This is a genomic window from Streptomyces sp. NPDC107581, assembly GCF_055657175.1.
On sequence record NZ_JBVKBH010000030.1, the window covers coordinates 1 to 48739 of the forward strand.

General features: G+C 73.8%; 5 protein-coding genes and 2 pseudogenes. 5 read left to right on the forward strand and 2 right to left on the reverse strand.

Annotated elements, in window-relative coordinates:
- A pseudogene (locus ACZ7P3_RS41015) lies at positions 1-221 on the reverse strand (isocitrate lyase); the annotation flags it as partial.
- A 360-nt stretch (positions 222-581) separates the two neighbouring features.
- Between ACZ7P3_RS41015 and ACZ7P3_RS41020 the strand changes: the two are divergent.
- Positions 582-806: pseudogene (locus tag ACZ7P3_RS41020) on the forward strand (short-chain fatty acyl-CoA regulator family protein); the annotation flags it as partial.
- A gap of 213 nt (positions 807-1019) precedes the next feature.
- On the opposite strand, the gene ACZ7P3_RS41025 reads toward ACZ7P3_RS41020, so the two are convergent.
- A complete protein-coding gene (locus ACZ7P3_RS41025) occupies positions 1020-2021 on the reverse strand; it encodes a methyltransferase (RefSeq protein ID WP_472089768.1) in 1002 nt (333 codons plus the stop codon).
- A 541-nt stretch (positions 2022-2562) separates the two neighbouring features.
- On the opposite strand from ACZ7P3_RS41025, the gene ACZ7P3_RS41030 reads away from it, so the two are divergent.
- The 4 genes from ACZ7P3_RS41030 to ACZ7P3_RS41045 all read left to right on the forward strand — a co-directional run.
- Positions 2563-3216: a DUF1707 SHOCT-like domain-containing protein gene (locus ACZ7P3_RS41030; RefSeq protein ID WP_472089770.1), complete on the forward strand. Its 654-nt coding sequence runs from the start codon at positions 2563-2565 to the stop codon at positions 3214-3216.
- A 680-nt stretch (positions 3217-3896) separates the two neighbouring features.
- Positions 3897-18440, forward strand: a complete 14544-nt coding sequence (locus ACZ7P3_RS41035; protein WP_472089772.1) for a type I polyketide synthase — start codon at positions 3897-3899, stop codon at positions 18438-18440.
- Between the two features lie 39 nt (positions 18441-18479).
- Positions 18480-28154: a type I polyketide synthase gene (locus ACZ7P3_RS41040; protein WP_472089773.1), complete on the forward strand. Its 9675-nt coding sequence runs from the start codon at positions 18480-18482 to the stop codon at positions 28152-28154.
- Positions 28155-28214: 60 nt separating this feature from the next.
- Positions 28215-48739, forward strand: a 20525-nt coding sequence (locus ACZ7P3_RS41045; RefSeq protein ID WP_472089774.1) for a type I polyketide synthase, incomplete at its 3' end; no start/stop codon positions are given.

A 48739-nucleotide genomic window follows, 5' to 3' on the forward strand; every position in this document is an offset into this window, starting at 1 on the left:
CCGCCGGTGAGCGCGCCGAGCGCGTGGATGTAGTCCTGCTCGTGCAGCTGGCGCCACAGCCGCTCGGCACCGCGCCGGGCCAGGGTGTGCTCCTCGCGGACGCTGCCGGAGAGCCGGACCACGTCCTCGGCACCGTAGGTGCGCTCGATGCCCTGCCACCGGGGATCGGTGGCCCAGCGCTGCGCGAGTTCCTCGGCCGCCTGCGTCCTCGCCTCTGCCATGACTGTCACGTCTCCTCGGTCTGTGCCGGCTGCCAATGTCCCCGTGCGGGTGAACTTGGGTGGCACTCTGTGTCGACTAGCTGGGATGCGGCCCGTCGTCACACCAGTGGACGGAGGTGAGCAACGCTGCCGGTCACGACTCCGCCGGCGCCGGGATCTCCGACGTCAGGGCATGAATCGCGCCCCGGTTCCGGGCGGTGGTCGCCGGTGTCCGGCGGGCCGCAGGAAGACTCTGACACTGGCACTGAGTGCCATCAACCGTGGACGCTTGCCAACTTCTGCGAATCTTCCCGTCGCCGTTTGCCAAGTCTGCGAAGGGTGCGCCAACCGCCCGATCACGTACGCCGAGCGGAAGCCGGGCAGGGGGGCCATGGAGTGGGCAAGACGTACGCGGGGGCGCGGCTGCGGCTCCTGCGCGAGGAACGGCGCATGAGCCGGACCGACCTGGCCCGCGGCCTCGCCCTCGCCTCCGCCGCCACCCCCATCGGCATGGGCTGCCGCGCCTGCGAACGCCTCGACTGCCCGCAGCGGGCCGTGCCGCCCCTCACGCCGCCCCTCGGGCCCCTGCGGATCGACCAGCACACCAAGCACGTTCGTGAACACCAGCACGTTCGTGAACACCAGCACGTTCGTGAACACCAGCACGTTCGTGCCGTACCCGGTGTCGGACACCGAGGCCGGCGCAACGGCGGCCGAAAGACCGCACGGACCGGCGCGAAGGCCGGTCCGTGCGGTGTCGGCCGATGCCGACGGGGTCTCGTCCCGACGACCCGGGACAGCAGGGGGTCGGGCGCGGGGTCAGGCGCCCTCGGGCAGGACGCAGGCGATGACGCACAGGTCCGCCGGGCACGGCGTGACCGACACGACCTCGAGCCCTGCCTCCGTCACCTCCCGGCGGATGTCGGCCTCGGTGCGCTCGCGGGCGTCGGTCTCGCCGACCACCATCTTGATCACGTTGCGGAACGCGGCCCCCGAGTCGTGCTCCACCAGCGGATCGATGACCAGCAGCATCGGCCTGTTGTCCGGGTCGGCGCCGGCACTCATCGCCTTGCGGATGTTGCTCAGGATCCGCACGCTGCTCTCCGAACTCCAGTCGTGGAGCACGTTCTTGATGATGTAGAGGTCACCGCCCTCCGGGACCTCCTGGAGGATGTCCGAGGGCCGGTAGCTCAGCCGCTCGATCAGGTCCTCGTTGCCCGGCTCGCGCAGACCGGCCTCCGCCCGCCGGCAGGTGTCCGTGCGGTCCACGCAGACGCCCTTGAGATGCGGGTGCGCCGTGAGAATCGTCTTGAGGAGCGCGCCGTTGCCCCCGCCGATGTCGAACACCGTGCGCACGTTCTCGAACGGGACGTGCTCCGCCAGCACCGTGCCGATCGGCCGGGCCCAGTCCTGCATCGCGAGGTCGAAGATCCGCGCGGTCTCGGGGTCCTTGTCCAGGTACTCGTAGAGCGAGACGCCGAACGCCTGGGGCATGACCGAGGTGCCGTGCTGCACCGCCTTCGCGAGGCCTCCGCTGGCCGCCTGGGCGTACAGGCCGCACAGCAGCGCGGTCAGGTAGCGGATCGACTCGGGGTGGTCGGTCCTGAGCTGCTCGGAGAGGGGGGAGTTGGTGTAGCGGCCCTCCTCGTCCTGCGCGAAGACGCCCAGGGCCGTCAGGGCCTTCATGAGGGACGCGAGCGCGTCGGGGTCGGCGCCGACGGCCTTGGCCAGCTCGGCGCCCGTCGCCGGCCCGTCCGCAAGGGCGTCAGCGACACCGAGACGGGCCGCGGCACCGACCGTCGCGGACGTGAAGGACCCCATGACAAGACTCAACAACGACACTTCCATGGCCCTATTTCTCCCTCGGCTGGATGTCAGGATGGCGGGATGCGGATGACAGGTCCGTGTTCTCGGCCGGCGCTCCACCTGTTCGGGATGTCCCGCCCGGCGGGCGGGTGGGCGACACATGGACGGTGCCGATCGGCCGAGTTCTTGAGGGGCCGGCCTCGTCGTGGAACAGATGTCGGGTACGGATGCCGGGCTGTCGTTGCGGTGTGCGGACAGGCGCACCGGTGATGGCCTCGAGGTGGGCCCTGCGCGGCACACGCTAAGCGAACCCGCGGCTTTCCGTCGCGTCGTTCAACTGCCTCGTCACCGGCATGGGTCCGCGGGTCCTTGGAAGGGCGATGCAAACCGCCAGCACAAGATCCGTTCAGTCGCGCCGACATGGCAGTTGAACAGGACGTTCGGATCGCCGCCGTCGACGCCCCCGCGCCCTGTGCCGCCATGATGTCCTTGTGGATTAAGGGACTTGACCGGAGTCGTCTTGCGCATCGTCCGGCGGGGGACCAGGCTGGGGGCCATGACCGATGACAAGCCGTCGAGCGATGACGGTGCCGAGGACGTAAACACAGCAGACCTGAGGGCTTCGAACGACGACCGGGAACAGGTCGTGGAGATCCTCCGTGACGCCGTCGGCGACGGCCGGCTCACAGCCGAGGAACATGACGAGCGCGTGGAGGCGGCGCTCAAGGCCCGCTACGTCAGTGAGCTGGCCGAGCTGACCCGCGATCTGCCGAACTCCCCCACCGAGCAGCACCCCCAGCCGACGGGCGCGGTGCAGTCCAAAGACGTGGTGGAGATCAACCAGCGCTGGGGCACCCTGCAGCGGTCCGGCTCCTGGGCGGTCCCGCGCCGTCTGGACATCCGCATGCACGGAGGTGACGTCAAACTCGACTTCACCGAGGCGGCGATCAGCCACGAAGCCCTGGACATCGATGTCGACCTGAGCATCGGCGGCAACCTGATCCTGGTGGTCAGGCCGGGCATCGCGGTGGCGACCAGCGACCTGACGGTGCGTGTCGGCGAAGTGAAGAACCGCCAGCCCGCCTCCGACGCGGACTCGCCCGTCGAGCTGCAGGTGAACGTGACCGGCCGGGTCCGCGGCGGCGACGTGGTGATCAGGCACCCGCGGCGCACGCTCGGGCAGTGGGTACGCGGAGAGAGCGCGCTCTGACACCGCAGGCACAGGGCAGCTGCCTCCCCGTGCCGTAGGGCAGAAGAGGCCGCAGGGCGGTGGCCGGTTCGCACGAGCCGGCCACCGCCCTGCTGTGTCGGCACCGCGGCCCTCCTTGTTCCGGAATACAGAGCCGTGGTATTTATGCGACCGGTATTATGTGCGTTCTCGCGGATCGAATGCCGGATTCCCTCGCCCGGTTAGGGCGGTTCAAGTGTTCAACTGCTGCGTTGCGGGGCCCGCCGCAGGCCGACTATGTTCCGGTTGACAGTGAGCCAGAGCTCCGAACGCATTATTCACATCGCTTGGTGTCTTTGCCCGAAATTATTGAGGACGTAACTTGCGGCAATCGCGAGGTGGCGGGTTGTAGGGATAAGTTGTCACTGGTTCCCGGGACATAAGGGCCGACGACGGGTCGGCGCCCCGGGCGAGCAGTGAAATACCTTGGAATGGTTGTCGCGACGGGGTGAACAGAGTCGACGAGAATTCCCTCGTCGTTGGCCGCGGCAGGTGATTCGGTCCCTGCCGCAGTAAGAACGTGCTAGATCTCTCTGCCGGGCCTGTGCGTTCCTCCTTCGTGTGCCTGAGTACCAATCTGCGTAATTTCCGCGGCAACCCCGCAGCGCAGCCGCGCAGATCAGAAGTGGCATATCCTCGGCAAGCAGGGATGGCGGAAGTAAATGGCCAACGAAGACAAGCTCCGCGATTACCTCAAGCTCGTGACGGCTAATCTGCGCCAGGTCCGCCGTCGACTGGCTGAGGTCGAAGAGCGGAACCAGGAGCCGATCGCGATCGTCGGGATGGGCTGCCGGTTCCCCGGCGGAGTCGGCACCCCCGAGGAGCTGTGGCAGCTGCTGGCCACGGGCACGGACGCGATCGGCCCGTTCCCGCAGGACCGCGGCTGGGACCTGGAGAACCTCTACGACCCCGACCCCGACCACCCCGGCACCTCGTACGCCCGCCACGGCGGATTCGTCTACGACGCGGCCGAGTTCGACGCCGGGTTCTTCGGGATCAGTCCGCGTGAGGCGCTCGTGATGGACCCTCAGCAGCGGCTGCTGCTGGAGGTTTCCTGGGAGGCGCTCGAACAGGCGGGCATCGACGCCGCCTCGCTGCGCGGCAGCCGGACCGGCGTGTTCGCCGGCGCCTACAGCCAGGGATACGGCACGAACCCGTCCGCGGAGTCCGGGGGTTCGGAGGGCCACCTCCTCACCGGCATCGCCACCAGTGTCCTGTCCGGGCGGCTGGCGTTCACCTTCGGCCTGGAGGGCCCGGCCGTCACGGTGGACACGGCCTGCTCGTCGTCCCTGGTCGCGCTGCACCTGGCCGCGCAGTCCCTGCGGGCCGGTGAGTGCTCGCTGGCGCTGGTCGGCGGCGCCACGGTGGTCGCCACCCCGTCCGTGTTCGTGGGGTTCTCCCGGCAGCGGGGGATGTCCGTGGACGGGCGGTGCAAGTCCTTCAGCGCGACGGCCGACGGCTCCGGCTGGGGCGAGGGCGTCGGTGTCCTCGTGGTGGAGCGGCTGTCCGACGCCCAGCGCAACGGACACAACGTACTGGCCGTGATGCGCGGCTCGGCGATCAACCAGGACGGTGCCTCCAACGGCCTGACCGCGCCCAACGGTCCCTCCCAGCAGCGGGTGATCCGGGCCGCGCTGACCGCCGCCCAGCTCTCGCCCGCCGACGTGGACGTGGTGGAGGCACATGGCTCGGCGACCACGCTCGGTGACCCGATCGAGGCCGACGCGCTGCTGGAGACCTACGGCCAGGAGCGCGCCGGCCAACGGCCGTTGTGGCTGGGCTCGGTGAAGTCGAACATCGGTCACCCGCAGGCGGCGGCCGGTGTGGCGGGCGTGATGAAGATGGTGCTGGCGCTGCAGAACGAGCAGCTGCCGCAGACGCTGCACGTGGAAGAGCCCACGCCGCACGTGGACTGGTCGGGCGGTGAGGTGCGGCTGCTGACCGAGCCGGTGCCGTGGCCCACCGGGGAGCGGGTGCGGCGCGCGGGTGTGTCGGCGTTCGGGATGAGCGGCACCAATGTGCACATCATCCTGGAGGAGGCCCCGGCCCGGACGGACGGGACCGCGGCCGGCGAGGGCGAGGACACCGGGGACTCCGACTCGGCGGAGACCGTGGACGGTTCGGCGGAGACCGAGGACGGTGCCGTCGCCGCCGAGGCCCGGCCGGTCGTCGTGCCGGCGGTGGTGGAGACCGTCGGGCTTGCCGCGTGGGTGGTGTCGGGCCGTTCGGCCGAGGGCGTGGCGGCGCAGGCGGGCCGGTTGCGGGAGTGGGTTGGGGCAAGGCCGGAGCTGGAACCGGCGGATGTGGCGTGGTCGTTGGCGGCGACGCGGTCGGTGTTCGAGCACCGGGCCGTGGTGCTGGGCGGTGAGCGCGGCGAACTGGTGGCCGGTCTGCAGAGTGTTGCCGCAGGTGCCCCCGCGGGTTCGGTGGTGTCGGGGGTTGCGCGTTCTGGTGTGCGGACGGTGTTCGTGTTCGCGGGTCAGGGGACGCAGTGGGTCGGTATGGGCCGGGAGTTGGCCTTGTCGAGTCCGGTGTTCGCGGCGCGTCTGGCGGAGTGTGGGGCGGCGCTGGCGCCGTTTGTGCCGTGGTCGTTGTCCGATGTTCTGTCGGGTGTTGAGGGTGCTGCGGGGCTGGATCGTGCGGATGTGGTGCAGCCGGTGTTGTGGGCGGTGATGGTGTCGCTTGCGGCGGTGTGGGAGGCCGCGGGTGTGTCCCCGGATGCGGTGGTGGGTCATTCGCAGGGTGAGATCGCGGCGGCGACGGTGGCGGGGATGCTGTCCCTTGAGGATGGTGCCCGGGTGGTGGCGGTGCGCTCGCGTGCGTTGTCGGGTCTGTCGGCGCAGGGGTCGATGGTGTCGGTGGTGATGCCGTCGGCAGCGGTGCGGGAGCTTGCCGGGCAGTGGGGTGAGCGGTTGTCGGTGGCTGCGGTGAACGGTCCGGCGGCGGTGGTGGTGTCGGGTGAGCCGGAGGCGTTGGGTGAGTTTGAGCGGGAGCTGGCGAAGCGGAAGGTGTTGCGCTGGCGTATTCCGGAGACGGACTTCGTGGCGCATTCCCCGGCGGTGGAGCCGCTGGCGGCGGTGTTGGAGGAGGAGCTGGCGGGGATCACCCCGCGGACGGGCCGGGTGCCGATGGCTTCCACGGTGACCGGTGAGTGGGTGTCGGGGACCGAGGTGGACGCCGGGTACTGGTTCGCGAACCTGCGCCGCATGGTGCGCTTCGAGGAGGCCGTACGCGTCCTGCTCGCCGGAGGGTACGGGGCGTTCGTGGAGGTCTCGCCGCATCCGGTGCTGACCGCCGCGGTCACCGAGACCGCCGAGGACGCGGGGATCGCCGGTGTGCCGGTGACGGGCACGCTGGAGCGGGACAACGGCGGTGCCGGGCGGCTGCTCACCTCGCTCGCGCAGGCCTACGTCGCCGGGCTGCCCGTCGACTGGACGAAGGTGCTGCCCGCCGGTGGGACGGTGGCGCTGCCGACGTACGCCTTCCAGCACCAGCGCTTCTGGCTCAAGTCCGAGGCGGAGACGGCCGCTTCGACCGGTGGGGACGGCACCGGCACGGCGGCGGAGGAACAGTTCTGGGGGGCGGTCGAGGCCGGGGACCTGGCCCGGATCGCCGACACGCTGGCCATCGAGGACCAGCGGCACCTGGCCGAGATACTCCCCGCTCTGGCGTCCTGGCGGCGCCGCGAGCGGGACCGCTCGGCGACGGACAGCTGGCGGTACCGCGTGACGTGGGCGCCGGTGGCCGAGCAGGGCCCCGGCGTGCTCTCCGGACGCTGGCTGCTCGTCGTCCCGGCCGGTACGGCGGGCGACGAGCCCGCGCAGCAGTGCACGGCGGCGCTGACCGCCCGCGGGGCCGAAGTGGTCGTGGCCGAGGTGCCGGCCGGGGCCGTGGACCGGACCGATGTCGCCGCCGCACTCGGCGCGGCGCTGCAGGGAGCGGACACGGAGCCCGCCGGGCTCTCCGGCGTGCTCTCGCTCCTCGCGCCGGACGAGACGCCCGTACCGGCCCACCCGCTGGTGCCCGGCGGCCTGGCCGCGACGCTCGCCCTGGTACAGGCCCTCGGCGACACCGGCGTGAGCGCACCGCTGTGGGTCGTCACCCGCGGCGCCGTCGCGGCCGTCCCGGGCGAGGCGCCGACCAGTCCGGCCCAGGCCCAGGTGTGGGGCCTGGGCCGTGTCGTCGCACTCGAACACCCGGACCGCTGGGGCGGGTTGATCGACCTGCCCGCCACCCTCGACGAACGGGACGGCGCACGGCTCACGGCCGTCCTGGCCGGCTGCGGCGAGGACCAGGTCGCGATCCGGCAGACCGGACTCCTGGGCCGCAGGCTGAGCCGCGCCCCGCAGTCCCGCGGTTCCGAGGCGCGCTGGAAGCCGCGCGGAAGCACACTGATCACCGGCGGCACCGACCCGATCGGCGGACACGTCGCACGGTGGCTGGCCGAACGGGGCGCGCCCCGGCTCGTGCTGACCGGCCCCGCCGGACCCGCCGCCCCCGGCGTCGCGGCGCTCGTCGCCGAACTGGCCGCCCGGGGCACCCGCGTGGACGTCGTGGCGTGCGACACCGCACACCGTGCCGACCTCGCCGCAGCGGTCGCCTGGACCGGGACGACCGGTCCCGCGCTGTCCTCGGTGATGCACCTTGCGGAGGCCATCGACGACCGGCCGATCGACGGCCTCGACCTCGCCGCGCTCGAACCGGTGCTCGCGGTCAAGGCGGACGCGGCGCTCCGGCTGGACGAGCTGACCGCGGACCTCGACCTCGACGCGTTCGTGCTGTTCTCCTCGGTCGCCGCCGTCTGGGGCGGCGGCCAGCAGCCCGGATTCTCCGCGGCGAACGCCTTCCTGGACGCGCTGGCGGAGAGCCGCCTGGCCCGGGGGCTGACCGCGACCTCCGTGGCCTGGGGCCCGTGGAGCGTCGGCGCGATGGGCTCCGGGGACGACGGAACCCAGCTGGAGCGGCGCGGGCTGCGGCTGATGAGCCCCGCTCCGGCCGTCCGGACGCTGGCCGGGATCCTGGACGCCGGCGAAGGCCTCGCCACGGTCGCGGACGTGGACTGGGCGCGGTTCGCCCCGCCGTTCACCCTGCGCCGGCCCAGCCCGCTCATCGAGAGCCTGGCCGAGGTCAGGCAGGCCCTGGACGACGCGGACGCGGCCGGGACCGGCGCGGCGGGCGACCCGGACGCGAGCACGCCCCTGAAGCAGCAACTGGCGGAACTGTCCACGGCCGAGCAGGACCGGATCCTGGTCAACCTGATCAGGACCGAAGCCGCCGCCGTGCTCCAGTACGCCTCCCCGGAGGCCATCGGGAGCAGCCGGGCCTTCAGCGAGCTGGGCTTCGACTCCCTGACCGCCGTCGAACTGCGCAACAGGCTGGGCTCCGGCACCGGGCTGAAGCTGCCCGCGACGCTGCTCTTCGACTACCCCAGCCCGGCGGTGCTGGCCGGGTACCTGCGGTCCGAGCTGCTGGGTGTGCGGACCTCCGGCCCGCTCGCGCCGGTGACCACGGCGGCGGCGGACGATGACCCCGTGGTGATCGTCGGCATGGGCTGCCGCTTCCCCGGCGGGGTCAGGAACCCGGAGGAGCTGTGGGAGCTGCTGGATTCGCGCACGGACGCGATCGGGGCGTTCCCGCAGGACCGCGGCTGGGACCTGGACAACCTCTACGACCCGGACCCGGACCAGGCCGGCACGGCCTACGTGCGCCAGGGCGGCTTCGTCTACGACGCCACCGGGTTCGACGCCGGGTTCTTCGGGATCAGCCCGCGTGAGGCGCTGGCGATGGACCCGCAGCAGCGGCTGCTGCTGGAGGTCTCCTGGGAGGCCCTGGAACGGGCGGGCATCGTCCAGTCGTCGCTGCGCGGCAGCCGGACCGGGGTGTTCGCGGGCGCGAGCTTCGCGGGATACGCCGTCACCGCGCCCACCGAGGGCCTGGAGGCCCACCTGCTGACGGGCACCACGACCAGCGTGCTCTCCGGCCGGGTGGCCTACACCTTCGGCCTGGAGGGCCCGGCGGTCACGATCGACACGGCCTGCTCGTCGGCGCTGGTGGCGCTGCACATGGCCGCCCAGGCGGTGCGGTCCGGCGAGTGCTCGCTGGCGCTGGCCGGCGGCGCGTTCGTCGCGGCGACCGCGGACCTGTTCGTGTGGGTCAGCAAGCAGCGGGGGCTGGCCCCCGACGGCCGGTCGAAGTCGTTCTCGGCCGCGGCGGACGGCATGGGCATCTCCGAGGGCGCCGGAATGGTCGTCCTGGAACGCCTGTCGGACGCCCGGCGCCACGGGCATCCCGTGCTCGCGGTGATGCGCGGCTCCGCCATCAACCAGGACGGTGCGTCCAACGGTCTGACCGCGCCCAACGGCCCCTCCCAGCAGCGGGTGATCCGGGAGGCCCTGGCCGGCGCGGGACTCTCGACCGCCGATGTGGACGTCGTCGAGGCACACGGATCCGGCACCGTCCTCGGCGACCCGATCGAGGCGCAGGCGGTGATCGCCACCTACGGACAGGACCGGCCGGAGGGACAGCCGGTGTGGCTGGGGTCGGTGAAGTCCAACATCGGGCACACCCAGGCCGCGGCCGGTATCAGCGGCGTGATCAAGACCGTGCTGGCGCTGCAGCACAAGCAGCTGCCGGCGACGCTGCACGCGGACGAGCCCTCGCCGCACGTGGACTGGTCCGCGGGCGAGGTACGGCTGCTGACGGAGTCGAGGCCGTGGCAGGTGGACGGCCGGCCACGCCGCGGCGGTGTCTCCTCGTTCGGGGTCAGCGGCACCAACGCCCACATCATCCTGGAGGAAGCCCCGGAGCCGGCCGACGCACAGGTCTCGGCGGACATCGAGGGTGCCGGGACACCGCGGGCCTCGGGTGACATCGAGGGTGCCGGTACGGCGCAGGCCCCCGCGGACATCCGGGGTCCCGGGGCATCGCCGGCCCCCGCGGCCGTCGACGCCCCCGGAACCCTCGCCTGGGTGGTGTCCGGGCGGACGGCGGACGGCCTGCGGGTGCAGGCGGCCCGGCTGGCGGAGTACCTGGGGGCGCGGCCCGGGCTGGACCCGGCGGACGTGGCGTGGTCGCTCGCGAGGACCCGCTCGGTGTTCGAGTACCGGGCCGTGGTGACCGGCACCGGACGCGAGGAACTGACCGAGGGCCTGGCCGCGCTGGCGGCGGGCGAGCGCGGACCCGGGGTCGTCGCCGGTACGGCCGCGGCGGCCGAAGAGAGCGAAGCGGTCTTCGTCTTCCCCGGCCAGGGCGCCCAGTGGGCCGGCATGGGCCGGGAACTGATGGCCTCCTCCCCGGTGTTCGCGGCCCGGATCGCCGAGTGCGCGCAGGCCCTGGAGCCCCATGTCGACTGGTCGCTCACCGAGGTGCTGGCCGGCGCGGACGACGCGCCCGGCCTGGACCGGGCCGACGTGGTCCAGCCCGCGCTGTGGGCGGTGATGGTGTCGCTGGCCGCGGTGTGGGAGGCGGCGGGCGTCACGCCGGGTGCGGTGGTCGGCCACTCCCAGGGCGAGATCGCGGCGGCCACGGTGGCCGGGATCCTGTCGCTCCAGGACGCGGCCAAGGTCGTGGCGATCCGCAGCCAGGCACTGTCCGGGCTCGGCACCGGCGGCGGAATGCTCTCCGTCGTGATGCCCGCCGCGGCGGTGCGTGAGCTGCTGGCCCCGTGGGGCGACCGGCTGTCGGTCGCGGCGGTCAACGGGCCCGCCGCCACCGTGGTCTCCGGCGAGACGGACGCCCTCGCGGAGTTCGGCGCCGAGCTGTCGGCCCGGCACGTCATGCGCTGGCCGATCCCGGTGACCGACTTCGTCGCGCATTCGGCCGGGGTGTCGGAACTGGCCGGCGTACTGACCGAACGCCTGGCCGGGATCAGGCCGGGAGCCGGCCGGCTCCCGCTCTTCTCCACCGTCGAATGCCGCTGGATGAACGGCACCGAGCTGGACCCCGACTACTGGTTCGCCAACGTCCGCCGGACCGTCCGCTTCGACGAGGCGATCCGGGAGCTGGCCGCGGCCGGGAACCGGACCTTCGTCGAGGTGTCCCCGCAGCCGGTGCTGACCACCGGGATCGCCGAGACGATCGAGGACATGGGCGCGACCGGCACCCCGGTGATCACGGGCACACTGGACCGCGAGAACGGCGGCCCGCAGCGGCTGCTGACCGCCCTCGCCCAGGTGCATGTCGGCGGCACCTCCGTCGACTGGCAGCGGGTGCTGCCCGCCGGACGGCGCACCGACCTGCCCACCTACGCCTTCCAGCACCAGCGGTACTGGCTCGGAGCCTCCCGCCCCTCCACCTCCGCGGCAGCCGGCGGCGACGGCGCGGAATCGGCGGCCGAGGCCCGGTTCTGGGCGGCGGTCGAGGGCGGGGACCTGCAACAGCTGGCCGACACCCTGGCCGTGGACGGACAGCGCTCCTTCAGCGACGTACTGCCCTCGCTGGCGGCCTGGCGCCGGCGCGAGCGGGAACGCGACGTCACCGGCAACTGGCGGTACCGCATCACCTGGACCCCCGTCAGCGACCCGGCACCGGCCACCCTGGCCGGCACCTGGCTGGTGGCGGTCCCGGCCCACCGGACCGCCCGCACCGAGGACCTGGCCCGGGCGTGCGTCGACGCGCTGACCGCCCGCGGCGCCCGGACCGAGACCGTCGAGGTCGAGGCGGGCACGGCACGGCGCGAGCCGCTGGCCGCCGGCCTCGCCGCAGCCCTGCGGACCGGCGCCGACGGCGGGACACCCACCCGAGCGGCCGGAGTGGTGTCGCTGCTGGCGCTGGACGAGACACCGACCGAGGCATGGCCCGTGGTGCCCGCGGGACTGGCCGGCACCCTGACCCTGCTGCAGGCGATGACCGACGCCGGGATCGCCGTGCCCCTGTGGATGCTCACCCAGGGGGCGACGGCAACCGGCCCCGGCGAGGTGCTGACCAACCCCGTGCAGGCGCAGGTCTGGGGACTGGGCCGGGTCGTGGCCCTGGAACAGCCGGACCGCTGGGGCGGTCTGATCGACCTGCCCGCCGTGTTCGACGACCGGGCCGCAGCCCGCCTGTGCGCGGTGCTCGCCGGCTGCGACGAGGACCAGACGGCGATCCGGCCCGCCGGGATCATGGCCCGTCGCCTGACCCGGGCCCCCCAGCCCAAGGCGGGCCGGGACTGGACCCCGCGCGGGACCGTGCTGATCACCGGCGGCACCGGTGCGATCGGTGGCCACATGGCACGCCGGCTGGCCGGCCACGCCGAGCGGCTCGTCCTGGCCAGCCGCTCCGGCCCCGCCGCCCGCGGCGCCGTGGAGCTGGCCGCGAGCCTGGCGGCCGCAGGCACCCAGGTCGAGATCAGCACCTGCGACAGCGCCGAACGCGCCGACCTGTCGGGAGTCGTCGACCGCATCGCGGCGGACGGACCGCCGCTGACCGCGGTCCTGCACACCGCGGGCGTGCTCGACGACGGCGTGCTCGACCGGCTGGACGCCGAACGGCTGAACAACACGCTCGCGGCCAAGGCCGCCGGCGCCACCTACCTCGACGAACTGACCGCGGACCTCGACCTCGACGCGTTCGTGCTGTTCTCCTCGGCCGCGGCCACCTTCGGCGGCGCGGGCCAGTCCAACTACGCCGCCGCCAACGCGTTCCTGGACGCACTGGCGGAGAACCGGCGCTCCCGGGGCCTGACCGCGCTCTCGGTGGCCTGGGGCCCCTGGGCCGGGGAGGGCGTCTCCCAGGCCAGCGACGCCGCCCGGCAGCGGCTGCGCCGCAACCGCTGGGAGGTCCTGATGGACCCGGACCTGGCGGTCAAGGCGCTGGGCTCGGCACTGGCGGGCCCGGACACCGTACTGACCGTCATGGACCTCGACTGGCCCACCCTCGCGGCCGCCCCCGGCGCTGCGGACCTGCTGCACGTGCCGCTTTTGCGCGACCTGCCCGACACCCAGCGGCTGAAGGCGTCGCAGGCCGAGACCACCGGCGCGCAGGCCGAGGGCGAACTGGCCGGCCGGCTGACCGGACTGTCCCGGGCCGAGCAGGACCGGATGCTCGTGGACACCATCCGGGCCGAAGCCGCCGCGGTGCTCGGCTATACGAGCGCCGACCAGGTCGAACCCTCCCGGGCCTTCAGCGAGCTGGGCTTCGACTCCCTGACCGCGGTCGAACTGCGCAACCGGATCGCCACGGTCAGCGGACTGCGGCTGCCCGCCACGCTGCTGTTCGACCACCCCACCCCGACCGTGCTGGCCGACCACCTGCGCACGACGCTCCTCGGAGCCCTGGCCGAGAACACGGCGGCCCCCGACACGACGGCCGCGGCGGCCGTCGACGACGAACCGATCGCCGTCGTGTCGATGAGCTGCCGGTTCCCCGGCGGAGTGAACTCCCCGGCAGAGCTGTGGGAGTTGCTGGCCGCCGGCGCAGAGGGCATCTCCGGCTTCCCGCAGGACCGGGGATGGGACACCGACGCCCTGTTCGACCCCGATCCCGCACACCCCGGGACCACCTACTCCCGCGAGGGCGGATTCCTCCACCAGGCGGCCGAGTTCGACGCCGGGTTCTTCGGGATCAGCCCGCGCGAGGCGGTGGCGATGGATCCGCAGCAGCGGCTGCTGCTCGAACTGTCCTGGGAGGCACTGGAGTCCACCGGCCTGGACCCGGCCTCGCTGCGCGGCTCGCGCACCGGCGTGTTCATCGGCGGATACTCCTCGAACTACGCCATGGCCAGCATGCACCTGGACGCCCACAACGGCGCCGGACAGCTGGAGGGCCACCTGGTCACCGGCAACGCGACCAGCATCATCTCCGGCCGCGTGTCGTACGTGCTGGGCCTTGAGGGCCCGGCGGTGACGGTGGACACCGCGTGCTCCTCGTCGCTGGTGGCGCTGCACATGGCTGCCCAGGCCGTACGGACCGGGGAGTGCTCACTGGCACTGGTCGGCGGCGTCTCGGTCATGGCGACTCCGTGGGAGATGGTGGGCTTCGCCCGCCAGCGCGGTCTGGCGGCGGACGGACGGTCCAAGGCGTTCTCGGCGGCCGCCGACGGCATGGGCATGGGCGAGGGCGCGGGGATGGTCGTCCTGGAACGGCTCTCCGACGCCCGCCGCAACGGCCACGAGGTGCTGGCGGTGGTGCGGGGCTCCGCGATCAACCAGGACGGTGCGTCCAACGGTCTGACCGCGCCCAACGGTCCCTCCCAGCAGCGGGTGATCCGGGCCGCCCTGGCCGGCGCACAGCTGTCGGCCGCCGATGTGGACGCGGTGGAGGCGCACGGCACCGGGACCCCGCTCGGGGACCCGATCGAGGCGCAGGCACTGCTCGCCACCTACGGCCAGGACCGGCCCGGGGAACGGCCGTTGTGGCTGGGATCGGTCAAGTCCAACCTCGGACACACCCAGGCGTCCGCAGGCATGGCCGGAGTCATCAAGATGGTCCTGGCGCTGCAGAACCAGCAGCTGCCGCGCACCCTGCACGCCGACGAGCCGTCCCCGCACGTGGACTGGTCGGCCGGTGAGGTACGGCTGCTGACCGAGGCGGTGCCCTGGCCCGCCGGCGAGCGGGTCCGCCGTGCCGGTGTGTCGGCGTTCGGGATCAGCGGCACCAACGCGCACGTCATCGTCGAAGAGGCCCCCGCGCCCGCCGGGGCCGAAGGCTCCGCGGACACAGCCGAGAACGCAGAACACACCGCTGAGAACGCGGAACGCGAGGCCCGCGTGCTCGCGGAGACCGCGGGCGCCGGTGCCTGGGTGGTGTCGGGCCGGTCGGCCGATGCGCTCACGGCCCAGGCGGAACGGCTGCGGGAATGGGTCACGGCCCGCCCGGAGCTGGAGCCTGCGGACGTGGCCCGGTCGCTGGCGGGATCGCGGTCGGCGTTCGAGCACCGGGCCGTGGTGATCGGCGGCGACCGCGCGGACCTCGTGACCGGCCTGGAGAGGCTGGCCGCCGGCGAATCCGCGAACGCGGTCGTCTCCGGTGTCGTACGGCCGGGTGCGCGCGTGGGGCTGGTGTTCGCGGGCCAGGGCTCGCAGTGGGTGGGGATGGGCCGGGGGCTGCACGAGGGCAGCCCGGTCTTCGCCGAGGTCTTCGACCGGGTGTGCGGCCTGCTGGAGCTGGAGTTGGGGGTGTCGGTCCGGGACGTCGTCCTGGGTGCCGACGGCGTCGACGAGACCCTGGTGGACCGGACGCTGTACGCGCAGGCCGGCCTGTTCGCGTTCGAGATCGCCCTCGCTGCGGTGCTGAAGGCGGCCGGCGTGGTCGCGGACGCGGTGGTGGGCCACTCGGTGGGTGAAGTGGCCGCCGCCCATGTGGCAGGGGTGCTGTCGCTGCCCGACGCGTGCCGGCTGGTCGCGGCGCGAGCCCGACTGATGCAGGCCCTGCCCGACGGTGGCGCCATGGCGGCGATCGGTGCCTCGGAGGCGGAGGTCCTCGCCGGGCTCGGGCAGGTGCCGGGAGCGTCGATCGCCGCCGTGAACGGGCCGCGGACGGTGGTGGTCTCCGGTGAGACGGCCGCGGTCGAGCAGGCCGTGGAGCACTGGCGGGAGCAGGGCCGCCAGGTACGGCGGCTGCGGGTCAGCCACGCGTTCCATTCGGCGGCCATGGACCCGGTGCTCGATGAACTGCGCTCGGTCGCCGATGAGTTGACCTACGAACGGCCGCAGCTGGTGTGGGCGGGCGCGCTGACCGGTGAGCCGGTGACCGAGTGCGAGGCCGGATACTGGCCGGCGCAGACCCGGCAGGCGGTGCGGTTCGCCGACGCGCTGGGCGCGCTGGCCGGACAGGGTGTGACGGTGTTCCTGGAGGTCGGCCCCGACGGTTCGCTCTCCGCGCTGGGCCCGGACGCGGTCGAAGGGACCGGCGGCGGCGAGGGCGTGTTCATCCCGCTCCAGCGACGCAAGGAGCATGACCAGCGGGGCGTGGCCGGTCTGCTGACGGCTCTGGCCCGGGCGTTCGTCCACGGCGTGGCCGTGGACTGGACCGCGGTGCTGCCGACCGGGCGGCGGGTGGCCCTGCCCACCTACGCCTTCCGGCACGAGCGGTACTGGCCCAAGGGAGTGCTGACCCTGCCGGCCGCGGGTCCGCTCGCGGGCGGCGACGGCGCGAGCACGGCGGCCGAAACCGAGTTCTGGGCCGCGGTCGAGGGCGGCGACCTGGCGCGGATCGCCGACACGCTGGCGATCGAGGACCAGCAGTACCTCGGCGAGGTGCTGCCGGCACTGGCCTCGTGGCGACGCCGTGAGCGGGACCGCTCGGCCACCGTGAACTGGCGCTACCGGGTCACCTGGACGCCGCTCGCCGAGCCCGGCCCGGTGGAACTCCCCGGCCGCTGGCTGCTGGTGACCGCGGCCGGACAGGCCGACGACGAGCTGACCCGCCGGTGCGTGCGGGCGCTGTCCGGCCGGGGCGCCGACGTGGTGGTCGCCGAGACCACCGAAACGACCGACCAGGAGCGGATGGCCGCACAGCTGCGCACGCGGATCCCGGAAGACGGGGTCTCCGGCGTCGTATCGCTGCTGCCGCTGGACGAGACACCGCTGCCCGGCCACCCGGCGCTGGCGAACGGACTGGCAGGGACGCAGACGCTGGTCCAGGCCCTGATCGCGCTCGCGGTCCATGCGCCGCTGTGGATGCTCACCCGCGGCGCGGTCGCGGCCGTACCCGGCGAGGCCCCGGCCCGCCCGGTGCAGGCACAGGTGTGGGGACTGGGCCGGGTCTGCGCCCTGGAGCACCCCGACCACGGCGGTGGCCTCATCGACCTGCCGTCCGACTTCGACGAGCAGGCCGCGGCCCGGCTGTGCGCGGTGCTGGCAGGGTGCGGTGAGGACCAGGCCGCGATCCGTCCGACCGGCATCCTGGGCCGCAGGCTGACCCGGGCCGCGCGGCCCGGCGGCTCCGCCGAGCGCTGGGTGCCGCGCGGGAGCGTGCTGATCACCGGCGGTACCGGCGCCATCGGCGCACATGTGGCGCGCTGGCTGGCCGGCCGTGGTGCCCGGCGGCTGGTGCTGACCAGCCGCTCCGGACCCGGCGCGGTGGGTACGGCGGCACTGGCGGCAGGGCTGGCGACGGCCGGGGCACAGGTCGAGGTGATCGCATGCGACGCCGCGGACGACGCGGCACTGACCGGGCTGATCACCAGGATCGGGGCCGGCGGCCCGCCGCTGACCGCGGTGATGCACGCCGCGGGCATCGCGCAGGCCACCCCGCTGGACGAGACCTCGGTGGACGAACTGGCCACGGTACTGGCGGCCAAGGCCGCGGGCGCCGCCGGCCTCGACCGGGTGACCGCCGGCATGGACCTGGACGCGTTCGTCCTGTTCTCCTCCATCTCCGCCACCTGGGGCAGCGGCCTGCAGGCCGGCTACGCCGCGGCCAACGCCTTCCTGGACGCCCTGGCGGAGAGCCGCCTGGCCCGGGGGCTGGCCGCGACCTCGGTCGCCTGGGGCCCGTGGGGCGGCGGCGGGATGACCGACCTGGAGGACGCGGCCCAGATGCAACGGCGCGGCCTGCACCTGCTGGATCCGGAACAGGCCGTCCAGGCCCTGGCGCAGATACTCGACGGCCGGGACCGGCTGATGACGGTCGCGGACGTGGACTGGGCGCGGTTCGCGCCCCCGTTCACCGTGCGCAGGCCCAGCCCGCTGATCGAGAGCCTGCCCGAGGTCATCGAGGCGCTGGCCGCGACGCAGGACGACGACGGTCCTGCGGACTCCGAGGCCGGCAACGCGCTGGCCCAGAAACTGGCCGGACTGTCGCGCGCGGAGCAGGACCGGATGCTGACCGACATCGTCCGCACCGAGGCCGCCGCCGTACTGGGCCACGCAAGCGTCGACGCGGTCGAGGCCGACCGGTCCTTCACCGACCTCGGAGCCGACTCACTGACCGCGGTGGAACTGCGCGACCGGCTGAGCACGGCCACCGGCCTGCGCCTGCCCAGCACGCTGCTGTTCGACTACCCCACTCCCGCCGCGCTGGCCGGCCATCTGAGGGCCTGCCAGGTCGAGGAGACCAGCCCGGTCCAGCCCGTGCTCGCCGAACTCGAAAAACTGGAAGGAATGCTCGCCGCTCTCGCCGGCGACGAGAACTCCGCCCAGATCACGAACCGCCTCGAAGTCGTGCTGTCCAAGTGGAAAGAGGCGCGGGACCGGGGTGCCGATGCCGGTGTCGCGGAGAAGCTCGAATCGTCAAGCGACGACGAAGTCTTCGATTTCATCGGAAAAGAACTTGGCATCTACTGACAAGCCGTACGCCGCGACTTCCTCGACGAGGTGACGAAAATGAGCGAAGAAAAGCTCCGCTACTTCCTCAAGCGGGTGACCGCCAATCTGCATGAGACTCGCCAGCGTCTGCAGGAAATGGAAGCGGCCGGTGACGAGCCGATTGCGATCGTCGGCATGAGCTGCCGCTTTCCCGGTGGCGTGCGCAGCCCCGAAGAACTGTGGAACCTTCTGACCACGCGTACGGACGCGATCGCCGCACTGCCGCAGAACCGCGGCTGGGACGTCGGCGACCCGGACGGCTCCGGGTCCGGCCGTGCGAAGGTGCACGCCGGCGGCTTCCTCTACGACGCCACCGAATTCGACGCGGGATTCTTCGGGATCAGCCCCCGGGAAGCCCTGTCGATGGACCCGCAGCAGCGGCTGCTGCTGGAGGTGGCGTGGGAGGCCATGGAGCGGGCCGGTGTCGACCCGGCGTCGCTGCGCGGCTCCGCGACGGGCGTGTTCGCGGGCGCGTCCGCGTCCGGCTACGGCTGGATGGGCGGCCGGCTGGGCGAGCACGACGGCCATGTGATGACCGGCAACGCGATGAGCATCCTGTCCGGCCGGCTGTCCTACACGTTCGGCCTGGAGGGCCCGGCGGTCACGGTCGACACGGCGTGCTCGTCGTCGCTGGTCTCGCTCCACCTGGCCTCCCAGGCGCTGCGCGCCGGCGAGTGCTCCACGGCGCTGGTCGGCGGCGCGTTCGTGGCGGCGACCCCGGTCCTCTTCACCGACTTCAACGAATCGCTCGGGCTGTCCCCCGACGGGAAGTGCAAGGCGTTCGGGGCCTCCGCCGACGGCATGGGCGTGGCCGAGGGCGCCGGTGTCGTGGTGATGGAGCGACTGTCCGACGCCCGCCGCAACGGCCACCACGTGCTGGCGGTGGTGCGCGGCTCGGCGATCAACCAGGACGGCGCGTCCAACGGTCTGACCGCGCCCAACGGCCCCTCGCAGCAGCGGGTGATCCGGGCGGCCCTCGCCAACGCCCGCCTGTCGACCAGCGACGTGGACGTGGTCGAGGCGCACGGGACCGGGACCCCGCTCGGCGACCCGATCGAGGCCCAGGCACTGCTCGCGACATACGGCCAGGACCGGCCGGAGGACCGCCCGCTGTGGCTCGGCTCCGTGAAGTCCAACATCGGGCACACCCAGCAGGCCGCGGGCATGGCCGGGATCATCAAGATGGTGCTGGCCCTGCAGCACCGGCAGCTGCCCGCCACGTTGCACGTCGAGGAACCCACCTCGCACGTGGACTGGTCGGCCGGTGCGGTGCGGCTGCTGAGCGAGTCCGTGCCGTGGACGGCGGACGACCGGGTGCGGCGCGCGGGCGTGTCGGGGTTCGGGATGAGCGGCACCAATGTGCACATCATCCTGGAGGAGGCCCCGGCCCAGGACGCCGAGGAGGCCGGCGCCCCCGCCGAGGACGGCGAGCTGGCCGAGGTCCTGGACGAACCGGACTCCGTGGTCGAGCCGGTCGTCGTGCCGGCGGTGGTGGAGCCGGGCGGGCTTGCCGCGTGGGTGGTGTCGGGCCGTTCGGCCGAGGGCGTGGCGGCGCAGGCGGGCCGGTTGCGGGAGTGGGTTGGGGCAAGGCCGGAGCTGGAACCGGCGGATGTGGCGTGGTCGTTGGCGGCGACGCGGTCGGTGTTCGAGCACCGGGCCGTGGTGCTGGGCGGTGAGCGCGGCGAGTTGGTGGCCGGTCTGCAGAGTGTTGCCGCAGGTGCCCCCGCGGGTTCGGTGGTGTCGGGGGTTGCGCGTTCTGGTGTGCGGACGGTGTTTGTGTTCGCGGGTCAGGGGACGCAGTGGGTCGGTATGGGCCGGGAGTTGGCCTTGTCGAGTCCGGTGTTCGCGGCGCGGCTGGCGGAGTGCGGGGCGGCGCTGGCGCCGTATGTGGACTGGTCCTTGAACGATGTTATGTCGGGTGTTGAGGGTGCTCCGGGGCTGGATCGTGCGGATGTGGTGCAGCCGGTGTTGTGGGCGGTGATGGTGTCGCTTGCGGCGGTGTGGGAGGCCGCCGGTGTCACCCCGGATGCGGTCGTCGGCCACTCGCAGGGTGAGATCGCGGCGGCCACGGTGGCGGGGATGCTGTCGTTGGAGGACGGTGCCCGGGTGGTGGCGGTGCGCTCGCGTGCGCTGTCGGGTCTGTCGGCGCAGGGCTCGATGGTGTCGGTGGTGATGCCGTCGGCAGCGGTGCGGGAGCTTGCCGGGCAGTGGGGTGAGCGGTTGTCGGTGGCTGCGGTGAACGGTCCGGCGGCGGTGGTGGTGTCGGGTGAGCCGGAGGCGTTGGGGGAGTTCGAGCGGGAGCTGGCGAAGCGGAAGGTGTTGCGCTGGCGTATTCCGGAGACGGACTTCGTGGCGCACTCTCCGGCGGTGGAGCCGCTGGCGGCGGTGCTGGAGGAGGAGCTGGCCGGGATCGCCCCGCGGGCGGGCCGGGTGCCGATGGCCTCGACGGTGACCGGTGAGTGGGTGTCGGGGACCGAGGTGGACGCCGGGTACTGGTTCGCGAACCTGCGCCGCATGGTGCGTTTCGAGGAGGCTGTACGGAGCCTGCTAGGTGAGGGTTTCGGGGCGTTCGTGGAGGTCTCGCCGCATCCGGTGCTGACGGCCGCGGTGATGGAGACCGCCGAGGATGCGGGCGTGTCGGATGTGCTGACGGTGGGGACGCTGGAGCGGGACAACGGCGGTGTCGCGCGGCTGGTCACCTCGCTCGCGCAGGCGTACGTCGGCGGGCTGGGTGTGGACTGGAAGACGGTCCTGCCCGCCGCGGAACAGGTGGATCTGCCGACGTACGCCTTCCAGCACCAGCGGTACTGGCTGGAGACCCCGGCCGCGCCTGCGGTCCCGGCGGACGGCTTCGGCACGAACACGGAGGCCGAGGCACGCTTCTGGGCCGCCGTCGAGGGCGGCGACCTGGCCCACATCGCCGAGGTCCTGGAGGTCGAGGACCGACAGCATGTGGGCGAGGTCCTGGAGGCGTTGACGTCGTGGCGGCGCCGGGAGCGGGACCTGTCGGTGACGGCGAACTGGCGTTACCGGGTGGCGTGGGCGCCGGTGGCGGAGCCCGACGCGGGTGTGCTGTCCGGGACGTGGCTGGTCGTGGCGCCGGCCGGAGCGGATGCGGACGGGCTGGCGCAGGGTTGTACGGCGGCGTTGGCCGGCCGTGGGGCCGAGGTGGTGCTGCTGGAGGCCGTGGCGGCGGACGAGCGGTCGAAGCTGGCCGAGCGGATCCGCGCGCTGGTGCCGGAGGGCGGATTCTCCGGTGTCGTTTCGCTGCTGGCGCTGGACGAGACGCCCGTACCGGAGTATCCGGTGGTCCCGGGCGGGCTGGCCGCGACGCTGACTCTGGTGCAGGCCCTCGGCGACGCGGAAGTGGCCGCACCGCTGTGGGCGGCCACCTCCGGCGCCGTGGCCGTGGGACCGAGCGAGACGCTGACCCACCCCGTGCAGACGCTGGTGTGGGGCTTCGGGCGGGTCGTGGGACTGGAACACCCGGACCGCTGGGGCGGGTTGATCGACCTGCCCGCCGTACTCGACGAGCGCGCGGGGACGCGGCTTGCGGCCGTGCTGGCCGGCTGCGGTGAGGACCAGGTCGCGATCCGACCGGTCGGGATACTCGGCCGCAGGCTGACCCGGGCCGCGCAGCCGGGCGGCTCCACCGAGGTGTGGGCACCACGCGGGAGCGTGCTGATCACCGGCGGCACCGGCGCCATCGGCGGCCACGTGGCGCGCTGGCTGCCGGGCCGCGGTGCCCGGCGGCTGGTGCTGACCAGCCGGTCCGGGCCCGGTGCGGCGGGTGCGGCGGCGCTGGCGGCCGAGCTGGCGACGGCCGGGGCGCGGGTCGATGTCCTGGCCTGCGATGCGAGTGACCGGGCGGACCTGACCGCAGTGCTGGCGCGGACCGCGGCGGACGGGCCTGCGCTGTCGGCGGTGATGCACACCGCCGGCCTCCCCCAGGAGACCGCCGTACAGGACACCGGTCTGGCCGAGACGGCCGCGGTGCTGGCGGCCAAGGCCGCGGGCGCGGCCCTGCTGGACGAGCTGACCAGGGACATGGACCTGGACGCGTTCGTGCTGTTCTCCTCGATCTCGGCGACCTGGGGCAGCGGTCTGCAGCCCGCCTACGCCGCGGCCAACACCTTCCTGGACGGGCTCGCCGAGCACCGCCGGGCCCAGGGGCTGCCCGCCACTTCGGTGGCCTGGGGTCCCTGGGGCGGCGGCGGAATGACCGACGAGGAAGGAGCCGCGCAGGGCGTGCGGCGCGGACTCATGGTCATGGAAGCGGACCAGGCCGTCCAGGCGCTGGCCCAGATCCTGGACCGCGGCGAAGGCCTGATGACGATCGTGGACGTGGACTGGGCGCGGTTCGCCGCGCCGTTCACGCTGCGCCGTCCCAGCCCGCTCATCGAGAGCCTGCCCGACGTCAGGCAGGCCCTGCACGGCGCCGAAGCGGACGCGGCCGGGCGCGAGTCGGCCGTCGGCAGCGACACGGGCACCGCCCTGAAGCAGCAGCTGGCGGGCCTGTCGCGGGCCGAGCAGAACCGGACGCTGGTCAACCTGGTCCAGACGCAGGCGGCCGCGGTGCTGGACTACCCCTCGCCCGAGGCCGTGGAGGCCAACCGGGCCTTCAGCGACCTGGGCTTCGACTCGCTGACCACGGTGGAACTGCGCGACCGGCTGAGCACGGCAACGGGTCTGCACCTGCCCGCCACCCTGCTGTTCGACGCCCCTACGCCCACGGCCGCCGCCGAGTTCCTCCTGGCGCGGGTGGTGGGCACGCTCGGCCACGCCCAGGCCGCCCCCGTCGCGGCGGCGGCCACGGACGAGCCCCTGGCGATCGTCGGCATGAGCTGCCGGTACCCGGGTGGCGTGGCGAGCCCGGAAGACCTGTGGAACCTGGTGGCCGCGGGAACGGACGCCATCTCCGTTCTGCCGGAGGACCGGGGCTGGGTCATCGAGGACACGGCCGGCACTGACGACGAGTACACCGGGAAGCCCGTCCGGGCGGGCGGTTTCGTCTACGACGCGAGCGGCTTCGACGCGGGATTCTTCGGGATCAGCCCGCGGGAGGCCACATCGATGGACCCGCAGCAGCGGCTGCTGCTGGAGGTGTCCTGGGAGGCGCTGGAGCGGGCCGGCTTCGACCCCGCTTCGCTGCGCGGCTCCGCGACGGGCGTGTTCGCCGGCGCGGCCGCATCGGGCTACGGCTGGAGCAACGGCCTGCAGAGCGGCGGACTGGACGGGCACCTCGTCACCGGCGTCTCGACCAGCGTGGTGTCCGGCCGGGTGTCCTACGTCCTGGGCCTGGAGGGCCCGGCGGTCACGGTCGACACGGCCTGCTCGTCGTCGCTGGTGGCCCTGCACCTGGCCTGTCAGGCGGTGCGCTCCGGCGAGTGCACGCTGGCCCTGGCCGGCGGCGTCATGGTGGCGGCCAACCCGCTCCTGTTCAACCAGTTCAGCCGGCAGATGGGGCTGGCGCCGGACGGACGGTGCAAGCCGTTCTCGGCGACGGCCGACGGCATGGGCCTGGGCGAGGGCGCGGGCATGCTGGTCGTGGAACGGCTCTCGGACGCCCGGCGCAACGGCCACAAGGTGCTGGCGGTGGTGCGCGGCAGCGCGACCAACCAGGACGGTGCCTCCAACGGCCTGACCGCCCCGAACGGCCCCTCGCAGCAGCGGGTCATCCGCGCCGCGCTGGCGAACGCGGGCATCGGTGCCGACGAGGTCGACGTCGTGGAGGCACACGGCACGGGCACGCCGCTCGGCGACCCGATCGAGGCCCATGCGCTGCTCGCGACCTACGGCCAGGAGCGCCCCGACGGCCGGCCGCTGTGGCTGGGCTCGGTGAAGTCGAACATCGGTCACGCCCAGGCCGCGGCCGGTGTGGCCGGAGTGATCAAGATGGTGCAGGCGCTGCAGCACCGGCAGCTGCCGCGGACCCTGCACGCGGAAGAGCGTTCTCCGCACATCGACTGGTCGACAGGTGAAGTGCAGCTGCTCACCGAAACGATGCCGTGGACGGACGAGGGCCGGGTGCGTCGCGCGGGTGTGTCGGGCTTCGGGATGAGCGGCACCAACGCCCACGTCATCATCGAGGAGGCGCCGGCCGCCGAGACCGGTGCGCCCGAGGACGACGGCGCCCCAGACCTCACCGAAGGGGCCGAGCCGGTTGCCGTGCCCGCGGTGGTGGAGCCGGGCGGGCCGGCCGCGTGGGTGGTGTCGGGCCGTTCGGCGAAGGGCCTGGCCGGGCAGGCGGGCCGGTTGCGGGAGTGGGTTGCGGCCCGGCCCGAGCTGGAACCGGCGGATGTGGCGTGGTCGTTGGCGGCGACGCGGTCGGTGTTCGAGCACCGGGCTGTGGTGATCGGCGGCGACCGTGGGGAGTTGGTGACCGGTCTGGAGGGTCTGGCGGCCGGGACGCCCGCGCCGTCGGTGGTCTCCGGGGTTGCGCGTTCCGGTGCGCGGACGGTGTTCGTGTTCGCGGGTCAGGGGACGCAGTGGGTCGGTATGGGCCGGGAGTTGGCCTTGTCGAGTCCGGTGTTCGCGGCGCGGCTGGCGGAGTGTGGGGCGGCGCTGGCGCCGTTTGTGCCGTGGTCGTTGTCCGATGTTATGTCGGGTGTTGAGGGTGCTGCGGGGCTGGATCGTGCGGATGTGGTGCAGCCGGTGTTGTGGGCGGTGATGGTGTCGCTTGCGGCGGTGTGGGAGGCCGCCGGTGTCAGCCCGGATGCGGTCGTTGGTCACTCGCAGGGTGAGATCGCGGCGGCGACGGTGGCGGGGATGCTGTCCTTGGAGGATGGTGCCCGGGTGGTGGCGGTGCGCTCGCGTGCGTTGTCGGGTCTGTCGGCGCAGGGCTCGATGGTGTCGGTGGTGATGCCGTCGCAGTCGGCGCGGGAGCTTGCCGGGCAGTGGGGCGAGCGCCTGTCGGTGGCTGCGGTCAACGGTCCTGCGGTGGTGGTGGTGTCCGGTGAGCCGGAAGCCTTGGGCGAGTTTGAGCGGGAGCTGGCGAAGCGGAAGGTGTTGCGCTGGCGTATTCCGGAGACGGACTTCGTGGCGCACTCTCCGGCGGTGGAGCCGCTGGCGGTGGTGCTGGAGGAGGAGCTGGCCGGGATCACCCCGCGGGCGGGCCGGGTGCCGATGGCCTCGACGGTCACGGGTGAGTGGGTGTCGGGCACCGAGGTGGACGCCGGGTACTGGTTCGCGAACCTGCGCCGCATGGTGCGCTTCGAGGAGGCCGTACGGAGCCTGCTCGGTGAGGGTTTCGGGGCGTTCGTGGAGGTCTCGCCGCATCCGGTGCTGACGGCCGCGGTGATGGAGACCGCCGAGGATGCGGGCGTGTCGGATGTGCTGACGGTGGGGACGCTGGAGCGGGACAACGGCGGTGTCGCGCGGCTGGTCACCTCGCTCGCGCAGGCGTACGCCGGCGGGCTGGGTGTGGACTGGAAGACGGTCCTGCCCGCCGCGGAACAGGTGGATCTGCCGACGTACGCCTTCCAGCACCAGTGGTACTGGCTGGAGACGACGGCCGAGGTGGTGCCCCCGGCGGGCGGCGACGGGGCGAGTACGGCGGCGGAGGCCGAGTTCTGGGCCGCCGTCGAGGGCGGCGACCTGGCCCGGATCGCGGACACGCTGGCCATCGAGGACCAGAAGCAGCTCAGCGACGTCCTGCCGGCACTGGCGTCCTGGCGGCGCCGGGAGCAGGACCTGTCGGTGACGGCGAACTGGCGTTACCGGGTGGCGTGGGCGCCGGTGGCGGAGCCCGACGCGGGTGTGCTGTCCGGGACATGGCTGGTCGTGGCGCCGGCCGGGACGGATGCGGACGGGCTGGCGCAGGGTTGTACGGCGGCGTTGGCCGGCCGTGGGGCCGAGGTGGTGCTGCTGGAGGCCGTGGCGGCGGACGAGCGGCCGAAGCTGGCCGAGCGGATCCGCGCGCTGGTGCCGGAGGGCGGATTCTCCGGTGTCGTTTCGCTGCTGGCGCTGGACGAGACGCCCGTACCGGAGTATCCGGTGGTCCCGGGCGGGCTGGCCGCGACGCTGACTCTGGTGCAGGCCCTCGGCGACGCGGAAGTGGCCGCACCGCTGTGGGCGGCCACCTCCGGCGCCGTGGCCGTGGGACCGAGCGAGACGCTGACCCACCCCGTGCAGGCGCAGGTCTGGGGCCTCGGGCGGGTCGTGGGACTGGAACACCCGGACCGCTGGGGCGGGTTGATCGACCTGCCCGCCGTGTTCGACGAGCGCGCCGGGGCGCGGCTGACCGCCGTGCTGGCCGGGTGCGGTGAGGACCAGGTCGCGATCCGCGCGGCCGGAATCCTCGGCCGCAGGCTGACCCGTGCCCCGCAGCCCCGCGGCTCCGCCGAGCCCTGGACACCGCGCGGCACCGCGCTGATCACCGGCGGCACCGGCGCGCTCGGCGGGCGCCTGGCGCGGCTGGCGGCCGGGCGCGGAGCGGAGCGGCTGGTGCTGACCAGCCGATCCGGCCCCGCGGCCACCGGTGTCGCCGCCACGGCAGCCGAACTGGCCGCCCAGGGCACCCGCGTGGACGTTGTGGCCTGCGACGTGAGCGACCGGTCCGACCTGACCGGGCTGGTGTCCCGGATCGGGGCGAGCGGCCCCGCGCTGTCCGCGGTGCTGCACACCGCAGGTGTCGGGCAGGCCACCGCGGTCCAGGAGACCGGCTTGGCCGAGACGGCCGCCGTGCTGGCGGCCAAGGCCACCGGCGCGGCCCTGCTGGACGAGCTGACCAGGGACATGGACCTGGACGCGTTCGTGCTGTTCTCCTCCATCTCGGCGACCTGGGGCAGCGGTCTGCAGCCCTCCTACGCGGCGGCCAACACCTTCCTGGACGCGCTGGCGGAGAGCCGCCTGGCCCGGGGGGAGACGGCGACCTCGGTGGCCTGGGGCCCGTGGGGCGGCGGCGGCATGACCGACGAGGGCGGCGCCGCGCAGATGGTGCGGCGCGGACTGCTCGTCATGGACCCGGGGCACGCGATCCAGGCGCTGGCCCAGATCCTCGACGGCCGGGAAACCCTGGTGACGATCGCGGACATGGACTGGGCGCGGTTCGCCCCGCCGTTCACGCTGCGCCGGCCCAGCCCGCTGGTCGAGGCGCTGCCCGAGGTCCGGCAGGCCCTGGCGGACGCCGGCGCGGACGCGGCCGGCAGTGCCGAGGCCGTCGACCCGCAGGCGGGCGAGAACCTGAAGCAGCAGCTGGCGGGCCTGTCGCGGGCCGAGCAGAACCGGACGCTGGTCAACCTGGTCCAGACGCACGCGGCAGCCGTGCTGGACTACGCGTCCGCCGACGCGGTCGAACCCACGCGCGCCTTCAGCGACCTGGGCTTCGACTCGCTGACCGCGGTGGAACTGCGCAACCGGCTCAGCGCCGCCACCGGTCTGCACCTGCCCGCCACGCTGCTGTTCGACTGCCCCAACCCGACAGCGCTGGCCGAGTACCTCTGGAACGAGGAGTTCCAGGACGAATCGGCGCCGGTCTCCCTTGTCGAGGAAGTCGACCGGCTCGGATCGCTCCTGACCGGGGCGACACCGGACGAGAACACCTATCAAGAAATCACCGATCGGCTGCAGGGGCTCCTTTCCCAGTGGACGAAATCCGCCGCTCCTTCTGAGCGTCAGGCGGTCGCGGAGAAGATCGGGTCCGCATCGGACGACGAGATATTCGAGTTCATCCACAAGGAACTCGGCCGGTAAAGATTCTCGGCATTGCGGACAGCAAGCTTGAGCTTTCAGAGAATGGGCGAGTGAGGTTCAGTGGCCGACGAAGAGACTCTCCGTGATTACCTCAAGTGGGTAACGACCAACCTGCACGAGACGCGTGAGCGCCTGCGTGAGGTCGAGGAACGCAGCCACGAGCCGATCGCGATCGTCGGAATGGGCTGCCGTTTCCCCGGCGGTGCTCAGAGCCCGGAGGATCTCTGGAGGCTGCTGGCCGCGGGCGGAGACGCGATCGCCGGATTCCCCACCGACCGCGGATGGGACATCGAGGAACTGTACGAACAGGATCCGGACGGCACGTCACATGTGCGCGAGGCCGGGTTCGTACAGGACGCGAGCGGGTTCGACGCGGGCTTCTTCGGGATCAGCCCGCGCGAGGCGGTGGCCATGGACCCCCAGCAGCGGCTGCTGCTGGAGGTCTGCTGGGAGGCGCTGGAGCGGGCGGGGATAGATCCGGTGTCGCTGCGCGGCAGCAAGGCCGGGGTGTTCGCCGGTGCCTCCCTGTCCGGTTACGGCTTCGGGCCGGGCATGGACGAGGACCTGGACGTCCACCTGATGACCGGGACCTCGACCAGCATCATCTCCGGTCGGGTGTCGTACTCGCTGGGCCTGGAGGGTCCGGCGGTGACGGTGGACACCGCCTGCTCCTCGTCGCTGGTGGCCCTGCATCTGGCCTGCCAGGCGGTGCGGTCGGGGGAGTGCTCGCTGGCGCTGGCCGGCGGTGTGACCGTGACCGCCATCCCGATCATCTTCACCCAGTTCTCCCGGCAGCTCGGGCTGGCCCGGGACGGACGGTCCAAGGCGTTCTCGTCGGCGGCCGACGGCATGGGCATCTCCGAGGGCGCGGGGATGGTCGTACTGGAACGGCTCTCCGACGCCCGGCGCAACGGGCATCCGGTGCTCGCGGTGGTGCGCGGCTCCGCCATCAACCAGGACGGTGCGTCCAACGGTCTGACCGCGCCCAACGGCCCCTCGCAGCAGCGGGTGATCCGGGCGGCCCTCGCCAGCGGCCGGTTGTCCCCTGCCGACGTGGACGTGGTGGAGGCACACGGCACGGGCACCCCGCTGGGCGACCCGATCGAGGCCCAGGCGCTGCTCGCCACCTACGGACAGGAGCGCGCCGAACAGGAGCCGTTGTGGCTCGGTTCGGTGAAGTCCAACCTCGGGCACACCCAGGCGGCGGCCGGCATCGCGGGTGTCATCAAGATGGTGCTGTCGCTGCAGAACCAGCAGCTGCCGCGGACGCTGCACGCGGACGAGCCGTCGCCCCATGTGGACTGGTCGGCCGGTGAGGTGCGGCTGCTGAACGAGTCGGTGCCCTGGCCCGCGGGGGAGCGTCCGCGCCGGGCCGGTGTGTCCTCGTTCGGAGTCAGCGGCACCAACGCCCACGTCATCGTGGAAGAAGCCCCGGCCGAGGACGCCGAACCGGCGGAGACGACGGACGAACCGGCCGGTGAGAGCCGTGAGAGCGGTGGCAGCGGTGAGAGCGGTGAGAGTGGTGAGACGGCCGACAGCCCGGCGGTGGTGGAGAGGCCGGTGCTCGCCCACACCGACGGTGCCGGTGTGTGGGTGGTGTCGGGCCGGTCGGCGGAGGGCCTGGCCGGGCAGGCGGCGCGGCTGCGGGAGTGGGTGACCGCGCGGCCCGGGCTGGAACTGGCCGACGTGGCCTGGTCGTTGGCCATGACCCGGTCGGTGTTCGAGCACCGGGCCGTGGTGCGGGGCGGCGACCGGGAGGAGCTGGTGGCCGGTCTGGAGAAGCTGGCCGGCGGGGTCTCCGCGGGGTCGGTCGTCTCCGGGGTCGCGCTGCGGCCCGCACGCGTCGGGTTGATCTTCGCGGGTCAGGGTTCGCAGTGGGTGGGGATGGGCCGGGGGCTGTATGAGGGCAGCCCGGTCTTCGCCGAGGTGTTCGACCGGGTGTGCGGGCTGTTGGAGCTGGAACTCGGTGTGTCGGTGCGGGACGTGGTCCTGGGTGCCGACGGTGTCGATGAGGCTTTGGCGGACCGGACGTTGTATGCGCAGGCGGGGTTGTTCGCCTTTGAGGTCGCTTTGGCTGCGGTGTTGCGGGCGGCTGGTGTGGTGGCGGATGCGGTGGTGGGTCATTCGGTGGGTGAGGTGGCGGCGGCGTATGTGGCGGGTGTGCTGTCGTTGCAGGATGCGGTGCGGTTGGTGGCGGCGCGTGCGCGGTTGATGCAGGCGTTGCCGGGTGGTGGTGCGATGGCGGCGATCGGTGCCTCGGAGGCGGAGGTCGAGCCCGGGCTGACGCCGGGGGTGTCGGTGGCTGCGGTCAATGGTCCGCAGTCGGTGGTGGTCTCGGGTGAGGTCGCCGCGGTGGACGGGATTGTGGAGTTGTGGCGGGAGCGGGGTCGTCGGGTGCGGCGGCTGCGGGTGTCGCATGCGTTCCATTCGGCGGCGATGGATCCGGTCCTGGATGAACTCGGGGCCGTCGCGGCCGAGTTGGAGTACGGGCGGCCGCAGGTGCTGTGGGCGGGTGCGCTGACCGGTGAGCTGGTGGGTGAGTGCGATGGCGGGTACTGGCCGGCGCAGACGCGGCGGGCGGTGCGGTTCGCCGACGCGGTGGGTGCGCTGGCCGAGCAGGGCGTGTCGGTGTTCATCGAGGTCGGCCCCGACGGCTCGCTGTCGGCGCTGGGTCCGGACGCGGTGGCCGGTGTCGGCGGCGAGGAGTGCGTGTTCGTCCCGCTCCAGCGGCGCAAGGAGGACGCCGAGCAGGGTGTGAGCGGTCTGCTGACCGGTCTGGCCCGGGCGTTCGCCAACGGGACGGCCGTCGACTGGGCCGCGCTGCTTCCGGCCGCGAGCCGGGTCGAACTGCCCACCTACGCCTTCCGGCACCAGCGTTACTGGACGCAGGCTGCGGCGGGGCAGACCGCGCAGCTGCCGGCCGCGGGCGGCGACGGCGCGAGCACGCCGGCCGAGGCGCGGCTGTGGGCGGCCATCGAGAACGGGGACCTGGCGCAGATCGCCGACACGCTGGCGGTGGACAGCACCCGCCCGTTCAGCGAGATCCTGCCCGCGCTGGCGTCGTGGCGGCGCCGTGAACGCGACCGCTCCGTCACCGCGAACTGGCGCTACCGCGTGACCTGGGCCCCGGTCGCCGAGCCCGACCCCCGGGTGCTCCCCGGCACCTGGCTCGTCGTGGCACCGGCCGGATCGTCCGACGACGGGACGGTACGCGGATGCGTGGCGGCGCTGCGCGCCCGCGGCGCCGAGGTCGTCATGGCCGAGGCCGCGGCCCAGGCCGTGGAGCGCGCCGACGTGGCCGCACTGCTCGGCCGGACCCTGGAGGGCACCGAGGCGTGCGACGTGGCCGGCGTGCTCTCGCTGCTCGCCCTGGACGCGACGCCGGTGGCCGAGCACCCCGTGGTCACCGTCGGACTGGCGGCGACCCTGGGCCTGGTGCAGGCCCTCGGCGACACCGGGATCGACGCACCCCTGTGGATCCTCACCCGAGGCGCGGTGGCCGCCGGGCCGAGCGAGGTGCCGGCCGGCCCGGTGCAGGCGCAGGCGTGGGGCCTCGGCCGGGTCGTCGGGATGGAACACCCCGAACGCTGGGGCGGACTGGTCGACCTGCCCGCCGTCGTCGACGAGCGGGCCGGCGCACGGCTGGCGGCGGTCCTCGCCGGGTGTGGTGAGGACCAGGTGGCCATCCGGTCGGCCGGCATCCTCGGCCGCCGCCTGACCCGCGCCGCGCAGCCCCGCGACACCGAAACGTCCTGGGCACCCCACGGCAGCGTACTGATCACCGGCGGCACCGGCGCTGTCGCCGGCCACGTCGCACGGTGGCTGACCGGGCGCGGCGCGCCGCGCCTGGTGCTCACCAGCCGCTCCGGGCCCGCGGCCGCCGGTGCCGCGGCCCTGGCCGCGGAACTCGCGGCCGCCGGATCCACGGTCGACATCGTCGCCTGCGACGTGAGCAGCCGCGCGGATCTGTCCGGCGTACTGGCCCGGACCGCGGCCGACGGCCCCGCCGTGTCCTCGGTGATGCACACTGCGGCCGTGCTGGACGACGGCGTGCTGGACCGGCTGTCCGCGCCGCGCCTGGCGACGGCGCTGTCGGCCAAGGCCATGGGCGCGGCCCTGCTGGACGAGCTGACGTCCGGCCTGGACCTGGACGCCTTCGTGCTCTTCTCCTCCTCCGCGGCCACGCTCGGCGCCGCCGGGCAGGGCAACTACGCGGCGGCCAACGCCTTCCTGGACGCCGTCGCCGAGAACCGGCGGGCCCGCGGCCTGGCCGGCCTCTCCGTGGCCTGGGGCGCCTGGGCCGGTGGCGGCCTGGCCGGGGCGAGCGACGCCGCCCGGCACCGGACGGCCCAGGGGCCCATGCCGGCGATGGACCCGCAGCTCGCCGTGCGGGCACTCGGTGAAGCCCTTGACGGACCCGACCCGGTCGTGACCGTGATGGACGTCGACTGGCCGCAACTGGCGTCGGCGCCCGGCGCGGCCGACGTACGGGAGATGCCGCTCGTCCGTGACCTGCCCGAGATCCGCCGGCTGGCCGCCGCGAGCACGGGACCCGAGACCGTGCTGCGCGGTGACGGAGAGCTGGCACGGCGGCTGGCCGGCCTCGGCCGGGCCGAGCAGGAAAGGGCACTGACCGACGTCGTACGCGCCGAGGCGGCCGTGATCCTCGGCTACGCCTCCGCCGAGGGCGTCGAGGCCGGCCGCGCCTTCAGCGACCTGGGCTTCGACTCGCTGACCGCGGTCGAGCTGCGCAACGGCCTGAACGCGGCGACCGGGCTACGACTGCCCTCCACCCTCATCTTCGACTACCCGACCCCGGCCGCGCTCGCCGCGCACCTGCGCACGGAACTGGCGGGAGACCTGGCACCCGAGGCCACGGCGGGTACGGCGGCCCCGGCGGCGCTCGCGGCCCAGGCCGACCCCGGCGAGCCGCTGGCGATCGTCGGCATGGCGTGCCGGTTCCCCGGCGGCGCGAGCAGCCCGGAGGCCTTCTGGGACATGCTGGCCACGGGCGGCGACGCGGTCGGCGGCATCCCGCAGGACCGCGGCTGGGACCTGGAGAGCCTGTTCGACCCGGACCCGGACAACGACGGGACGTCCTACACCCAGCAGGGCGGATTCCTCACCGGAGCAGGGGACTTCGACGCGGGCTTCTTCGGGATCAGCCCGCGGGAGGCCGTGGCGACCGACCCGCAGCAGCGACTGCTCCTGGAGACGTCGTGGGAGGCGCTGGAGCGCGCCGGCATCGACCCGGTGTCCCTGCGCGGCAGCTCCACCGGCGTCTTCGCGGGCGGCTACGGCTCCGGCTACGGCATGGCCGTCGCGCTCACCGGAGACGGAGCATCGGGCCTGGAAGGCCATCTGATGACCGGCAACGCGACCAGCGTGCTGTCCGGCCGCATCGCCTACGCCCTGGGCCTGGAGGGCCCGGCCGTGACGGTGGACACCGCATGCTCCTCCTCGCTGGTGGCGCTCCACCTGGCGAGCCAGGCCGTGCGCTCGGGCGAGTGCTCACTGGCACTGGTCGGCGGCGTCACGATCATGGCGACACCGTGGGAGATCGTGGGCTTCTCCCGGCAGCGCGGGCTCGCGATGGACGGGCGCTGCAAGGCGTTCTCCGCCGACGCCGACGGCATGGGCATGGGTGAGGGCGCCGGCATGGTCGTCGTGGAGCGCCTCTCGGACGCCCTGCGCAACGGACACAAGGTGCTCGCCGTGGTCCGCGGCTCCGCGGTCAACCAGGACGGTGCGTCCAACGGCCTGACCGCCCCCAACGGCCCCTCGCAGCAGCGCGTGATCCGCGCCGCGCTGGCCAACGCCGGGGTGCGCGCGGACGAGATCGACGTGGTCGAGGCGCACGGCACGGGCACCACACTCGGTGACCCGATCGAGGCCCAGGCCCTGCTCGCGACGTACGGCCAGGAGCGGGCCGGGCAGCAGCCGTTGTGGCTCGGCTCGGTCAAGTCGAACATCGGGCACACCCAGGCGGCGTCCGGTGTAGCCGGTGTGATCAAGATGGTGCTGGCACTGCAGCACGGCCGGTTGCCGCAGACGCTGCACGCGGACGAGCCCTCGCCGCACGTGGACTGGTCCGCCGGCGAGGTGGGGCTGCTCACCGAGGCGGTGCCGTGGCCGGCCGGCGACCGCGCCCGCCGCGCCGGTGTGTCCTCGTTCGGGATCAGCGGCACCAACGCCCACGTCATCCTGGAGGAGGCCCCGGCCGGCACCGACGCCACGCACGGCACCGGCGACACCGACGGGCCGGGCACGGCGGCGAAGGCACCCGTGGTGTCGGGTGCCGGAGCGTGGCTCGTGTCGGGCCGTACGCCCGAGGGCCGCACCGCGCAGGCGGGTCGCCTGCGGGAGTGGGTGCTGGACCGCCCGGAGCTGGAACCGGCCGATGTGGCCCGGTCGTTGGCGTCGACCCGGTCCGCCTTCGAACACCGGGCCGTGGTGCTGGGCGCGGACCGCGCCGAGCTGGTGGCGGGTCTGCAGGGCCTCGCGGCCGGGGTGTCGTCGGGCTCGGTGGTGTCGGGTGTGGCTCGTGCGGATGTGCGGGTGGGGCTGGTGTTCGCGGGTCAGGGTTCGCAGTGGGTGGGGATGGGCCGGGGGCTGTATGAGGGCAGCCCGGTCTTCGTCGAGGTGTTCGACCGGGTGTGCGGGTTGTTGGAGCTGGAACTCGGTGTGTCGGTGCGGGATGTGGTTCTGGGTGCCGACGGTGTCGATGGGGCTTTGGCGGACCGGACGTTGTATGCGCAGGCGGGGTTGTTCGCCTTTGAGGTCGCTTTGGCTGCGGTGTTGCGGGCGGCTGGTGTGGTGGCGGATGCGGTGGTGGGTCATTCGGTGGGTGAGGTGGCTGCGGCGTATGTGGCGGGTGTGCTGTCGTTGCAGGATGCGGTGCGGTTGGTGGCGGCGCGTGCGCGGTTGATGCAGGCGTTGCCGGGTGGTGGTGCGATGGCGGCGATCGGTGCGGGCGAGGCCGATGTGGTGGCGAGCCTTGTGGGTGCTGCGGGGGTGTCGGTGGCTGCGGTCAATGGTCCGGAGTCGGTGGTGGTCTCGGGTGAGGTCGCCGCGGTGGACGGGATTGTGGAGTTGTGGCGGGAGCGGGGTCGTCGGGTGCGGCGGCTGCGGGTGTCGCATGCGTTCCATTCGGCGGCGATGGATCCGGTCCTGGATGAACTCGGGGCCGTCGCGGCCGAGTTGGAGTACGGGCGGCCGCAGGTGTTGTGGGCGGGTGCGCTGACCGGTGAGCTGGTGGGTGAGTGCGATGGCGGGTACTGGCCGGCGCAGACGCGGCGGGCGGTGCGGTTCGCCGACGCGGTGGGTGCGCTGGCTGAGCAGGGTGTGTCGGTGTTCATCGAGGTGGGTCCGGACGGGTCGTTGTCGTCCCTGGGTCCGGATGCGGTGGCGGGTGCGGGTGGTGACGAGGGTGTGTTCGTGCCGTTGCAGCGGCGCGACGAGCAGGGTGTCGATGCTCTGGTGGCGGGCCTGGCGCGGGCGTTCGTCCACGGTGTCGCCGTGGACTGGAGCGCGGTGCTGCCGGCGGCGCGGCCGGTGGAGCTGCCGACGTACGCCTTCCGGCACGAGCGCTACTGGCCGCAGGGCGAACTGCACCTGCCGACGGGGGCGGTCGCGGGCGGCGACGGGGCGGGCACCGAGGCCGAGGCGCGGTTCTGGGCCGCCGTCGAGGGCGGGGACCTGACCCGGCTGGCGGACACGCTCGCGCTGGACGGCGACCGTCCGCTGAGCGAGCTCCTGCCGGCGCTGGCGTCGTGGCGCCGCCGCGAACAGGACCGCTCGGTGACGGCCGGCTGGCGCTACCGGACCGGCTGGGCTCCGGTCTCCGAACCCGACTCCCGCGCGCTGTCGGGCGTCTGGCTGGTCGCGGCTCCCGCCACGACGGCCGGCGACCTGGTGCAGGAGTGCGCGGCGGCGCTGCGCAGCCGCGGCGCCGAGGTCGTCGTGGCCGAGGTCGCGGCCGCCACCGTGGAGCGCACCGGCATGGCCGCACAGCTCGGCCGGGCGCTGGAGGGCACCGAGCCGACCGCCGTCTCCGGTGTGCTGTCGCTGCTGGCGCTGGACGAGACGCCGCTGCCCGAGCACCCGGTGGTGGCCGGTGGCGTAGCGGCCACCCTGGCCCTGGTTCAGGGACTCGGCGACGCCGGTATCGAGGTTCCCCTGTGGATCGTCACCCGCGGCGCCGTCGCGGGCGGCCCCGGCGAGGTGCCGGCCGGTCCGGTGCAGGCGCAGGTGTGGGGGCTCGGCCGGGTTGTGGCGCTGGAGCATCCGGACCGGTGGGGCGGGTTGATCGACCTGCCCGCCGTGTTCGACGAGCGTGCCGGGGCCCGGTTGGTGGCGGTGCTTGCCGGGTGCGGTGAGGACCAGGTGGCCATCCGGTCGGCGGGGATCCTCGGCCGCCGGCTGACCCGCGCCGCGCAGCCCCGTGCGCACACCGAGCCCTGGACGCCGCGCGGTACGACGCTGATCACCGGCGGCACCGGCGCGATCGCCGGGCACGTCGCGCGCTGGCTGGCCGAGCGGGGCGCGCCGCGGCTGGTGCTGACCAGCCGCTCCGGCCCCATGGCGGCGGGCGCGGCGGCGACGGCCGCCGAACTGGCCGCCCAGGGCACCCGCGTGGACATCGTGGCCGGCGACGTCAGCGACCGGGCGCAGCTGTCCGCCCTGCTGGCCCGGACCGGATCCGACGGCCCCGCGCTGTCCTCGGTGATGCACACCGCGGGCGCACTGGACGACGGCGTCGTGGACCGGCTCACGGCCGCACGACTGGAGACCGTGCTGGCGGCGAAGGCCACGGGCGCGACCCTGCTCGACGAGCTGACGTCCGGTCTCGACCTCGACGCCTTCGTCCTCTTCTCCTCCTCCGCGGCCACGCTGGGCACGGCGGGCCAGGGCAACTACGCGGCGGCCAACGCCTTCCTGGACGCCGTCGCCGAGAACCGGCGCGGCCGCGGCCTGGCCGGCCTCTCCGTCGCCTGGGGAGCCTGGGCCGGCGGCGGCTTCGCCGAGACCAGCGAGGCCGTGCGCACCCGCGTCAAGCGGGGCGCGATGCCCCCGATGGACCCGCAGCTGGCGGTGCGCGCGCTGGGCGAGGCCCTGGAGGGCACGGACGCCGTCGTGACGGTGATGGACGTCGACTGGGCGCAGCTCGCCGCCGCGCCCGGCGCGGCCGACCTGCGGGAGATGCCGCTCGTCCGCGACCTGCCCGAGATCCGGCGACTGGCCGCCGCGAGCACGGGATCCGAGACCGTGGTGCACGGTGACGGAGAGCTGGCACGGCGGCTGGCCGGCCTCGGCCGGGCCGAGCAGGAGCGGATGCTGACCGACGTGGTGCGGGCCGAGGCGGCCGCGGTGCTCGGCCATGCCTCGGCGGAGGCGGTGCAGGACCGGCGGGCGTTCAAGGACCTGGGCTTCGACTCGCTGACGGCGGTCGAACTGCGCAACCGGCTGAACGCCGTGACCGGGCTGCGGCTGCCTGCCACGCTGGTCTTCGACTACCCGACTCCGGCGGTGCTGGCCGAGTACCTGCGCACCGAGACGACCGGCGGGCAGCCGGGCGCCGCCGAGTCCGCCCCCGTCGCCACTGCCGTCGCCGCCGACGAGCCGCTGGCCATCGTCGGCATGGCGTGCCGCTTCCCGGGAGGCGTGGGCAGCCCGGAGGAGTTCTGGGACCTGCTGGCCTCCGGCGGCGACGCCGTCGGCGCCTTCCCGACCGACCGCGGCTGGGACCTGGACAGCGTCTACGACCCCGACGCGCAGAGCAGCGGCACTTCCTACACCCGGTCCGGCGCCTTCCTGCGGGAGGCCGCGGACTTCGACGCCGGCTTCTTCGGGATCAGCCCGCACGAGGCGCTGGCGATGGACCCGCAGCAGCGACTGCTGCTGGAGACGTCGTGGGAGGCGCTGGAGCGGGCCGGCATCGACCCGGGTGCGCTGCGCGGCAGCGCGACCGGTGTGTTCGCGGGCGGCTTCTCCTCCGGCTACGGCATCGGAATGGCCGTCACCGGCCGGCACGCCTCCGGCGTCGACGGACACCTGATGACCGGCAACGCCACCAGTGTGCTGTCCGGCCGGGTGTCCTACGTGATGGGCCTGGAGGGCCCAGCGGTGACGGTGGACACGGCCTGCTCGTCGTCCCTCGTCGCGCTCCACCTGGCCGCGCAGGCGATCCGGTCGGGCGAGTGCTCGCTGGCTCTCGCCGGCGGTGTCACCGTCATGGTGACGCCGAGCACCTTCATCGACTTCTCCCGGCAGCAGGGCCTGTCGGCCGACGGCCGCTGCCGCGCGTTCTCGGCGGACGCCGACGGCACCGGCTGGGCCGAGGGCGTGGGCATGCTCGTCGTCGAGCGGCTGTCCGACGCGCAGCGCAACGGACACCAGGTGCTGGCCGTCGTGCGCGGCACCGCGGTGAACCAGGACGGCGCCTCCAACGGCCTGACGGCCCCGAACGGCCCCTCGCAGCAGCGGGTCATCCGCGCCGCCCTGGCCAACGCCCGGCTGTCGCCGGCCGACGTGGACGTCGTCGAGGCGCACGGCACCGGAACAAAGCTGGGCGACCCGATCGAGGCGCAGGCGCTGCTCGCCACCTACGGGCAGAACCGCCCGGAGGACCGGCCGCTGTGGCTCGGTTCGGTGAAGTCCAACATCGGGCACACGCAGGCCGCGGCCGGTGTCGCGGGTGTGATCAAGATGGTGCTGGCGCTGCAGCACGGGCAGGTGCCGCAGACGCTGTACGCGGACGAGCCGTCGCCGCACGTGGACTGGTCCGCCGGCGAGGTGAAGCTGCTCGCGCAGCCGCTGCCGTGGCCGGTCGACGGCCGGGTCCGCCGGGCCGGTGTCTCCTCGTTCGGCCTGAGCGGCACCAACGCGCACGTCATCGTCGAGGAGGCCCCCGGGTCCACCGGGGCGGACATGCCCGTGGACCCGACCGGCAGCGGCGAGGGACACACCACCGCGGTCCTCGGGACCGCCGGCCCGAACGCCTGGGTGGTCTCGGGCCGTTCGCCCGAGGGCCGCACCGCGCAGGCGGGTCGCCTGCGGGAGTGGGTCCGCGCCCGGCCCGGGCTCGAACCGGCCGACGTCGCCTGGTCGTTGGCGACCACGCGGTCCGCCTTCGAACACCGCGCGGTCGTGCTGGGCGCGGACCGCGCCGAGCTGGTGGCGGGTCTGCAGGGCCTCGCCGCCGGGGTGTCGTCGGGCTCGGTGGTGTCGGGTGTGGCTCGTGCGGATGTGCGGGTGGGGCTGGTGTTCGCGGGTCAGGGTTCGCAGTGGGTGGGGATGGGCCGGGGGCTGTATGAGGGCAGCCCGGTCTTCGTCGAGGTGTTCGACCGGGTGTGCGGGTTGTTGGAGCTGGAACTCGGTGTGTCGGTGCGGGATGTGGTTCTGGGTGCCGACGGTGTCGATGGGGCTTTGGCGGACCGGACGTTGTATGCGCAGGCGGGGTTGTTCGCCTTTGAGGTCGCTTTGGCTGCGGTGTTGCGGGCGGCTGGTGTGGTGGCGGATGCGGTGGTGGGTCATTCGGTGGGTGAGGTGGCGGCGGCGTATGTGGCGGGTGTGCTGTCGTTGCAGGATGCGGTGCGGTTGGTGGCGGCGCGTGCGCGGTTGATGCAGGCGTTGCCGGGTGGTGGTGCGATGGCGGCGATCGGTGCCTCGGAGGCGGAGGTCGAGCCCGGGCTGACGCCGGGGGTGTCGGTGGCTGCGGTCAATGGTCCGGAGTCGGTGGTGGTCTCGGGTGAGGTCGCCGCGGTGGACGGGATTGTGGAGTTGTGGCGGGAGCGGGGTCGTCGGGTGCGGCGGCTGCGGGTGTCGCATGCGTTCCATTCGGCGGCGATGGATCCGGTCCTGGATGAACTCGGGGCCGTCGCGGCCGAGTTGGAGTACGGGCGGCCGCAGGTGTTGTGGGCGGGTGCGCTGACCGGTGAGCTGGTCGGTGAGTGCGATGGCGGGTACTGGCCGGCGCAGACGCGGCGGGCGGTGCGGTTCGCCGACGCGGTGGGTGCGCTGGCCGAGCAGGGCGTGTCGGTGTTCATCGAGGTGGGTCCGGACGGGTCGTTGTCGTCCCTGGGTCCGGATGCGGTGGCGGGTGCGGGTGGTGACGAGGGTGTGTTCGTGCCGTTGCAGCGGCGCGACGAGCAGGGTGTCGATGCTCTGGTGGCGGGCCTGGCGCGGGCGTTCGTCCACGGTGTCGCCGTGGACTGGAGCGCGGTGCTGCCGGCGGCGCGGCCGGTGGAGCTGCCGACGTACGCCTTCCGGCACGAGCGCTACTGGCCGGAAGGCGTCCTGGCCCTGCCGAAGCCGGGCCAGGACACGGACGGCACCGGTACCGGCACGGTGGCCGAGGCACAGTTCTGGGCGGCCGTGGAGGGCGAGGACCTGACACGGCTCCCCGACACGCTCGCGGTGGACGGCGGACGTCCGTTCCACGAGGTGCTGCCCGCCTTGGCGTCCTGGCGGCGCCGCGAGCGGGACCGGTCGGTGACCGCGGGCTGGCGCTACCGGGTGACCTGGGCGCCGGTCGCCGAGCCCGACCCACGGGTGCTGTCCGGGACCTGGCTGCTCGTGGCTCCCGCCGCACCGGCCGAGGACGACGCGACGCAGCGGTGTGCGGCGGCGCTGACCGCCCGCGGGGCCGAGGTCCTGGTGGCCGCGGTCCCGGCGGAGGCCGTGCACCGGACCGACCTGGTCGCCGTACTGGGTGCGGCACTGCACGGCGTGGAGCCCGCCGGGGTCGCGGGCGTGGTGTCGCTGCTCGCGCTGGACGAAACACCGCTGCCGGCGCACCCGGTGGTGGCCGGGGGACTGGCGGCGACGCTGGCCCTGGTGCAGGCCCTCGGTGACACCGGTGTGGCCGCGCCGCTGTGGCTGCTCACCCGTGGCGCGGTCGCGGCCGGTCCGGGCGACGGACCGAACGGTCCGGTGCAGGCGCAGGTGTGGGGGCTCGGCCGGGTCGTGGCGCTGGAGCATCCGGACCGGTGGGGCGGGTTGATCGACCTGCCCGCCGTGTTCGACGAGCGTGCCGGGGCCCGGTTGGTGGCGGTGCTTGCCGGGTGCGGTGAAGACCAGGTGGCCATCCGGTCGGCGGGGATCCTCGGCCGCCGGCTGACCCGCGCCGCGCAGCCCCGTGCGCACACCGAGCCCTGGACGCCGCGCGGTACGACGCTGATCACCGGCGGCACCGGCGCGATCGCCGGGCACGTCGCGCGCTGGCTGGCCGAGCGGGGCGCGCCGCGGCTGGTGCTGACCAGCCGCTCCGGGCCCGGCGCGCAGGGCACCGCCGCACTGGCCGCCGAGCTGGCCACGCGGGGTACCCGCGTCGACGTGGCCGCCTGTGACGTCAGCGACCGTGCGGACCTGTCCGGCCTGGTGGCGTGGACCGGGACCAACGGCCCCGCGCTGTCCGCGGTGATGCACACCGCGGGTGTCCTGGACGACGGCGTGGTGGACCGGTTGTCGGCGCCGCGGCTGGCGACCGTGCTGGGCGCCAAGGCCGCGGGCGCCGCCCTGCTGGACGAGGTGACCGCGGACCTGGACCTCGAAGCGTTCGTCCTGTTCTCGTCCGCCGCGGCCACGCTGGGCACGGCCGGACAGGGCAACTACGCGGCGGCCAACGCCTTCCTGGACGCCCTCGCCGAGAACCGGCGCGCCCGCGGGCTGACCGCGCTGACGGTGGCCTGGGGAGCCTGGGCCGGCGGCGGCTTCGCCGACACCAGCGACACGGTCCGTGCCCGCGTCAAGCGGGGCGCGATGCCGGCGATGGACCCGCAGCTGGCGGTGCGCGCGCTGGGCGAGGCCCTGGCCGGCCCGGACGCCGCGGTGACGGTGATGGACGTCGACTGGGCGCAGCTGACCGCGGCGCCCGGCGCGGCGGACCTGCGCGGGACGGCGCTGCTCCGGGACCTTCCGGAGCTGCGCCGGCTCGCCACCGCGGTCCCGGCCGCCGGTGACGTGGTGCGTGGCGAGGGCGAGTTGGCGGGGCGGCTGGCCGGGCTGGGCCGGGCCGAGCAGGAGCGGATGCTGACCGACGTGGTGCGGGCCGAGGCGGCCGCGGTGCTCGGCCATGCCTCGGCGGAGGCCGTGGAGGACCGGCGGGCGTTCAAGGACCTGGGCTTCGACTCGCTGACGGCGGTCGAGCTGCGCAACCGGCTGAACGCGGTCACCGGGGTGCGGCTGCCGGCCACGCTGGTCTTCGACTACCCGACTCCGGCCGCTCTCGCCGAGTTCCTGCGGGGCGAGCTGACCGGGGACCCGGCCGGTGCCGGTGCGGCGCCGGTCGTTGCGGCCGCCGCGGTCGTGGACGAACCGCTGGCGATCGTCGGCATGGCATGCCGCCTGCCGGGCGGCGCCGCCACCCCGGAGGAGTTCTGGGACCTGCTGGCCTCCGGCGGCGACGCCGTCGGTGCCTTCCCGACCGACCGAGGCTGGGACCTGGACAGCGTCTACGACCCGGATCGGGGGAGCGAGGGCACCTCGTACACGCAGGCGGGTGCGTTCCTGCAGGATGTGGCGGACTTCGACGCCGGGTTCTTCGGGATCAGCCCGCGTGAGGCGCTGGCGATGGACCCGCAGCAGCGGCTGCTGCTGGAGACGTCGTGGGAGGCGCTGGAGCGGGCCGGGATCGACCCGGGCGTGCTGCGCGGCAGCGCGACCGGTGTGTTCGCCGGTGGCTTCTCCTCCGGCTACAGCCTCGGCGTGACCCTCGCGGGCGGCAGCGGAGCGGCCGGGGTGGAGGGCCACCTGCTGACCGGCAACGCGACCAGCGTGCTCTCCGGCCGGGTGTCGTACGCGCTGGGTCTCGAAGGTCCCGCGGTGACGGTGGACACGGCCTGCTCGTCGTCCCTGGTCGCGCTGCACCTGGCCGCGCAGGCGCTGCGGTCCGGGGAGTGCTCGCTGGCGCTGGCCGGCGGTGTCACGGTGCTCGCGAGCCCGGGGATCTTCATCGACTTCTCCCGGCAGCAGGGGCTGTCGGTGGACGGCCGCTGCCGTGCCTTCTCCGCGGACGCGGACGGCACGGGCTGGGCCGAGGGCGTGGGCATGCTCGTCGTCGAGCGACTGTCCGACGCCCGGCGCAACGGCCACAAGGTGCTGGCGGTGGTGCGCGGGTCGGCGGTGAACCAGGACGGCGCGTCCAACGGTCTGACAGCCCCGAACGGCCCCTCGCAGCAGCGGGTCATCCGCGCCGCCCTGGCCAACGCCCGCCTGTCGGCCGCCGATGTGGACGTGGTGGAGGCGCACGGCACCGGCACCACGCTCGGCGACCCGATCGAGGCCCAGGCACTGCTCGCGACCTACGGCCAGGACCGGCCCGAGGACCGGCCGCTGTGGCTGGGGGCCGTGAAGTCGAACATCGGGCACACGCAGGCCGCGGCCGGCGTGGCCGGTGTCATCAAGATGGTGCTGGCGCTGCAGCACCAGCAGCTCCCGCAGACCCTGCACGCCGGCGAGCCCTCGCCGCACGTGGACTGGTCCGCCGGCGGCGTAAGGCTGCTGACGGAGCCGATGCCGTGGCCGGCCGACGGGCGGGTACGGCGGGCGGGCGTGTCCTCGTTCGGCATGAGCGGCACCAACGCCCACCTCATCCTCGAAGAGGCCCCCGAGCCCGCCGGGACCGGGGCTCCCGCACCCACTACGGGCAGCGGAGAACGGGAAGCCCCCGCGGTGGTCGATGCCGGCGCGGCCGGCGCCTGGCTGGTGTCGGGCCGTTCGGCCGAGAGCCTGACGGCGCAGGCGGCCCGGCTGCGCGCCTGGGTCGCGGAGCGGCCGGAGGCGGAGCCGGCGGACGTGGCGTGGTCGCTGGCGACCACGCGGTCGACGTTCGAGCACCGGGCGGTCGTGGTCGGTGGTGACCGCGGTGAGCTGATGTCCGGACTGGAGAGCCTGGCCGCGGGGATCCCCGTCGGTTCGGTCGTCTCGGGCGTGGCCCGGTCCGGCGCGCGGGTGGCGTTCGCCTTCGCCGGCCAGGGGTCGCAGTGGGTCGGCATGGGCCGCGAACTCGCCCGGGTCAGCCCGGTGTTCGCGGCGCGGCTGGCCGAGTGCGAGCAGGCGCTCGCCCCCTACGTGGACTGGTCGCTGAGCGATGTCCTCGCCGGAGCGCCGGGTGCGCCCGAGATGGAGGCGGCGGATGTCGTCCAGCCCGCGCTGTGGGCGGTGATGGTGTCGCTTGCGGCGGTGTGGGAGGCCGCGGGCGTGGTCCCGGACGCGGTGGTCGGTCACTCGCAGGGTGAGATCGCCGCGGCGACGGTGGCCGGCATGCTGAGCCTTGAGGACGCTGCCAAGGTGGTGGCATTGCGCTCGCAATCACTGAGGGTGCTGGCCGGCGCCGGTGGAATGCTGTCGGTTTCGCAGTCCGCATCAGCTGTCGAGGAGCGCCTCCCCCGTTGGCAGGGTCGGCTCTCGTTGGCTGCTGTGAACGGTCCGGCGGCGGTGGTGGTGTCCGGTGAGCCGGAGGCTCTCGAGGAGCTGCAGGCCGAGCTGGAGGCCGAGGGTGTCCGGGCGCGGATGGTCGCGGTGGACTACGCCTCGCACTCCGCCCAGGTGGACCGGCTGGAGACGGAGATCGTCTCCGTCCTGGCCGGGATCGCCCCGCGCCAGGGCCGGGTGCCGATGGTCTCCGCGATGACGGGCGAGACCCTCACCGGCCCCGAGCTGGATGCCCAGTACTGGTACGCGAGCCTGCGGGCACCGGTGCACTTCGACCGGGCCGTGCGCGTGCTGGCCGGCCTGGGCCATCAGGTCTTCCTCGAAGTGACCCCGCACCCGGTGCTGATGGGTGCGATGAACGAGACGCTGGAAGAGGTCGCGCAGGAGGCAGGCCCGGGCACCACGGCCGGTGCCGTCTGCGGGACGCTGCGCCGCGACGACGGCGGCACGACGAGACTGGTCACCTCGCTCGCCGAGGCGTTCGTGCAGGGCGTGCCCGTCGACTGGAGCGCGGTGCTGCCGGCCGGCGAGCAGGTGGAGCTGCCGACGTACGCCTTCCGGCACGAGCGGTACTGGCCGCAGGGGGTGCTGGCCCTGCCGGTGCCGGGCCAGGACGCGGTGTCGCTGGGCCTGGGGACGGTGGACCACCCGCTGCTGGGTGCGGCGGTGGAGCTGGCCGGCGGCGCCGGGCTGGTGTGCACGGGCCGGCTGTCGCTGCGTACGCAGCCCTGGCTGGCCGACCACGTCGTGGACGGCGTGGTGCTGCTGCCCGGCACGGGCTTCCTGGAACTGGCGGTACAGGCCGGCGACCAGGTCGGCTGCGGTCTGCTGGAGGAACTGACGCTGCAGGCACCGCTGGTGCTGCCCGGCGACGGCCGTGGGGTCCAGATACAGGTCGTGGTGGCCGCCGCCGACGGTGACGGACGGCGCACGATCGAGGTCTTCTCCCGCTCCGACGAGCCCGGAACGCAGCAGGAGTGGGTGCGGCACGCCGGCGGTGTGGTGGCACCCGCCGCGCCGGCCGCAAAGCCGGACGAGGACCTGCGGGTGTGGCCGCCGCGGGACGCGGTCCCGGTGGACGTCGGCGACGTCTACGCGGTGCATCTTGCGGACGTCTACGGACCGTCGTTCCAGGGACTGCGCGCGGCCTGGCGGCGCGGTGAGGACATCTTCGCCGAGGTGGCGCTGCCGGAGGCCGTGGCCGAGGACGCGGGAGCGTTCGGCCTGCACCCGGCCCTGCTCGACGCGGCGCTGCACTCCGCGGTCCTGGCGGATGCCGGCTCGGACCCGGAGGGCGAGCCGGGTCAGGTGCGGATGCCGTTCGCCTGGACGGGTGTGGACCTGCACGCGAGCGGAGCCTCGGTGCTGCGGGCCCGGCTGCGGCGCAACGGCCAGGGCGGCCTGGCGCTGACGGCCGCGGACGCCGCGGGGGCCCCGGTGGTGTCCGTGGCGTCGCTGGTCAGCCGTCCGGTGTCGGCAGGCCGGCTGCAGACCGCGCAGGCCGAGGTGGCGGACGCGCTGTTCGCGGTGGAGTGGGCTCCGGTCGCCGAGGCCGCGGTTCCGTCCGGTGACTGGGCTCTGATCGGCGCCGACCACTTCGGGCTGGTCGGGGAACTGACCGCGGCCGGGGTGGCCGTGCGTTCCTTCGCCGGCCTGGCCGAGGTCGCCGCCGCCACCGAAGCGGGCGAGATCGCCCCGCGGGCGGTGCTGGTCTGCGCAGGCACCCTGCCCACCGGCAGCGACGACGAGACCGGCAGCGAAACCGGCCACGGGGCCGACTCCGGCACCAAGACCGGGGCCGACTCCGGCACCGAGACCGGGGCCGACTCCGGCACCGAGACCGGAGCCGGCATCGGCATCGGCGTCGACGGCGGTGCCACAGTGGCCGAAGTGGCCCGGCGGGCCGCCGGTGACGCGCTCGGGCTGGCGCAGGAGTGGCTGGACGAACAGCGCCTGGAATCGGCGCAGTTGGTGGTCGTCACCCGCGGTGGCGTGGCCGCCGCGACCGGCGCGGGCGTGTCGGATCTGCCGGCCGCCGCGGTCTGGGGGCTGCTGCGCTCGGCGCAGTCGGAGAACCCCGGCCGACTGGTCCTCGTGGACCTCCCGGCCGAGGACGCCGACCGTCGGATCGCGGTGCTGCCGTCCGTGCTGGACAGCGGAGAACCGGAGCTGGCGATCCGGGACGGGGCCGCCCTCGGGCGGCGGCTGACCCGTCCGAGTGGCGCTCTGGCCGCGGTTGAACACTCCGCGAGCCCGCACGCCGACGCCCCGCGGTCGCTGCTGGTGACCGGTGGAACAGGGACGCTGGGCGGTCTGGTGGCCCGGCATCTGGTGGTGACGGGTCGTGCGGGCGGTGTGGTGCTGCTCAGCCGCTCCGGACCGGCTTCCGCCGATGTGGTGGCGCTGGCCGCGGAGTTGGCGGCGCTCGGTGCATGGGTGCGGGTGCTGGCGTGTGATGTGGCGGACCGCGCCGCGCTGGCCGCGGTGCTGGAGGCTGTGCCGGCCGACTGCCCGCTGGGCTCGGTCTTCCACGCGGCGGGGATCATCGACGACGGGATCATCACGACGCTGACGCCCGAGCGGGTGGCCGCGGTCATGCGACCCAAGACCGACGCGGCCTGGCACCTCCACGAACTCACCCAGGACATGGACCTGGAGCACTTCGTGCTGTTCTCCTCCGCGGCGGCAGCACTCGGAGCGACCGGCCAGGGCAACTACGTCGCGGCCAACTCCTTCCTGGACGCCCTGGCGCACCACCGGCGGGCGGCGGGCCTGGCAGGCCTGTCCCTGGCATGGGGCCCCTGGGCACCCGAGGCGGGCATCGGCCGCAACCTGGGCGAGCAACTGCTCTCCCGGATCAGCCGGTCGGGAATCGCGGCCCTCGGCGCCGAAGAGGGCCTGGTCGTGATGGACACGGCGCTCGCCCGTGACGAGGCGCTGCTGGTGCCCGCCCGCCTGGACCTCGCCGCGCTACGAGCCCAGGTGGCCCGCAGCGCGGAGATCCCGCCGCTCTGGCGGGTACTGGCCGGAAGCCCCGCACGGCGCACGGCGGCCGCCCACACGGCCGCGACCGGAGCGGATGCCGCCGAGGCATTGCGCGGCCGGCTGGCGTCGGTGTCGGCCGCGGAGCGGGACCGGGTGCTGCTGGATCTGGTGCGTGCGCACGTCGCCGCGGTGCTCGGGCATGCCTCCGCGGAGGCGATCGAGGCCGGCCGCGCCTTCACCGACCTGGGCTTCGACTCGCTCACCGCGGTGGATCTGCGCAACCGGCTGCGGACCGAGACCGGGCTGCGGCTGCCGGCCACGCTGGTCTTCGACTACCCCACCCCGATTGCGCTGACCGGTCTGCTGCGCACGGAGCTGACGGGGGACCTGCCCGCTGCCGCCGAGCCCGTCCGTCCGACGGCCGCGGTGGCGGACGAGCCGGTCGCGATCGTGGGCATGGCGTGCCGGTTCCCGGGCGGTGCGGCCAGCCCCGAGGAGCTGTGGGAGCTGCTGGCTTCGGGCTCGGACGCGATCGGGGCGTTCCCGCAGGACCGCGGCTGGGACATCGAGTCCCTCTACGACCCCGACTCGGAACGCGCGGGAACGTCGTACACACGGGCGGGCGGCTTCGTTCAGGACGTCGGCCGATTCGACCCCGGGTTCTTCGGGATCAGCCCGCGTGAGGCGCTGGCGATGGACCCGCAGCAGCGACTGCTGCTGGAGACGTCGTGGGAGGCGTTCGAACGGGCCGGCATCGACCCGGCGACGCTGCGCGGCAGCCAGACCGGTGCCTTCGTCGGCGGCTACCCGTCCGGCTACGCAGGGATGAGCCTGGAGAGCGAAGAGGACTCCGAAGGCATATCCGGGCATTTGATGACCGGGAATGCGACGAGTGTGCTGTCGGGTCGGTTGTCGTACACGTTCGGTCTTGAGGGGCCGGCGGTGACGATGGATACGGCGTGTTCGTCGTCGTTGGTGGCGTTGCATCTGGCGTGTCAGGCGGTCCGGGCGGGTGAGTGTTCGCTGGCGTTGGCGGGTGGTGTGACGTTGATGGCGACGCCGGACGGGTTCGTGGCGTTTTCGCAGGCTCGTGGTCTGGCGGTGGACGGGCGGTCGAAGGCGTTTGCGGCGGCGGCGGACGGTATGGGCATGGCGGAGGGTGTCGG

Bases quoted from the DNA above. Each gene is read 5' to 3' on its own strand.
- ACZ7P3_RS41040 (WP_472089773.1), top strand. From the start codon at position 18,480: ATGAGCGAAGAAAAGCTCCGCTACTTCCTCAAGCGGGTGACCGCCAAT.
- ACZ7P3_RS41025 (WP_472089768.1), bottom strand. From the start codon at position 2,021: ATGGGGTCCTTCACGTCCGCGACGGTCGGTGCCGCGGCCCGTCTCGGT.
- ACZ7P3_RS41030 (WP_472089770.1), top strand. From the start codon at position 2,563: ATGACCGATGACAAGCCGTCGAGCGATGACGGTGCCGAGGACGTAAAC.
- ACZ7P3_RS41035 (WP_472089772.1), top strand. From the start codon at position 3,897: ATGGCCAACGAAGACAAGCTCCGCGATTACCTCAAGCTCGTGACGGCT.